This is a genomic window from Acinetobacter sp. IRS14, from assembly GCF_034650275.1.
In the GTDB taxonomy this organism is placed as follows: Bacteria; Pseudomonadota; Gammaproteobacteria; order Pseudomonadales; family Moraxellaceae; genus Acinetobacter; species Acinetobacter oleivorans.
Window position 1 is genome coordinate 1 of the sequence record NZ_JAOVFN010000019.1, and the last position, 57,671, is coordinate 57,671.

A 57,671-nucleotide genomic window follows, 5' to 3' on the forward strand; every position below is an offset into this window, starting at 1 on the left:
TGGTAGTGTGGGGTTTCCCATGTGAGAGTAAGTCATCGCCAGCTCATTATTCTAAACACCCCGGTCTCGAAGGAGCCCGGGGTGTTGCTTTATGGGAAATTAAATGAATTGAAGAGTTTAGCTTAATGAAAATACAGCTTTAAAATCAGATTTGCATATCAAGCATGTTCTATGAATATAATAATGATGAATTTTCTTATTTTTAGGTGTTTACGTGAAAATTAATTATTTCTCTTCAATACCTGAAGATGATGAAGAACTCTCTCTTCCTGAATTAATATATTGGGCTTCTTTGGGGAACCTAGATCAGGTAGAGCAACTGCTTTTAGAAGGGCAAGATCCCAATCAGGCAGATGATGAAGGCTATAGTGCTTTGCAAGCAGCTGCTGAAAATGATCATTTAGAGATAGTTAAACTCTTGGTAGGAAAAGGTGCTCAAGTCGCTTATAAAAGCGAATATACAGCGTTACAGCTTGCAGAAATGGCTGGTAATATACACGTAGTAAATTATTTAAAAAGCTTATAAAAATAAAAGGCCCCTATTTTGTTTATAGAGGCCTTTTTAAAATTTAAGATAAGTGATATTTCTGTAGTTTCTCAACAATAGATTGAAGCCCTTTTACTTCAAACTCATTAGCTTCGAATTTTTCATCTTTATTGCGTTTAAAGATATCTCGTATCTCTATTACAGCATTGGGATCAATGATACTTAAACTTGAGGTGACTTGACGTATTTGGCTAATAGATCGAGAACCATTCGTTGAACCATAACCAATAAATGCAGCTGGTTTACCACTCCATTCTTTGCCTACATAGTCCAGGGCATTTTTTAGAGCGGGACTGTAACCGTGGTTGTATTCTGGGCTAATAAATATAAAAGCATCTGCCTGAGCAATTTTGTCTGCCCATTCTTGTTGTTTAGGTTGATCATAAATTCCGGTAGCGGGTGGATGAGATCCTGAAAATAGAGGTAAATCCCATTCTTTTAAATCGACTACTTCGGTTTGGAAATCGTTTAGACCTAATGTTGGAATTGTTGATTCTACCCAATTAGCAATTTTAATTGCTGTACGTCCTTCACGAACACTTCCCACGACAATATAGACCAGCATGTATTTTTCCCGAGGATTTTTATACTTATAACTTAATTCATTACATGGGTAGCTGAGAATATAGAATTTGTAAGGATTCTTATGCTATGAAAAAAATTGGATAATAAAAAAGCCCTCATTGAGAGGGCTTTTTTATTTACATGAGTTTAATGCCTTGTTGGCCTTCAGGAGTAACCTTGAATATTTCTACTTCAAAGGTAATGTTTTTTCCAGCTAACGGGTGATTAAAATCAATTTCTGTAATGTCATCATTAACTGACTTCACTACACCGAATAACGTTGTTTTTGCTTTATCTTCAAACTCAATCATATGACCAGGAATAGGACGTTGTTCAAACTTAACTGTATCGAAAGTTTGAATATTTTCCGGATTCCATGGGCCAAATGCATCTTCTGGTGGAAGATGCACTGTACGGCGGTCTCCAGCACGTAAACCAAATAATGCTTTTTCAAAGCCAGGTAAAAGATTTCCGTCACCAATAGTCAAGGTAACAGGTTCTTCACGGTTACGTGTATTATCGATTTCTACACCATTTTCAATAGCGACAGAAAAGTGTAGATCGACTTTAGAGCCGTCTGTAATACGAATTTCTTCGTTAGGTTGGATAATTTCGGTCATATTATGCATCCGAATTTTGGTTGCGTTGCTTCTCAAGGAAGAATGTATCGATGAGTAGCAAGATGGTACCTAAGGTAATAGCACTGTCCGCAATGTTAAAAGCTGGAAAGTGATGATTTTGGTAATAAACATGAATGAAATCGACTACATAACCTAGGGTAATACGGTCAATTAAATTGCCTAAAGCTCCACCTAAAATTAAAGCGATGGCTACAGGTAGCACCACCATTTTTTTAGGCATACGAAGCAACCAAAATACAAAAAGGATTGAAACTAAGCCTGCTAAAGATGTGAAGAAATAGCGCTGCCATCCTCCTGCATCTGATAAAAAGCTAAAGGCTGCACCATAGTTATGTAATAGTGTCCAGTTTAAAAATGGAAGCACAGGCACTGGATCTGCGTAGTTCAGATGTGTACTTGCAATCCATTTTGTCCATTGATCCAAAACAATGGCAAGGACAGAGAGTCCAAGCCAAATGAGATTGTGTGGATAAAACTGGAATAAGCCTTTTTTAGCTTGTGAATTAGGCATATTTTCTCACTTCGCCACGACCAGTGACGTTCACAATACAACGACCACATAAACCAGGATGATCGGCATGTGTATTTACATCTGGAAGGACGTGCCAGCAACGTGCACATTTTTCACCTTCAGCTGCAGATATTTGTACACGTAAGCCTTCCATTTCAGTTGCTTCACCTTGCTCAGCAAATGGATGTACTACTACTTGAGAGGTAATAAGAACAAAACGGAGTTCATCAGCCAGTTGGTTTAAAACTGTTTGTAATGATTCATTTGCCCAAAGTTCAACTTTGGCTGAAAGATTACTGCCGACAAGTTTAGCGTTACGAGCTGCTTCAATCTGTTTATTTACTGCAGATTTTACGCTAATCAATGTTTGCCAATCTTCTTCAGAAAGCAGGTTTGCTTTTGATGAAACAGGCAAGTCATACCATTCTGAAGTAAATACATATTTTTCAGTTTGTTCTGGAATCAGTGGCCATGCTTCTTGAGCGGTAAAGCTTAAGATTGGGCTCATCCAACGGATAAATGCTTGAACAATATGATAAAGCGCTGTTTGTGCAGAGCGACGTGCTTGTGAGTCAGCCTTAGTCGTATATTGGCGATCTTTAATAATGTCTAGGTAGAAACCACCTAAGTCATTAATACAGAAGCTTGTTAACGCGCTACACACTACATGGAAGTTCATTTCTTCGTAAGCAGTGATAATGGTTTGTTGTACTTCATTCGCACGTTGCAAGATGTATTGATCTAGAGCAATAAGATCATCTACTGCTAAAGCATCTGTACTTGGTTTGAAACCATTTAGGTTCGCAAGCAAGAAACGTAGGGTATTACGAATACGACGGTAGCTATCACTTACACGGTTAAAGATTTCTTTAGACGCTGCAATTTCATAGCGATAGTCGCTAGAAGCTACATATAGACGTAAACCATCAGCACCAAGCTGTTTGATGATTTCTTCAAGCGGAATGTAGTTGCCTAAAGATTTCGACAACTTACGACCGTTTTCATCCACTGTAAAACCATGTGTTAACAAGGCTTTATATGGTGCACGATTGTGAATTGCCATAGAGGTTAATAAAGAAGATTGGAACCAACCACGGTGTTGGTCTGAACCTTCTAAATATAAATCAGCAGGGCTTTCTAATTCTTCACGTTGCTCAAGTACAGCGTAATGTGTTGTACCAGAGTCGAACCATACATCAAGCGTATCGCGAACGGCGTTGTATTGTTCCGCATCTTCACCGATGAAGTCTTTTGCTTCACGTTTGAACCATGCTTCGATGCCTTCCTGTTCGATCAGTTGAGCAACTTCTTCGATGAGTTCAGGTGTACGAGGGTGTAATTCATTCGTATCTTTATGAACGAAGAAAGGAATTGGAACACCCCAAGTACGTTGACGTGAGATACACCAGTCCGGACGACCTTCAATCATTGATTCAATACGGTTTTTACCCCAGTTCGGTACAAACTCGATATCGTTTTCAATCGCGTTAAGCGCGCCTTCACGTAAGCCTTTTTGATCCATGCTAATGAACCATTGTGGTGTAGCACGGAAAATAATAGGAGTCTTATGACGCCAGCAGTGAGGGTAACTGTGTTTAATTGGTTGATGAGCCCATAAACGGCCTACAGCACCTAAAGCTTCAATAATCTTTGGATTGGCTTTATAGATGTGCTCACCAGCATAGATTGGAGCAGTTGGTAAATAAACACCGTTACCACCGACTGGATTGTCTACTTTAAGGTTGTATTGAAGACCTACTTTATAGTCGTCTGCACCATGGCCAGGTGCTGTATGTACTGCACCTGTACCGCTTGTTGCAATAACGTGTTCGCCCAAAATCACTGGAACTTGACGATCAGTAAGTAAAGGGTGTTGTAAAGTAAGGTTTTCAAGAGCTGAACCTGTAAAGTCAGCTAAAACAACTGGGTTTTCAAGCTTGTAACGCTCAATTGCTGAAGCAACTAAGTCTTTAGCAAGAATGAAGTTCTGCTTACCGCGCTCAGTAGTTACTTGTACCAATTGATATTCAATTTCGGCATGCAATGCAACCGCTTGGTTAGCTGGTAATGTCCACGGCGTAGTTGTCCAGATCACAATATCTGTTGGATCTTGAACTTCTACGTTTAAACGGGCACTTAAATCTTTAAGATCTACAACACCAAAACCAACATCAATTGCGTCAGATTTTTTATCTTCATATTCAACTTCAGCTTCAGCAAGTGCTGAACCACAGTCCATACACCAGTTCACTGGCTTTAAGCCCGGCTGGATATGACCATTTTTCTGGATTAAGCCTAAAGTACGAACAATATCGGCTTCTTGTTTATAGTTCATGGTGAGATAAGGATTATCCCAATCACCTAAAATACCAAGACGTTTAAAGTCAGTACGCTGTAAATCAATTTGTTTTAGAGCATATTCACGGCAAAGTTTACGGAAAGTAGCTGCATCAACTTTTTCGCCAACTTTACCTACTTTTTCTTCAACTTTTAGCTCAATTGGCAAGCCATGACAGTCCCAACCCGGAACATAAGGTGCGTCGAAACCAGCCAAAGTACGGCTTTTTACAATCACGTCTTTGAGTACTTTATTGACTGCGTGACCTAAGTGAATTGTACCGTTCGCATATGGAGGGCCATCGTGCAAAATATATTTTTTCTTGCCAATACGCGATGCACGAATCTGCTGATAAATGTTGTCGGTATACCACTCTTCTAACCATTTCACTTCACGTACTGCCAAATTTGCTTTCATTGCAAATTGAGTATCCGGCAGGTTTAGCGTGGCTTTGTAGTCCACTGCATTCTCAGGAGTTTGCTTATCGCTCATGCAAGTTTTCATCCAGTTTAATCAGCTTGGGAGCCGACATGTTTTACAATCAAAATTCGAATTAAAAAGGAAATTGTGTCGTGTCGTTACGGTATTGTCGTAACTGCTGCACGTCATTATCAATTCCTGCCTTAAGTGCCTCAAGCGAAGGGTAGTTCAATTCACCATGAAGATAGTGAAGGAAAGTCACCCGCATAAATAAGCCATACAGATTAGCAGAAACATCAGGGAAATGTACTTCTAATCTCCACTCTGGGTGTTCTTGCTGAATGGCTGGACGTGTACCGACATGTCCTGCGCCATAGAGGCTGTTTTCATGATATCCGGCAATTCCCGGTTTTTCGGGTGTATCTTGACGCACTTTTTGAGTAAGTGAGGTTGTTTCACAAATGACTTCAACACCATAAATCCCATTTAAACATGGCTTGTGGCGGTTGAGGCGAACATTAATCGTTGGAAAATCCAGAGTTCGGCCAATCTGGTCGCCATATTGAACTCGTCCAGTAATACTGTAAGGACGACCTAATAATTTGGCAGCTAAGGCAAGATTTCCTACCTGAAGCACTTGGCGAATACGAGTTGAACTTACGCGTTCACCTTCAAGTTCAATTGTATGTAAATTTGTGACCCCAAATCCGTAATCTTTTAAAAATTCGCTGTTGCCTTGACGGTCCTTACCGAAATGAAAGTCATCTCCTAAAACCAAAGACTGCGCGTTTAATTTATCTTTTAATAAGTCTGCAAAAGCAGACGCGCTCATACTACGGAAATGCTGATCAAATTTAGCAACTGCAATGTAATCAACCCCAAGCTCAGCTAGGTATTCAACTTTTTCTCGTAGGGAATTAATACGAGGAGGGGCATCGTAGCCTTTAAAGAATTCAAGAGGTTGTGGCTCAAAAATCATAACCAATGTTTTTAAGCCTTGTGCTGCAGCAATTTTTTTGAGTTGAGCAATCATCGCTTGGTGACCTAAATGGACACCATCAAAATTACCAATAGTTACCGCTGTTTGAGGTAACTGAAAATTGGGCGATAACGCATTAAGACGAAGCAGTTTCATGAACTTAAAATATGGCTATTTTTGCAAGGGCTATATATTGCCATAATCTCACAGATTCGTCTTGTTGTTGTGTTTTTACTCAGTTATTTTTCAACATGAATATTTGTATATTTAAAATACTGATGAATTAAATAAAAATAAATCAATTTTTCTTATTAAAGGTTTGCTCTACTATATCTTTATCCACTCTTTGATTAGAGAACTAAAATGAAAAAACCCTTTTACCAATTAAATCATAGCAAAGATGTTATACGACATTTTACTCCAAATTGGTTTACAGCGACTATGGGTACTGGCGTGGTAAGTATGATTTTAATTCAGCTTCCATTTGCTCAATCATTTTTATTCACGCTAGCAACTTTGTTATGGCAATTCAATATTGTCCTATTTAGTGTTTTTTCAGGTCTTTATTTATTGCGGTGGTTTCTTTTCCCTCATGAAGCGAAGCAAATATTTAACCATCCCAATATGAGTTTGTTTTTAGGCACTATTCCGATGGGGCTCGCTACAATACTAAATGGCTTTTTAAGCTTCGGTGTTGGGCTTTACGGTGAAGTTGCGATACATATTGCTCAAGCTTTATGGTACATCGATGTCTTTTTAGCACTAGCAATTGCGTGGATCGTACCGTTTTGTATGTTTAGCCGTCAGAACCATCAGCTACATACCATGACTGCAATCTGGCTTTTACCTGTGGTTGCATGTGAAGTAGCAGCAAGTTCTGTGGGCATGTTAGTTGCGCATTTACCAGCAGATTTGCATAGCTTTCATTTATTAATGGTGGGCTACGTACTCTGGGGAATTTCTGTTTTACCCGCATTCGCTATTTTGACGATTTTAATGTTGCGTATGGCTTTACATCAGTTACCGGAAAAAGAAGTCGCAATTTCTAGCTGGTTGTCTTTAGGACCGATTGGTACAGGTGCTTTAGGTCTCTTATTGCTAGGAGAGCAGGCCCAAAGAGTAGCGCCAAACGTAGGATTTCACCAATTTGCGAATGTCTTTCAAGCTTTAGGAGTTGTGGGCAGTCTTGTGCTTTTAGGCTTCGGGTTATGGTGGCTTGGTCTTGCAATTTTAACAACGCTTCGTCACGCAAAGACAGGTATTCCATTCAATTTGGGTTGGTGGGGCCTAACCTTTCCATTAGGCGTATTTATTCTTGCATTGTTTAATTTAGGGCATCAGGTTGAAATTGTATTTTTACAATACGTTGCTGTGGCATTGAGTCTTTTATTATTGACAATGTGGGGTGTGGTAATGAAGAAAACGCTAGCAGGCGCATATAGCGGCCAACTGTTCTTTTCTCCGTGTTTAATCGCTTTACAACAAAAAATGCAGTAATGATGAAAAGGTGCAAAAAGCTTTTGCACCTGATTTATACTTATTTTCTAATTTATTTAATTTTGATTTGAGCTTTTTGAATGAACACTGATATTGCTTTAATTATGGCACTTCCTAATGAATCTAAAGGTTTGTTTGAACAGGCAGGTGTTGAAGTCCATTACAGTGGTATTGGTAAGATTAATGCTGCCTTTAAAGCATTTGAGGTTATTCAAAAAACTGGCTGTAAAACTTTAATTAATCTAGGTACAGCTGGAAGCTCTGCGTTTAATCGACATGATTTGGTCGAGGTGAAGACTTTTGTACAACGTGATATGGATGTTTCACCCCTAGGGTTTGAAGTAGGTGTAACGCCGTTAGATGATCACTTGCCAGCTGAAATTCATCTTCAATCACATTTTGCTGATTTGCCAAAAGCAATTTGTGGAACTGGAGATTCATTTGAAACGGGTCAGCCAAAAGTAGCTTGTGATGTAGTGGATATGGAAGGATATGCCTTAGCCAAAGTCTGCCATAAGTTAGGTGTACGCCTGATTTCGGTAAAATATATTACTGATGGTGCAGATGACACTGCACATATAGATTGGGAAGAAAATTTATTATTAGGTGCTCAAAAACTTTTAGCGCTTTATCAAAATTACTTCTAAAAAAGATCGGCAAATTTGCCGATCTTTTTTTGGTTTTAACGAGGTAATACGCCGTAGAGCATTAGGTGGACTGTATGCTCAATTGAGCGTTGGAACATGCTTCGGTTACGCAGTGTTTTTCCGGTCACCATTTCCATTTGGGTAGCAAAATCTGCATAGTTTTGCGTAAGGCCCCAAATGTTTAAGATTAATAATTCCGGGTCGATATCTGGTGAAATCTTTCCTTCTTCTTGCCAAGTCTGAATGACTTTAGCTTTGCGCTTAAATAGTTTTTTTAATGGTCCTTTGAGTATAGGTAAAATATGAGGAGCGCCTTGAATGATTTCTAATGCAAACAATCTAGATGCTTTCGGTTGGCTACGAGACAGTTCGATTTTTTGTATTAAATAGTGAGATAAGGCTTCGGCTGGTTCTAATTCAGCTTCTAGAGTTTGTAAGGGAGCTAACCATTTTTGTAAAACGGTTGTGAGCACTTCTACGTATAAAGACTCTTTATTTTCGTAGTAATAGAAAATATTCGACTTATGCATGTCGGCGAGTTGGGCAATTTCATCCAGACTTGCGCCAGTGAACCCATAGACTGAAAATACGTCAAGGGCGGCAGCAAGAAGCTGATTGCGCTTTTGGGTACTCTTTTTTTGTTCCATCTGCTGCATAATTAAAAAAATAATACTCCCATTGTAAGGGAAATTGTTTGATTTGTGCACAGGTGTCTTGCTTTTTTAATCAAAAAACGGCTAGTTATTTGCGTAATAGATATACTATTGTGCAAAAAATAGAGAGATTCACTAGTTTATTGTTATTCTTAAAAATATTTTTTAAATTTCGCCCTAAAAAAGAGCAATAAAACAGCAGTTTTATTGCTCGTAAATTGGGCATTTTTCGGTTGAGTATTTCTGATTACTCATCGCAATCTTAAGTTGCCAAAACTGCATCGAGTACTTGTTGTTCAAGTTGTGCAAAAGTAATGCTCTTTTTACGCGGGCGTGGAAGATTAACTTGGAAACTTTGAGCAATCTGGCCCTTATCTAATAAGATAATACGGTCAGCTAATTGCACTGCTTCACTTACATCGTGTGTGACTAAAATGGCAGTAAAACCTTGTTCTTTCCACAAGCGCTCAATCAAGCTTTGCATCTCAAGCCGGGTTAGAGCATCTAATGCACCTAAAGGCTCATCAAGCAATAAAATGCGTGGCGTATGCGATAGTGCACGTGCTAAGGCTGTACGCTGACGTTGGCCACCTGAGAGTTGAGAAGGCCATTGTCCTGATTTTTCTTTTAAACCCACCTTTTCCAGTAATTCTTCTGCTAAAGCATGTTGGGCTTTAGGTAAACCCAGTTGAACATTTTGAAGGATATTTCTCCAAGGAAGTAGGCGTGGGTCTTGGAACATTACTCGAATATCATCGTTAGTAATGCCTTCACGCAAATGTCGAGCAGATTTGAATTTGATTTCTCCAAAACTGGCTTTTTCAAGTTGAGCAATTAAACGTAGTAACGTACTTTTGCCACAACCACTTCGACCAACAATTGCTAAAAACTCACCAGGCTGGATGTGTAGGTCAAGATCTTCAAGAACCTTTACCTCGCCATAGAATTTATAAAGTTGCTCAATCAGAATCTCTGCACCTAATACAGGTTCTTGAGATTCTGTTGGTTCTTCCGGAATGAGCTGCACTTCATTCTGATTAATATTTAAATTCAGATTTGTCATGTTCTAAGCTCCCTTATTTCTGATATCCAGAGTGCCAACGTAGTAAATAGCGTTCTAAAAGCTGTGCTAAAACATCGGCCAGTTTGCCTAGTAAGGCGTACAGAAGAATACCGACCAGAACTACATCTGTTTGTAAGAACTCACGTGCATTCATGGTCATATAACCAATACCTGCTTGAGCTGAAATGGTTTCAGCGACAATGAGCAATACCCAAACCAAACCTAAAGCAAAGCGTAGACCTACTAAAATAGAAGGCATTGCACCTGGCAAAATAATTTCTTTATAAAGCTGCCACCGAGAAAGGCCGTAACTTTTACCCATTTCGATCAATTGCGGGTCAACTGATCGAATACCGTGATAGGTATTAATATAAATGGGAAAGAAAACACCTACTGCGACCAAGAATAATTTCGCTGTTTCATCAATACCGAACCACAAGATTACGAGTGGAATAAGTGCTAATGCTGGGATGTTACGAATCATTTGCAGAGTCGTATCGAGCAGGGTAGAGGCGAAGCGTGAAGAGCCATTAAGTAAACCTAAGAGCAAACCTAAGCCGCCACCAACCAAAAGACCAATCAAAGCGCGACCAGCACTTACTTTAACGTGATGCCATAATTCTCCACTAACGAGTAGATGCCAAAAAGCGGAAACCACAGCAGTTGGTGCAGGCAAAATACGGTTCTCTAAAAGACCCGAGCTTGAGGCAATTTGCCAAACAAGCAATAGAACAATAGGGAAAATCCAAGGCAGCAAACGCTGCCCGATTTGTTTTGTTCCACGTGAAACAATACTTTCGTCTTTGCTCATGCAGGCTCCTTGACGGAACTATTTTGCTTCTTCTCGTCTGGAACATAGTTATTGGCAATGATCTCACCGAATGGACCGGTTAAATTTGGCTGAGCAAGTTTAGCGCGAGTTTCGATTGGTAATAACGGGAAGACCAACTCTGCAAAACGGATCGATTCTTCAAGATGTGGATAGCCCGAGAAAATAAAAGTATCGATACCTAAATCAGCATATTCCTGAATGCGGGCAGCAACTGTTTCTGGGTCACCTACAAGTGCTGTACCAGCACCACCACGAACTAAGCCAATACCTGCCCAAAGGTTTGGAGATACTTCAAGTTTGTCACGGTTACCGCCGTGGAGGGCTGCCATACGTTGTTGGCCTACAGAGTCCATTTGTGCAAATTTTTTCTGTGCTGCAGCAATAGTTGCATCATCAAGATATTGGATAAGCTCGTTCGCTGCTGCCCAAGCTTGTTCGTTGGTTTCGCGAACAATCACGTGTAAGCGAATGCCATAAGTTAATTTACGACCTTTAGCCTCAGCTTTGGCACGAACATGTTCGACTTTTTGTTTAACTGCTTCTGGTGGTTCACCCCATGTAAGGTAAGTATCGACTTGCTCAGCTGCAAGATCGACAGCGACGTCTGAAGAGCCGCCAAACCAAAGTGGTGGATAAGGCTTTTGAACAGGTGGGTAAAGTAGTTTTGCATCGTCTACTTGTAAGCGTTCACCGTGGAATGTAAAAGCTTCACCCGTATGTGAACGCGTCAAAATTTCACGCCAAATTTTTACATATTCATTGGCAGTTTGATAACGCGTTGAGTGATCTTCATATAAACCATCGCCGCGTAGTTCGGCCTCATCACCACCAGTCACTAAGTTGAGTAACACTCGACCATTCGACAAGCGGTCAAATGTTGCAGCCATACGAGCTGCCAAAGCCGGTGTTGTTACTCCTGGACGTAACGCAACTAAAAATTTAAGGTGTTGAGTTGCATCAATCAGGCTAGCCGCCGTAATCCAAGGATCTTCACATGAACGACCAGTTGGAATAAGTACACCTTCATAACCTAAATTATCTACCGCTACAGCAATTTGCTTCATATAGGCATGGTCAACCTGACGAGCGCCTTTACTTGTACCTAAATAGCGACTATCACCGTGGGTAGGAATAAACCAGAAAATTTTCATGTGCATTACCTATATGTCTATTGAAATTACTTGGCAATCCAAACAGCTTGTTTGATGCTGATTGGCTTTGGAATGATGCCTTGTTGAGTAAAGATGTCTGCGAGTTGCTGCTGCTCAGCAATCACTTTGCTGTTTAGCGGAGCGGCTGAGGAAGGACGAGGACGGCGTTTAATAAATAAGTCACTGGTCGCAGGCTTTAGTCCTGTGCTTTGGCCAATGGCTGTTGCCGTTTCTGCTTGATGGCTTTGAACCCATTTATCAGCTTGATTAATTTGTTTGATGAGTCCAGAAACAGCTTTCGGATGTTGTTTAACAAAATCTGGAGCTGCTAAATAAAATGTATAGTTCGGGCTTAAGCCTTTACCTGATGCAAGAACACGAGCTTGATCTTCTAGTTGTGCTGAAGCGAAGTAAGGGTCCCAAATGGCCCATGCATCAACAGCACCTTTTTGAAATGCTGCGCGAGCATCGGCAGGTGTAAGCCAGATCGGAGTAATGTCACTCCAGTTTAGGCCTGCTTTACGTACAGCTTGTACAAGTAAGTAATGTGAGCTCGAACCTTTTTGCAGCGCAATACGTTTGCCTTTAAGGTCTTTAAGTTGTTTTAGCTGCGAGCTCTTAGGAACTAAAATTGCTGATGCTAGTGGTTTAGCTGCTTCATAGGCAATGTAATATAAAGGCTTTCCAGCTGCTTGTGCGTAGACTGGAGGAGTGTCCCCAGTAACACCGACATCAAGGGAACCGACAGCCAAAGCTTCTAAAATTTGTGGTCCAGCAGGAAACTCATTCCAAGTAACTTTTGCATTTGGAAATTCTTGTTCAAATAGTTTTTGCTGTTTGGCAATCGCAAAGTTAATCGAACTTTTTTGAAAACCAATACGAAGTTCTTTTACAGTTGGATCAATTGCCCAAGCTGGCGCTGCGATTGTTAAACCTAATACAGTGACTGCACTGATTTGTTTAGCTAATTGTACCCACTGACTCGTATTAAATAATGACTGATGTTGCATATTGATATCCTTGTTCCCCTTGAGGTCAGGCACAGCATTTATATGATTATTTAAGCCGTGCCCAAGCTGGGTTTATTTCAGTTTTAAAATGGCGTCTTGAATGGTGAGCTTGTTAGGAATGAGCTTTTGCGCATAAAAGGCATCAGCTACTTGTTGTTGTTCTTGTGCCACCTTGTCAGAGATTGGCTGAACTCCAAAACCCATACGTGAAATGGAAGTTTTGAGTACATCAAACTCAAGTGCTGTAGGTTTTTCGAGTAGTTTCGCAGCTTCATCCTGATGTGAACTCACCCATTCAGTTGTCTGGTTAAGGGTTTGCACAACTGTATTGAGAACTTTTGGATTATTTTCTGCAAATTTACGGTCAGCTAGATAGAACTGATGATTACTTACTAAATTTTCACCTGTTGCCAAAACTCGAGCTTGAATTTGATGTTCAGCTGCTGCAAAGAACGGATCCCAAATGACCCATGCATCTACTGCACCTTTTTCAAAGGCAGCACGAGCGTCTGATGGCGGTAAATAAACTGGTTGAATATCACTTAAACTTAAGTTGTTGGCTTCTAGAACTTTTAATAATAGGTAATGAACATTCGAACCTTTATTAAGAGCTACACGTTTGCCTTTTAAATCTTTAATAGAGTGGATAGGAGAGTCTTTTTGTACCAATAATGCTTCGGCTTTTGGCGCAGCAGGTTGGTTTGCGACATAGACTAAATTTGGATTGGCAGCTTGAGCAAAAATAGGTGGTGCTTCACCTGCTTCACCGAGTGAAACGCTCCCTACATTTAAGCCTTCAAGCAATTGAGGGCCAGCAGGAAACTCGACCCATTTTACTTGCACGCCTTGTTCTTTTAGTACTTTTTCTAGGTCACCACGAGCTTTTAAAATAGGAAGAATGCCATATTTTTGATAGCCAATATTTAAAGTTGTGGTGGCCTGTTCCTCTTTTTTGGCACAACCACTTAACATCATCACTCCTGCAAGGCTGGCTGCGATGACTGAATATTTTGCCCATGAAGTGGTGTTGAAAAGTGCCATGAGATTTCGTGCTCCCCGAAAGAGAAAAAGAAAAAATAATTGGATGAGCAGATACCCTAAAGGGATTTTTATTTCAGAAAAAATAAGTATTCGGTCTTTATTTATGCAAAAAAAAGCTAAAAACAATAGGCTATAAACTTATGCAAAAAAGTGATTTATCTAATAGAAATATATTTAATAAATTAGAAGTAAGTTGATGTAAATAAAATAAAAAAATATTAAAACATTAAAAATAGAAATTTAAAAAAATACAACCATAAATTAATAGCGTTCATGGTTGTACTTTTTTAACTAAGCTTATCTGAAATAAGAATATCTTAAAAAGAGCAAAGGCTAGGGAAGCAGTTTCTTAAAGACTAAAGAATTCCTTTGATAGTTATAGAGCGCCTGACGGGCATTAGGTAACTCATCAACGCTGACTTGATGAAAACCATGTTCCAAAAACCAGTGAGCGGTACGCGTTGTTAAAACGAATAGCTGACGAATACCTTGTTCTTTGGCTTTTTCTTCAAGAAATTGCAGAATTTGGCTACCACGGTTTGATTTACGATAACTTGGATGCACTGCAACACAGGCAATTTCTGCAGAACGAGTTTCGTTAAATTCGGTTGGAATTGGATAAAGCGCAGCACACGCTAGAATCATACCGTCGCGTTCAATAACAGCGAACTGGCTGATTTCTTGCTCCAGACGTTCACGTGAACGATAAACCAAAATGCCTTCTTCTTCCAAGGGACGCAATAAATTCATTAAACCACCCACATCTTTAATATGGGCGGTACGAACTTCTTCATAATGCGCATCGGTAATCATGGTGCCTATACCATCTCGAGTAAATAACTCTTCGAGAAGGGCGCCATCATAGGCATAGGAAATGAGATGAACGCGGTGTACACCTGATAAAGACGCTTTTTTTGCTTGTTGCAAATGCAGGGTTAGTGTTGGACTAATGGTTTGATATTGTTGAATATAGTAGTCCAGTTGATGTGGGCTTAATTCACGTAATATTTGTTCATCTTCATTCAGAAGCCCTTGTTGCTCCCCAAGAAAAATGAGTTTATCTGCTTTTAAATAAGTTGCAGTTTTGGTCGCAACTTCTTCTGCCCGCAAGTTAAAGACTTCGCCTGTAGTGGAATAACCTGTTGGCCCCAGTAGCACAATATTATGATTATCAAGGTGTCGTTCAATTGCATCGGTGTCTATTGAACGAACCTCACCTGTAAGCTGGAAATCCATGCCATCACGAATGCCATAAGGTTTAGCAGTCACAAAATTACCTGATACGACATCGATTCGAGCGCCGTACATGGGAGAGTTTGCTAAGCCCATAGAAAGCAATGCTTCAATTTCTAGGCGAATAGAGCCTACGGCACTCATGACACAGCTTAAAGATTCGCGCGTAGTAATACGGCTGTTGTCATAAAAAGGGGTTTCAATTCCTTTCTCTTTAAGATTTTGATTAATTTGCGGGCGGGCACCATGCACAAGAATTAAGCGAATACCAAGAGAATGAAGTAACGCGATATCATGAATGATATGTTCGAAATTAGGATGACGGACTGCTTCACCACCGAACATCAGTACGAATGTTTTATCGCGGTGAGCATTAATGTAGGGCGCTGAGTGTCGAAACCAGTGTACATAATGCTGGGGGTTATTATGCGACTTTTCTAAAGACTTGCTTGGCATACCGATCTCGAATCAACAGCAAAAAGATATAAAGATGATTCTAAACAAAAAAGATTAAAGCCGCATGTTTTAGATAAAAAAACACCCAAATCTAAGTTTGGGTGTTTAAATTTTTTTAAATTAGTGAACCACTCTAATGATTTTATGGCTTTGTTCATTTACCAGCACATAATTTCCGTTCACTTTGTACCATTTTTGGTAGCGACCTGGTTTCGTTAATTTTTGATGCTGACGATAGTCAATCACATAACGTGAGTGTTGATATTCACGTGGTACAACTTGACCTCCTCGCCAAACATTACGATGGTCGTCTTTTTTAATTACTTTAACGGTTTTTACTTCATGGTTTTGGTAGTTGCCATGATGGTTATGATCGTTTGGTGCTGCCATTGCTGTTGTTGCAACTAAACCACTAAGTGAAAGAACAATCGCTGTTGTTAGTTTTTTCATTGTAAACCTCGAGTGATGAATTAAATTTCAATAACTAAAGATTAGTGAACAATTACAGATAAATCGTGGAGGCTACGAAGAATAAATGTGAAAACTAACGATGAAATAAGAAGAAATTAAGAAAATATGAAATATTAGAATATAAAAATCTATTTGTTTTTTTAAATCTATAAGTAATAAAAAAAGGATAAAACCATAAGGCTTTATCCTTTTTGCTCAGCGATAGCGAGGTTCTATCGCTTTAAAAACCACGAATACTCACAATATTATTAGAATCAGTGTCGACTAAAATATAGTCATTGTTGATTTTGTACCATTGCTGATTACGGTCTGGTTTTGGCAAGTTACTATCTTTATAGTCAACTTTATAGCCATTGCCACGATAGTGCTGTGGCATAACATAACCAGGCTGCCAGCGATGCTGTTTAAGCCGTTCAAAACCACGTTCTTCGCGCATTCGGCGCTCGTCACGGACACGATCTTCATCATGATCACGTCCAAATCCTGGCCCACGATCGTTCCATTCACCGCGTGGTCCTCCACCTTTAGGACCTTTGGGGCCATGGCCTCGGTCAAAAGGAGGATCAGCAAAGCTCGCCATACTTGTGGTGAGTACAGCTATGGAAAGGGTTAAGATTGTGAACAACTTTTTCATGATGCATCCTCGTTTACATCTGATGTCTCTCATGTTGAATACTCTACGCGCAAAATGCAGAGAAACTGTGAAGATCATTTAATGGTTCAATTAAAATTACGGATAGATCAAGAGTTTTTATCAATAATAAAAAAGGCTTGAATACATCTTTTCAGGTATAGGCAAGCCAGATTTGATGATCGGCTGTAATTTTCTTTAGCTTTTCATCTTTAACTTTTAATCCTGTGCATCAATACTTTGACCATTGAGCGCCAAGCTATCTTCACCCATTAAATAGAGATAAGCAGGCAAGATCGACTCTGGTGTAGGTAATGTTTTCGGATCTTCTTGTGGATAGGCTTTAGCACGCATTGCAGTACGTGTTGCACCTGGATTAATGCAGTTAAAACGGATATTAGGATAAGTATGTTCCGCTGCAAAAATTTTGCTCACCGCTTCAATTGCAATTTTTGAGACAGAATATGCGCCCCATAAAGCACGTGCTTCACGGCCTACACCCGAACTGGTAAATACGACAGAGGCATTTTCTGATTTTTGCAAAAGTGGTAATAATGCTTGAGTCAAAGCAAAAGGCGCGCGTAAGTTAACTGCCATGACATCATCCCAAGTTTCGGTTGGATAATGTGCTAGCTCTACGCGTTCACCTAAAATACCTGCATTATGCAAAATACCGTCTAGACGTCCAAACTGCTTTTCGAGCGTATCGACTAAAAAGTCATAATCACGGTCAGAAGCACTCGAAAGTTGTAATGGTAAAATCGCTGGTTGCGGTGCACCCAGACTTTCAATTTCATCATAAATAACTTCAAGTTTATTTAAGGTTCTACCATGCAGTACAACGGTTGCACCATGTAGGGCATAAGTCAGAGCGGCAGCTCGCCCAATTCCATCGCCAGCACCGGTGATTAAAATAATTCGATCTTTGAGTAGATCCGGACGAGGTTGGTATTCTGAATATTTCATTGGTAAACCTCCTTCTTTTTATATTGATAAAACAAACAACTGTTAAAAAAGCCTATAAAACTCTTATGTTAACTTATCATACGCTGATTTTCCTGTAGAGCAGGAAGCTTTTGACGTAACATATGGTGTAATTCTGTCACCGTATTTACAATCGAATCGGCCTGCCATGCAGCGAGATCATCACGATGTTCGATTGGTAAATAGCCATATGCAGCCAAAATAGTATACATATCGGCATTGCGACCAGCATCAATATCACGTGGATGGTCACCCACATAGATAATTTCATTTGCTGGGATATTTAACTGTTTAGCCGCCAAATACATTGGTTCCGGATCTGGCTTAGTTTTACTGACATCTTCTGGACACACCAAAACCGCACAGCGTTCGGTCAGATTTAACTTTTCCAAAAGAGATTCACTTAATCCGCGTGGTTTATTGGTCACAATACCCCACGGAATTTGCTGAGCTTCCAACTCTTCTAAAAGTGGATACATACCTTCAAACAGGTCTGTATCAACCACAATATTATTGCCGTAAATATCTAAAAAGTTTTGACGATGTGCCAAGAAAATTGGATTGGCCACATCCAGTTCTGGATAGACCAATTTAACCATCGCACGTGCACCTTCAGAAACCTGAGTGCGAATGAGGTCGGCATCAACAATTGGGCGTCTTTCATCACGGCACATTTGCTGAATAATACGAATGAAGTCGGCAGCCGTATCGATAAGAGTACCGTCTAAATCAAATAAAACAGCTTTCATCATGCACCTGTATTTATCGTGTGAACCATATAATTAACGTCAACATTTGGCGCTAACCAGTAATGCTTGGTCAGTGGGTTGTAGTGCAGTCCTGTCATTTCTTTTAGAGTAAGACCTGCATTACGAATGTCATGTGCCATTTCAGATGGTCGAATAAATTTATGATAATCATGTGTACCTTTTGGCAACATGCGTAGTACGTATTCTGCGCCAATAATGGCAAATAAATAAGATTTTGGGTTACGGTTAATGGTTGAGAAGAACACATGGCCACCCGGTTTAACCAAAGCCTGACAAGCTCTTACAATAGATGCTGGATCTGGAACGTGTTCCATCATTTCCATGCAAGTGACCACATCGTATTGACCTGCTTGTTCTTGTGCTAATTCTTCTACAGGAATTTGGCGATATTCAATATTTTGAACATTGTCTTGCTGAGCATGCAAACGGCCAACAGCTAGCGGTGCCTCACCCATATCAATACCAAGTACATCTGCTCCACGACGTGCCATGCTCTCTGCCAAAATACCGCCACCACAACCGACATCAAGTACTTTTTTACCAGCAAGGCCGCCTACACGTTCATCAATCCAGTTTAAACGTAGTGGATTAATTTGATGAAGTGGGCGAAATTCAGAATGTTGATCCCACCATTTGGCAGCAAGTGCTTCAAACTTTGCGATTTCTTGTAAATCAACATTCAATTGCGACATGGTGCTACCTCTAAACTTGGGTTATCTTTTTGGATATAGTTCGCCGTTAGTGTAGCGATTATTGGGAAAAAAGCGATAAACCCAATAAAAAACTTCACAGAAGCAAAACGAATTTAGCATATTTGTTTTATATTTAGAGCATAAGCTAATGCATAACAACTTAGAGGAAAAGCTGTAGCAATGAAAAAATTGGTTTTGGGTGGTTTAAGCGCAGCAATTATGGCCGTATCGGGTAGTGTAATGGCAGCAGATTTTGTTGCCGGTAAAGACTACACCGTGATTGCCAATCCAGGCAAAGTGGAAGTTCCGGGGAAAATCGAAGTTCGAGAGTTCTTTTGGTATGGATGTCCACACTGTTTTAAACTTGAACCGCATATGCAAACGTGGTTAAAACAGATTCCTAACGATGTGCGTTTTGTACGTACACCTGCTGCAATGAATAAAATGTGGGAACAAGGGGCACGTACTTATTATACATCTGAGGCATTAGGTGTACGTAAACGCACGCATTTACCATTGTTCCATGCGATTCAGGTGAATGGCCAGCAAATTTTTGATCAGGCTTCTGCTGCGAAGTTCTTTACTCGTTATGGCGTGCCTGAACAGAAGTTTAATAGCACTTACAACTCATTTGCTGTGACTGCAAAAGTTGCTGAGTCAAATAAACTTGCTCAACAGTACCAATTAACAGGTGTTCCTGCGGTTGTCGTTAATGGTAAATATGTTGTACAGGGTGAAGATGGTAAAGTTACTCAAGTTCTTAATTATTTAATTGAGAAAGAACGTAAAGCAAAATAAGTTGTTTAGGCTTTACTTCAAAAATGGGCTTCATATGAAGCCCATTTTTATTCACTTAAAATTTATATCGATGTTCAAATTTTTGTTAATTATCACGAAATATTTCAATTAATTTTGCTTATTTTCATCTTCAATTTGAAAATTTAAAACATCAAAATTAACAGTTTGAGTTGGCAGCGATAATGCCTGATTAATATATAAATTAATTAATTTTTGGCGAGAACCAATAGAGCGTTGATAATACGTAGAATTTAAAAGCAGTGATGCGCCGTAAGTCAGTGACCAGATATAAGACAGATAATCACGAATTGACATGTCGTAATTTAATGATTTTAAATAATTTTCCGTAATATCTTTAATTGCTAAAATACGCTGTTGGCGGATTTCATAAAGCTCTTCGAAAAGATGCTTCAACTTAGACTCTGTCATTGTCAGATTTTCTTCAAGTTGATGCAATAAAATGGTTTTTCCAGGTGTAAGCAAATGGTGAAGCATGTAATGAGGGGCATACTCTTTGAAATCTGTATTATATTTTTTAGAAATTTCTAAAATTTGCTTTTCATTTTGAATAATGAGCTCAAGTAGAAGCTCATTTTTGCTTCTAAAATGCTTATAAAGAGTGCCTTTAGCAATATCTAGCTCGGCCACTAACTCATCTAGAGTAATTTCCTGATTGTTTTCTAGTAACAACTTTTCTGCCACGCTTAGAATTTTTTCTTTGCGCATCAAAAACTGTGTATGACGATCAAGATTCATAGGTATTCCCACACCAGTTTGGCCTAACTAATAATTTACTTCCTGTAAAAAGAAAAAGACTTTTCTCGAAATTTTTAGCCTTTTTCTTTCTCTCTTTACGTATTACCACATAACCTGTTTTTTGTCATTTGCCGCTTCTACCGTTCCCAGTTTGCAATCCCTCTAAACAGTAAGCGAACTTGTGTAGAGGCATTTTCAATAAAGGCAGTTTGTTGGAGCTTGAGCTGTTCACCTTGATATTGTTTTGATAGGTTGAGCCACGTCATTGCCCACGTAAATGACATGTTAGTCAAAATAGTGGATAGGACATTTAAGTCTTGAGGTTGTTGAATATGTTTAAAATTTTCGAGTTTAGTCAGATCAGTTGTTAGATCTTCAATTAGAAATTCGATTTCTCTAGCAATGGCTGCACGAACCGTTTCTGAACCACCCCAACGCTCGGAAATCATAAATTGCCACTGCTTAGGGCTATGATTTACCGCCTGAACAAATAGCTCAATGCTGGTCTGAGTTTTGGTCGATTTATGTTGTAAATAACTTTGACCTAGTTGATGCAAAACACTTTTTAAATGTAGGGCAACTTGGTCAACCAATTCCTTACCGAGTTCATCCATGTCTTGAAAATGACGATAGAACGCTGTCGGTACTAAACCAACTTCACGTGCAACTTCACGCAAACTGATACTACTGAACGAACGCCCAGACGTGCTCAGATGCAAGGCTGCATCTAGAAGTGCCTGACGACTTTGCTGTTTTCGTTCATCCCGTATCGACATTAAAAGAACCTATTTAAACCGTGAGCCAGAGTCTAACAAAAAAGAGCAAACTTTCATAAAAAAAATAGTGAACAAGTGTTGACTGAGTGAACACTTATAAATATAGTGTACATATGTTCACTATACGAACATGTGTTCACTCAAATAAATAGCCAGATACAAAAGAGGAACGTATGAACGCAACACTTAGTTATCAGCCACATTTGGTCCGAGAAGATTTCGTTGATTTTGTTTTACAAAAAATTAACGTGACTTGGGCTTGGAAACGCGTACTTGCAGAAGTTATCGCAGTTCAGTCTCTACATACTGATATGGTGCTTATTAAGCTTAAACCGAATCGTAATTTTAAGTTCGATCAGGTACGTGCTGGGCAAAGTATTCTATTAACGCTACTTATAGATGGAGTTTACCAACAGCGCAGTTATTCAATTATTGAAGTAACTCCTCAAGGTGAAATCTCTTTAGGTATTAAAGTACAAGGCTTGGTGTCTAGTGCAGCTCAACGATTACATGTCGGAGAGTGCATTGAGATTTCACAGGCCCAAGGTGATTTTACTTTGCACCAAGGCCAACAGCCTGCAATTTTAATTGCGTCAGGTAGTGGTATTACTGCAATTTATTCACTTTTGCAGCAAGCTTTGAAACAACAGCTTAAACAGATTCATGTCATTTATTTTAATCGTGCAGAAATTTTTCATGCTGAATTAAAAGCTTTGGCAGAAAAGCATCCAGAGCTTCACTATCATTTTTTTAATACAGCCGAGCAAAAGCAGCATTTAACTGAAGACCTATTGCAAAAGTTGGTTCCTGATTATGCACAGACCGCAACGTATGTGTGTGGACACCACGGCATGATGCAACAGGCAAATGAAATTTATACGCAGCAAAGTGCTCAGTCGCAGCTTCATCAAGAGTTTTTCATGCCTGTTCAAATCGAACAGTCTAATGAAGCACAACCCATCGTATTTCGCCGTTCACAACAAAACTTTATTGCGACGACAACATTATTAAGCAGTGCAGAGCAAGCTGGCTTACGTCCACAGCATGGTTGCCGTATGGGTGTATGCAACCAATGTACGTGTACCAAAGTCAGTGGTGTCACCCAGAATATATTAACAGGCGAAATTGACGATCAACCAAATCGTGCAATTAAGTTATGCGTGAACCAGGCATTAAGCCCAGTCACTATTGATCTATAAAAACAAACATAAAAGAGATTTGAGGATACCATTATGAATATGGCAGTAGAACTTAAAGCAACATCAAAATCGGCACATTTAACCCCAGAGCAAACAGAAGCTTTTGGTCGCCGTATTGAAGAAATTCGTCTTGAAGTGATGAAAGATCTCGGGGAGCAAGATTCAAAATATATTTACAAAGTACGTAATTTTGTACGCTACACCGAAATTGCATCACGTGGCATGTTGATGTTTGGTGGTTGGATTCCACCAGTATGGTTGTTAGGTACGGCTATGCTGGGCGTATCTAAAATCGTTGAAAACATGGAACTCGGTCATAATGTGATGCATGGTCAGTTTGATTGGTTAAATGACCCCACGCTTAACGGTGCAACCTATGACTGGGATACGGTGTGTACAGGTGAAGACTGGAAATATACCCATAACTATAAGCATCATACTTATACCAATGTGTTTGGCATGGATCATGATATTAGCGGTTATGGTGTGATGCGCATGAGCCGTGAGCAAAAGTGGGAAACCCGTTTTTTATTCAACGTGCCAATGGGTTTTGTATTGTCAACGGGTTTTGAATGGCTATTAGCTTTACAACGTCTAGAGATGGAAAAAGTGTTGTTTGATGGCACCAAAACTTGGAAAGAAGTGTATGTAGAATCTAAAAATCTACGTAAAAAAATGGTCCGTCAGTTTGGTAAAGATTATGTGCTGTTCCCACTAATTGCAGGACCAATGTTCCTGCCAGTATTGGCTGGTAACTTTTTTGCTAACTTGATCCGTAACTACTGGGCATCGACCGTGATTTATTGTGGCCATTTCACAGAAGATTCTGAAATTATCACTGACAATATTGATAATGAAACTAAAGCAGAGTGGTACTTACGTCAGATTCGTGGTTCAGCAAACTTTACTGGCGGTAAGATTATGCATTTCTTAAGTGGCAACTTGAGCCATCAAATCGAACATCACTTGTTTCCTGATGTACCTGCCAACCGCTATCAAGAGATGGCACCTAAAGTACGTGAAGTCTGTGCAGAGTTCGGTCAACAGTACAATACAGCACCTTTTGGATCTCAAATTGTGAGTGTGTATAAACGTCTGGCTGTTCACTCTTTGCCTGATAATGTGGTTGATCGTTTGGTAGCGACTAAGCGGACCTTTGTTGAGGCGGTGAAAGGAATGTTTGGCAAAGCTGCTTAATAAAGATAGAGCATTGTTTGAGTCATCAAGCGATGCTCTTTACCAATAAGTAAAAGGGAAAGTACGTGTAATTGAGATATACTACGGTGCAATTATATTTGTGCCATTGTTTTTAAGGAATCATTATGCGTATTGACCAAAGAGCATTAGACCAGTTACGTGAAGTGAAAATCACACGTAACTATACCCGTTACGCAGAAGGTTCAGTTCTGGTTGAATTTGGTCATACCAAAGTATTGTGTACTGCAAGTATCGATAATTCGGTTCCACGTTTTTTAAAAGGAAAAGGACAGGGCTGGGTCACTGCTGAATATGGCATGTTACCGCGTTCAACACATTCACGTTGTGACCGTGAAGCAGCGCGTGGTAAACAGTCAGGCCGGACACAGGAAATCCAGCGCCTAATTGGACGTAGCTTACGTGCTATGGTTGATTTGAAAAAGCTTGGCGAAAACACAATTACCATCGACTGTGATGTGATCCAAGCTGATGGTGGTACGCGTACCGCTTCAATCACTGGCGCGGCTGTAGCGTTAGTTGATGCGATGAATGTTTTATTGTCTCAAAAGAAAATTAAGCATGATCCGCTTAAAGGATTAGTTGCTGCAATTTCTGTAGGTATGTATCAAGACGAAGTATTACTTGATCTTTGCTATGAAGAAGATTCGAACTGTCAAACTGACTTAAACGTAGTAATGACACAAGCTGGCGAATTTATTGAAATTCAAGGTACAGCTGAAGATAAACCATTTACTCGTGCACAAAGCAATGACATGCTAGAAATGGCTGAAAAGGGAATTGCCGAGCTCATTAAAAAGCAACAAGAAGCTTTAGGCTGGTAATTTTACGCTTTCTAAAAAACGCATCTTCGGATGCGTTTTTTTATGCCTTCATCAAATCGACATAAAAACATCACTTGCCTGTCACTTTTTCACTTTATTAGTAGTTCGCATTTAAACCGTTTGGAAAAAACCAATGCGAAAACTTTCACTTCTATTAATTACGTCTTTAGCACTTTTACTGAGTGCTTGTAACGATGATAACGACTCAGATAATTCATCGCCAACAACACCGCCAACCAGTAATTGCAAAATGCACTGTGCACCATAATAAGAACTTAGGATAGAACTAATGAATCGTCGCGAATTTCTTTTAAATTCTACAAAAACCATGTTTGGGACCGCTGCTTTAGCGAGTTTCCCATTGAGTATTCAAAAAGCGCTGGCTATTGATGCCAAAGTTGAAAATGGAACTATTCAAGATGTTAAGCACATCGTGATTTTGACTCAGGAAAACCGCTCATTCGATAATTATTTTGGAACACTAAAAGGCGTGCGTGGTTTCGGTGACCGCTTTACTATTCCAATGACAGAAAGTCGAAAGGTTTGGGAGCAATACGATGCCAAGAAAAATAAAGTATTGCCGTACCATCTCGACAGCCGTATAGGAAATGCCCAGCGTGTTACTGGTACAAAGCATTCATGGTCAGATGGTCAAGCAGCTTGGGACAATGGTCGTATGAGTGATTGGGTGGCACACAAACAACCACAGTCGATGGGCTATTACAAAAAACAAGAAGTCGAATATCAATTTGCCTTAGCCAATGCTTTTACGATTTGTGATGCCTACCATTGTGCCATGCATGCGGGAACTAACCCGAACCGTAAATTTATCTGGACGGGAACCAATGGTCCTACAGGTGCAGGTGTGGCTAGTGTAGTAAATGAATTTGATGGGATTGGACCATCAACAGAAGGTTATGAATGGACGACTTATCCTGAGCGTTTACAGCAGGCTGGGGTGGTATGGAAAGTTTATCAAAATATGCCAGATAACTTTACAGATAACCCACTTGCAGGCTTTAAACAATATCGCCGTGCAAATGAACAATCGGGTCAGCCTGTCAGTAACGACACGCCAACATGCCCAGCATACGATGAAAAAATCGATGCGACTCAACCACTTTATAAAGGTATTGCCAATACCATGCCAGACGGTGGTTTTTTAGGAACTTTTAAAGCTGATATTGCACAAGGTAAATTGCCGCAAGTGAGTTGGTTAGTCGCTCCTGCAAATTATAGCGAACATCCCGGACCATCTAGTCCTGTGCAGGGCGCTTGGTATATGCAGGAAGTATTAAATGCATTAACTGAAAATCCTGAGTTGTGGAGCCAAACAGTTTTATTGGTGAACTTTGATGAGAATGATGGTTTCTTTGACCATATTCCTTCACCAAGTGCGCCGTCTAAAGATATCAAAGGTGTCGTATATGGAAAAACGACTCTAAGTGATCAGCAAGTATCTTATGAATATTTTAACCATCCAGCAGTAGCGACTTCAAAATCTCAACCCGCCACAGACGGGCGGGTGTATGGGCCGGGGGTACGCGTTCCTATGTATGTGATTTCACCGTGGAGCAGAGGGGGATGGGTGAATTCACAAGTCTTTGACCATACCTCTATTTTACAATTCTTAGAAAAACGTTTTGATGTGCAAGAGCCAAATATTAGTCCATATCGCCGTGCTGTGTGTGGTGATTTAACGACAGCTTTCGATTTTAAAACACCGAATACTTTGCCTGTCGCTGAACTAGAAGGAAAAAAAACAAAAGCTGAAGCTGATGCTATTCGTATTGCTCAAGAACTATTGCCGCAAGTTTCTGTTCCAAACCAACAGCAATTTCCTCAGCAGGAAATGGGAATTAGACCATCGCGTGCTTTACCTTATATTTTGCACACCAGTGCCAAAGTCGATGCAGCACAAAAGACTGTAAAGCTGATGTTCTCAAACACTGGTAAGCAGGCAGCTGTTTTTCATGTGTATAACCGATTAGATCTTACGGTAGCTCCTCGTCGCTATATGGTTGAGATGGGTAAACAGCTTGATGATGTGTGGAATGCTCCAACTGGTCAATATGACTTGTGGGTACTTGGACCAAATGGTTTCCACCGTGCGTTTAAGGGAGATTTGAGCCAAGCGAACCAGACTCAAGCATTGCCGGAAATTAGGGTGTGTGTTGAAGAGTGTGATGCAAATTTGTATTTGAAAGTTCGTCATGATGGTAATAAGTCAGTCAAGCTCACTGTCAAAGCAAATGCTTATCTTCCAAATAAGACGTGGACTATAGAAACGAATAGTTCTGAAAAAGAACTGGTTTGGGATATGTCTGAATTTGGTGGTTGGTATGATTTTACTGTGACTTTAGCTGATGATGCTACTTTCAGCCGCCGTTTTGCAGGACGTATTGAAACTCAAGAAGATTCAATTTCTGATCCGTATATGGGTTATGTAGAGTCTTAAGTTGCTGTAATAGATGAACGATTAAGCTGAAGTCTTAGATTGATAATTATTTTAAATTAGCTATCACGACGGAGTCTTATCGTTTATTCATCCAGTGGAAGTAGCTAATTTGTTACTTTGGTTTCGCCCAAAGTAAGGTACGTAATAAAGATTAATTAATCTTTATTACGTACCGAAGGGCAACGGCAGGCTTAATAACATTCTTGCGCTGCGACAAAGCTATAATCGCTTTGTCTTGCTCAGGTTGTAGATGACATCTCGCACAATCTAATGTTGGGAAATATAACTAAAGGATGGCACCTGTGACTGCCATAAATATTAGGTTTGACCATTCTATAAAATTTTTAAAGGTCACATTCTGCTTTATAGATGAATAATAAAAATAAAGACTTACCTTTTGTAACAGAATCTCCTAAGCCTCGTCATATTTATCTTTTACCTTGAAACCCTGATTTTTTAAAGTAATGGGGAAAATTTATGCTACAAGGTTTTATTGTATTATTAGCAGTAGTTACATTTGTTTTGATGGCTGCCGACCCACGAGATAACGGGGCACAAGCGACTCAGTCAGCATGGCAGAAAACACAAGCAGCAGACATGACCAAGTCGCAAAAAAATACGAATAACGATGTGGACTTTATTTAAGCATTAAAACGCATTGATAAATCAACAGCTCTAACGTCTTTGGTCAATACACCCATAGAAATGTAGTCAACACCAGTAGTGGCAACTTCGCGCAAGTTTTCAATCGTGATATTGCCTGATGCTTCGAGTTTACAACGGTCTGCAACATGTTTTACAGCATCAATCATTTGCTGTTGACTGAAGTTGTCGAGCATAACAATGTCTGCACCAGCTTCAAGCGCTTGATTTAGCTCATCCCAAGTTTCAACTTCAACTTCAACAGGTTTACCCGGTGCAATTTGATGTGCTTTTGCAATTGCTTGAGCAATTCCGCCCGCTGCCATAATATGGTTTTCTTTAATTAAGAAGGCATCAAATAAACCGAGACGATGGTTCTGTCCGCCACCAATAGCCACAGCATATTTCTGTGCAATACGTAAGCCTGGTAAGGTTTTACGCGTATCGAGAAGTTTTGTATTTAAACCTTCAAGATGTTGAACATATTCAGCAGTTTTTGTTGCAACAGCAGACAAAGTTTGAATAAAGTTTAAAGCAGGGCGCTCTACAGTAAGTAAGCTACGTGCAGAACCTGCAAGTTTTAAAAAGGCTTCATTTGCAGCAACACGGTCACCTTCTTGTTTTAACCAAGTTACCTGTACAGTGTTGTCGTAAGCTGAGATGAGTGCATTGACCCAAGGCTGGCCAGCTAAAACCATATCTTCACGGCTAATAATGGTCGCGGTTGCCTGCTCATCTTCAGGTGTGAGCATCGCGGTAATGTCACCGTCCCCAATATCTTCTTGTAATGCTTGTTGAATATTGATTTGAATTGATTGTTCAAGCAAAGACTGAGGTATGCTCATACGGTTTCCATTTTGTAGATGACCCTAAAACTTGCGATATATTAGCACCGTCGACTTTAAAAATAAGCTGTTTTATGAGATTAATCGCGATAAACAATCGCATTTACTGCTTTGAAAAGTAGATAACTGCTTTAAACTAAAACAATTGGCAAGCAATTTATTGGCATCTCAATGAAGCAAATTACACCGTATGAAGTTATAGATGGACAATTAAAAGGGGCGAGACAAATCCCTTCTCCAAATTTTAACCAGCGGCCGACTGGTACCGAAATTCAAATGATCGTCGTTCATAATATTAGCTTGCCACCGTCTCAATTCGGAGGTGGATATATTGAGCAGTTTTTTCAAAATAAATTAGATTGGTCAGTGCATCCTTATTTCCAGACCATTGAAGGCATGCAAGTTTCTACACATCTGTTAATTTTACGAACAGGTGAAGTCCTACAGTTTGTTAATTTTAATGATCGGGCATGGCATGCAGGACGTTCGAGCTATTTAGCCAAAGTAGAATGCAATGATTATTCAATTGGGATAGAACTTGAAGGAAGTGATGATTTACCTTTTGACGAAGTGCAATACGAAGTATTAACTGATGTGGTTAAGGCTATTCGTCAGGCTTATCCCGAAATTAAAAACCATATAGCAGGGCATTCGGACATTGCGCCAGGCCGAAAAACCGATCCGGGACCTTATTTTAAATGGCAGTACTTTAGACAACTGTTAGTTCAGAAAAAAAGTTGAGTTCATTCATCATTTCACAACGAAAAGATTTTCTAGTTTCATTACAATAGCGTCTTTCGAATATAGCTGTAGGTGAGTACGATGGCATTGTGGCGATCGACTTTTATTGTCAGTGCAATGACGATGTTGTCACGAGTGTTAGGGCTCGTACGTGACGTCGTATTGCTCAACGTGTTTGGTGCAGGTAAAGATTTTGATACCTTCGTCGTCGCTTTTCGTATTCCCAACTTCTTTCGACGATTGTTTGCCGAAGGGGCCTTTTCTCAGGCCTTTATTCCAGTATTAACTGAATATAAAACAGGTCGAGCCCACGCTGAAGTACAGATCTTGATTAGTCGAGTATTTGGTTGCTTGCTAACAGTGATGACCTTACTGACTTTTGTGGCTATGGTTTTAGCACCCGCGATCATTTATATGTACGCACCGGGTTTCCATAGTGATCCTGAAAAGTTCGATTTAGCAGTCAGCATGTTCCGCCTGACCATCCCTTATTTATTATTTATGTCACTAACTGCTTTTGCTAGCAGTATTTTAAATAGTTATGGTTCGTTTGCTTCACCAGCTTTTTCACCCGTTTTACTAAATGTCGCGATGATCGCAGGTGCATGGTGGCTTACGCCGTATATGGCTGAACCCATCAAAGCCTTAGGTTGGTCAGTGGTCGTGGCAGGGATATTACAGTTAGCTATACAAATTCCTGAATTGTGGCGTAAAAACCTACTGATTCCACCTAAAGTTGATTTTAAACATGAAGGTGTAGAACGTATTTTAAAATTAATGCTTCCAGCATTATTTGGGGTATCTGTTACCCAGATTAACCTGTTATTAAATACGATTTGGGCCTCTTTCATGCAAGATGGTTCAGTGTCTTGGCTCTATAGTGCAGAGCGTATGACTGAGTTGCCGTTAGGTTTAATTGGTGTTGCGATTGGTACAGTGATTTTACCTTCACTTTCTGCCCGTCATGCAGAACAAGATCAAGCAAAGTTCCGCGGTATGATCGACTGGGCTGCAAAAATTATTGTATTAGTTGGCTTACCAGCAAGTATTGCTTTATTTATGCTTTCTACACCGATTATTCAGGCATTATTCCAGCGTGGAGAATTTGATCTACGTGATACACAAATGACAGCGCTTGCACTGCAATGTATGAGTGCAGGCGTGATTGCGTTTATGCTGATTAAAGTCTTTGCACCTGGTTTTTATGCACAGCAAGATACTAAAACACCAGTACGTGTCGGTTTAATGTCGGTTGCAGCCAATGCTATTTTAAACGTTGTATTTATTGGTTTCTTTAAGCTAATTGATTGGCATGCAGAACATATGGCACTTGCATTGGCATCTTCAGGCTCGGCTTTGGTAAATGCGGGTCTACTCTACTTCTATTTACATAAACGTAATATTTTCCGATTTGATTCGCATTGGAAAAAATTAGGGCTTCAATATGGTTTGGCGAACCTTGCCATGATTGCAGCACTTTGGTTTGCATTAAATTGGTATAACGGCGAGCTTTCACAGTGGTTGCGTATTGCCGAAGTAGTGGGATTGTGTGTCGTCGGCGTAGTTGCTTATCTGGTCGTTTTAATCATTACTGGTTTTCGTCCTAGAGACTTAAAACACTAAAATAAAAAAGCGATCTTAAATGATCGCTTTTTTTATATCTAATGAATTTATTTTGGCAAAACTTGTAGTAATTCAATATCAAAAATTAAAGTGCTATTTGGACCGATCGTGTCACCAGCACCGACTTCACCATAAGCAAGATTGGCAGGAATAAAGAAACGGGTTTTTCCGCCTTCTTTCATGGTTTGTAGACCTTCTGTCCAACCTGCAATGACTTGGCTGAGCTGAAACTCAACTGGATGATTACGAGCAATAGAACTATCAAATACGGTTCCATCTAGTAAACGACCTTCATAATTCACTTTAACGCGAGAGGTAGCTTTCGGTTTTTGTCCATTACCTTCTTTTAACACTTGGTATTGGAGACCAGATTTAGTCGTTATCACACCAGATTTTTTTGCATTATCAGCAAGAAATGCTGCGCCTGCTTGAGCGTTTAGTTGACCTGTTTTTTGAAATTCGACGAGTTGTTTGGCTTCTAATGTTTTCTTATAGTCATTAATCGCTTTCGCCATTTCTTCATCAGTTAAGCGTGCTGTTTTACTTTGAGCGCCTTCTTGGAGACCTTGGTAAAAAATATCAAGATTCAGATCTGTTAGCGCATCCGTATTATTACGACCCATTAAATAGCCATAACTATAACTAAATTGTTCTTTTGCTGGACTTTTATTCGTTATAGGAGTTGCAGCAAAAACAGATAAACTCATTGTTGATGCTGCAATCATTAAACCGATTTTTTTCATGCTGTTTTCCAAAAAAAAGGAGAGTAGTGTTCTACTCTCCTGAATGTTTTTATTTCACTGAAATAAGTTCTACATCAAAAATCAGTGTACTGTTTGCTGGAATGCCAGGAACTTCCTGAGGACCATAGGCAAGATTTGATGGAATGAAGAAAGTCGCTTTACCGCCTTCTTTCATTAATTGGAGTCCCTCAGTCCAGCCTGGAATAACTTGATTAAGAGGGAACTCAACTGGCTCACCGCGTTTATAAGAACTATCAAAAACCTGACCGTTAATTAAACGACCTTCATAATGTACTTTAACAACTGACTGAGCTGTTGGCTGTTTGCCAGTACCTTCTTTAGTAATGATATATTGCAAGCCAGAAGCTGTTGTTTTTACGCCAGCTTTTGATTTATTTTCTGCAAGGAATTGCACATCTGCAGATTCAGGAGTAGCACCAGCAGCTTGCTCCGGTTTATTTTGTTGTTGCATTTTTTGCTGTAATTCTTTTTCATAAGCTGTTACAGCAGCTTTTAACTCTTCTTGAGTATAAGCGCTTGGTTGCTTGCTACGAGCATCATGAATCCCTTTCACAAATGCTTTTGTATCTAGCTCAGGTGGAGTTTGCTGAGCAACTTCATATCCAAGAACATAACTGATTTTTTCAATTGGAGAGGCATTTTTATTTGCCTTGCTTCCGACTTCTGTGGTCGGATGTTGGCTTGCATAATATACTGGTACAAGTGCAGCACCGCCTAAAACTACAGCGACAGCAATGGGTAAGGCTTTACTCATAAAAGGTTCCAAAAATAATCATTTGAGTCTAAAAGGCTGCTTTTGATCTTAGCATGCTTAAGCATAGAATGTTTAAGAAAAAAAACGAGTGGTTTTTTATATATTTTAGTTAGTTTTAGTAGGGATATACTTAAAAAAATCTTAAATAAAAAAACCGGATCATTTGATCCGGTTCTCTTATCACTTTACGATTAATCTTCTTTTTGTGCTTTATAAGCATAGGCATAGTTATAACCATAACCGTAGCCTGCGCTAGCACGTTGAATGTCATTGAGAATAAAGCCATTGACTTTAACACCCGCTTGTTCAAAGCGATTAAGTGTTAATTCGAGCTCTTTCATTTGTGATTTAGCATAACGGGCAACAATTAAGTTCACACCAGTATATTGCGAAATAATAATACCATCGGTTACTGCCAGCACTGGCGGAGTATCAATAATGATATGGTCATATTGGCTTTGTAGCTGTTCAAGTAATTCTTTAAATTGGTTTGAGCTTAAAATCTCTGAAGGATTTGTTGGACTCTTACCACGCGTAATTACATCAAGGTTGGTAACTTGAGTTTTGTGCAAAACTTGTTGTAGATCAGCTTGTCCACTTAATAATTCAGAAAGACCTGGCTTAACATCAATATCAAAGTATTTATGCATATAACCACGACGCATATCGGCATCAATCAGTAATACACGTTTATCACCTTGTGCAAAAATTGTTGCTAGATTTGTCGAAATAAATGATTTACCCACTTCAGGTGAAGGGCCTGCAATCATAATGATATTATTTTTCGCACTCGCTAATGCAAAGTGAATTGCAGTACGGATACTACGTAAGCTCTCAATTGCAATATCATCACTATTTTTAACAGCAAGAATAGGAATGTTTTTCTTTTTCTTTAAAATTTTAACGCGACTTTCTTGAATTGGAGAGCGTGGTACAGTCGCATAAACTGGTAAATCCAATTCATTTTCAATTTGGCTAGAATCTTTAATTCCCGTACGTAACATATTACGTAATAAGGCAAATAATATACCAATAAACGCGCCAATAAATATTGATAAGATAAGAACTAGAAATTTTTGTGGTTTAATTGGAGCAATAGGTTCAACAGCTGTATCAACAATACGCACATTACCAATTTCTCCTGCTTTAGCAATACGAAGTTGTTGATAAGAGTTTAATAAAGCTGTATAGAGCTGAGTTTTAACTTCTACTTCACGATAGAGTTGCAAATATTGGCGTTGTACATCCGGTAATTGTTTTAAAGTATTATTCAATTCACCAATTTGTTTGTTAATAGCAGTAATCTGGCCATTAATTTCACGCATTGCTGGATGCTCTGCAGTGTATTTAGATGCCATTTCAGCTTGTTTTTGTTCAAGCTCCGCTTTTCGAGTTTCTAAAGTAATACTTTGAGTTAGATACAACTCAGATTCTTTGGTTACATCAACTGTATTATATTGTTGACGGAACTTATTAAATTGACGTTCAGCATCGTCTAATTGCTTTTTTAAGTCAGGAAGTTGTTCATCCAGAAACTTTAAAGTTTGGGTTGTTTCTGTTGTTCTTCGCTCGATATTTTGTGCACTATAAGCTGTTAAAATTGCATTTAAGACTTGAGTGATATGTTCCTTGTCTTGGCCTTGATAATTTAGACCAAGAATGCCTGTTTGTTTTCCTTTTTCAGCAACTGAATAATTTGAACTTATTGCATTTACTGCTGCGGGTAAGGAAAGATTTCTAATATTATAAGTTGCATCAAATTGATCTTTGGTAAAGATAGCAACTTTCCAAGTTCCATGAGGGCCTGAAACTTGGTTTAACTGATTAAGTGGTACAGTTAAAATGGTTTGTTCTGTGTTCGGGTCACTTAAACGTAAAGACTGTTTATCAAAATTTAGAAGTAAATTTTTATCTAAATAGTATGGTGGAATTTCAAACTGGCGAATTTCAAATTTTTTTATTCCATCTTTAAAGGTAACAGATTTATTATATTCTGTTTTGTATTGAGGATTAGTCAATAAACGATGGGTTAAGGTGTTTTCTTTACTAGAGACCTGAATATTCAGATGCAAATCTTTAATGACAGAGCCTAAAACCAAACGAGACTTCAGAATTTCAATTTCTGCTTGCGCGGGTGACTTTTGTTCCATCATGTTAGATAGATCACCCAATAATGCGGCAGAAGCTCCTTTGCTGTCTTCTACTTGAACCAAAGCATCAACTGAGTAAATATCTGGTGTTGCACGTAAATAGAGCAAAGCACATACCAAACTCAAAATAGTACATAAAGCAACAAGTTTCCATTGTGCGATCAATGAGAAAAACAATTCTTTTAAATCAATTGTATCTTCAGTATTAGTTTTTTGGTTCATAAGCTTAAAATCTAAACGTTAAAATGAGATTTCCAGTCAGCCGCGCATTGCTGAATGAGTTGGCAAGTTTCATCAAAAAAAGCTTGATCATGCTGGTAGGGGTCAGGCACATTTTTGTTTTGCCAGTGACCCAATCGATAGATTTTACCTTTTGCAAAGGGCCATGTTTGTTCAATATGTTTTTGTTGGTTATGACTCATAACCAAAATCAGATCAGCTTTTTTAAGATGTTCAGCACTAAGTTTGCGTGCAATATGTGGTTGAATATCAATACCTAAGCGTTGCATACATAGCTGTGCTTTATTATCTGCCTGATGCCCTACGAGTCCTGATATACCAGCTGATTCAATATTTAACTGTGGATGTTGCTGTTTTAAGAGATACTCTGCCATAGGACTTCGACAGATATTTCCTATGCAAACTACGAGAATATTTTTAAAGTGCATATAAACTATTGTCCCAAACGATCAAAACTATAAATTGCATTTGAGAAAGGAACAATTTGATTAATAATACGTTGCCAACGAGTCAAGCCTGTAGCATCAACGTAGACAATATCATTGCTGCGCAATTTAAATTGATTGGCCAAACCAAAGTCGCCAATACTCATTAAATTTAAATGGTAGAGTTCAGTTGTACGATCATTTGGATTGGTACGTAAAACATAAATACGGCTAGCGCTAGCAGATAATGGATTTATACCTAAACTTTCACCTAATGCATCAGTTAAAGTCATGCCTTGATCACGCATAGGAATTGCCTGATTTTTGCCAGCTTCACCCATCACATAAATTTTTTGATTTTCTCGATTGCTTACATAAATCGTATCATTAGACTGTACCAATAGCTTATGTAATGAATAACCAGCTTTTTCTAAATCAATCGTATTTAAATTATAGGTTCGACCATTTCGAATAAGTTGAATGTACGTGTTGTCTCCAGATGTAGATACACCACCAGCCATACCAAGTGCTGTGTAAATACTTACAGGGTGATCACTTAAATAAAATTGTCCACCTTTAGTGACGTTACCTTGAACAGAGTAACGTTGACCTTCATAAGACAGTACACGTACGACCACATCTGGTGTTTTTAAAAATTGAGAATATTTATTACGTAATTCTCTATTAATTTGAGCTAATGTTTTTCCTGCAGCTTTGTACCTTTCAACTAAAGGTAGTTGAATATAACCATCCTGATCGATAGTGTAACCATTAACTTTCGGATCGGTAGAAGTATTGCCAGAAATTTCAGGATAAGCCCAAAGTTGAATGGATAATATATCACCTGCACTTAAACGATAAACAGGATTCTGATTTTTAAATAAGGTCGCATAGTCATGTTGATAGTCAACTTGAGCAGGTTGAATCGCTGGTAAAGTTTCTTGAGAAATTTTAACTACATTAACTGTAGTTCCGAGGTCTGTTTTATAAATACCTTCATTCGGAACATCGTAAGTTTGTAAACCAGAAGTTACTGCACAGCTGGCAGCACTCAAACTTAAGGCAAGAACAGAAAAAAACTGGCAATACTTCACACGCAACCCTTTGTGTATTTATCTTTAATTGATATTGTCCACTGCATAGTAACAAGTGTCTATTAAACGCAGAATGAATGGATTCTAGCCTAAAAAAAATGAAAAAACATAGAAAAAACGTATAGCTTTGTATGTTTAGTTTATCTACATACTTTATTTTTGCCAAAAAATAATTAATCCCCTATTTTTTGATCACTAATTTATTTAGTTTTTAAGGCGAAAAGGCATCGTATTGTAAACACTTTTATACAATTGCAATACGGAGAATAGAAAAAAACTGATATAGTTACGCTCGACGATATCCAGTTAACATGCAACATATATTTAATATATACAATCTTGTAAGGAAAAAGGCTAACTTTTATGCAACTTGCCGATTTAAGAATAGCGATTATAGGTTTAGGATATGTAGGCTTGCCATTGGCAGTTGAGTTTGGGAAAAAAGGATCAGTAATTGGGTTTGATATTAATCAGAGTCGTATTAATGAATTAAAGAGTGGTCAAGATCATACTCTAGAAGTTTCTCCAGAAGAACTTAAAAAATCAGAACAATTAAGTTTTAGTGCAAATTTAGATGATTTAAAAGAAAGTAATTTTTTTATCGTAACGGTTCCTACTCCTGTAGATCAGGTGAATCGTCCTGATTTAACCCCCTTAAAAAAAGCAAGTGAAACTGTTGGATATGCTTTAAAGAAAGGCGATATTGTAGTTTATGAATCTACAGTATATCCAGGGGCAACTGAGGAAGTATGTATTCCAATATTAGAAAAGATATCTGGTCTTAAATTTAATCAAGATTTCTTTGCTGGTTATAGCCCTGAACGTATTAATCCAGGCGACAAAGTTAATACGCTAACCAAAATTAAAAAAATTACCAGTGGCAGTACACCAGAGGTAGCAAATACTGTAGATGCAGTATATGCCAGCATTATTACTGCTGGTACACATAAAGCATCTAGTATTAAAGTGGCTGAGGCCGCAAAAGTCATTGAAAACACGCAACGTGATTTAAATATTGCTTTAGTGAATGAGCTTTCTGTAATTTTTGATCGTATCGGTATCGACACTTTAGATGTCTTGGAAGCAGCAGGTAGTAAATGGAACTTTTTACCATTCCGTCCTGGTTTGGTAGGTGGACACTGTATTGGTGTCGACCCTTATTACTTGACGCATAAAGCAGAAGAAGTTGGTTACCATCCTCAAGTAATTCTTGCCGGTCGTCGTATTAATGACAATATGGCACGTTATGTTGCTCGTAACACGATTAAGCTTATGCTTCAAAATGGAATTGATGTGCCTCGTGCAAAAGTTGGTGTACTTGGGGTGACGTTTAAAGAAAATTGTCCTGATATTCGTAATAGTAAAGTAGCTGATCTCATTAAAGAATTAGAGTTCTGGGGAGCTCAGGTTGTAGTTGTGGATCCGTGGGCGGATGCTGATGAAGTTAGACATGAATATGGTATTGAACTTGGAAAGGTTGATGCTCAAAACCCTGTTGACAGTGTAATTGTTGCAGTAGGACATAATGAATTCCGTTCACTTTCTGCAAATGAGTTACGCAGTTATATGAATTGTGAAAAGCCAGTTTTAGCTGATGTTAAGAGTCTTTTTGACCGTACTGAAATGTCAGATGCAGGCTTTACTGTATTCCGTCTCTAAGTTTATCTTATTATTAAATTGAAGTTTTGATCATGAAAAAATTTGCACTTATTGGTGCTGCTGGTTATATCGCACCACGTCATTTAAAAGCTATTAAAGAAACTGGTAATACCTTAGCTGTTGCTATGGACGTAAATGACTCAGTCGGGATTATGGATAGCCATTTTCCAGAAGCAGAGTTTTTTACCGAGTTTGAAGAATTTGAAGCTTATGTAGAAGACCAAAAACTAAAAGGTGAAAAGCTAGATTATGTGGCGATCTGCTCACCGAACTATCTTCATGCACCACATATGAAATATGCTTTGAAAAATGGTATTGAGGTCATTTGCGAAAAACCATTAGTGCTTAATTCAGAAGACTTAAATATGCTTTCTGAATATGAAAAGCAATATGGTGCTAAAGTAAACTCAATTTTACAATTACGTTTACACCCTTCAATTATTGCGCTGCGCGATAAAGTTCAAGCTGCGCCAGCAGATAAGATATTTGATGTTGACCTTACCTATTTAACTTCTCGTGGTAAATGGTATCTAAAATCATGGAAAGGGGTAGACAATAAATCAGGTGGCGTAGCAACTAATATTGGTGTGCACTTTTACGATATGCTGCATTTTATTTTTGGCAAAATTGTTAAAAATGAAGTGCATTTCCGCGATGAAAAAACCGCTTCAGGTTATTTGGAATATGAGCGTGCACGTGTACGTTGGTTCTTATCAATTGATGCGAATAACCTTCCAGAAAATGCGGTACAAGGTGAAAAGCTGACCTATCGTAGTATTACTATTGAGAATGAAGAGCTAGAATTCTCAGGTGGTTTTACTGATTTACATACACAAAGTTATCAGCGTGTATTGGAAGGCAAAGGTTACGGTGTTGAAGAAAATCGTGCAGCGATTGAGACAGTTGAAGTAATTCGTGTTTCTCCAATTGTTGAAAACCCAGAAAACCCACATCCACTATTGGCAAAGGTGAAAAAAGCATGAGCTTTTATCAACATGAAACTGCCATAGTAGATGATGGCGCACAAATTGGTGATGATTCGCGTGTTTGGCATTTTGTTCATGTCTGCGGCGGAGCCAAAATTGGTAAAGGTGTATCTTTAGGTCAAAATGTCTTTGTTGGTAACCGAGTTGTGATTGGCGACCATTGTAAAGTCCAAAATAATGTATCCGTTTACGATAATGTATTTTTGGAAGAGGGTGTATTTTGTGGCCCAAGTATGGTCTTTACGAATGTGTATAACCCGCGTTCTTTGATAGAGCGTAAAGATCAATATCGTGACACTTTAGTAAAAAAGGGTGCCACGCTAGGGGCAAACTGTACGATTGTTTGTGGTGTAACTATCGGAGCTTATGCTTTTGTTGGTGCTGGTGCTGTAGTTAATAAAGATGTACCTGCGTATGCACTTATGGTAGGTGTACCTGCTAAACAAATTGGCTGGATGAGTGAGTTTGGTGAGCAAATTGATTTGCCTTTACAGGGACAAGCCCAAGCTATCTGTTCTCATACTGGAGCAGTTTATCAACTCGATGGAACGACACTGACAAAGCAGGGTTAATATGATTGACTTTATTGATTTAAAAGCACAACAAAATCGAATTAAAGATAAAATTGATGTGGGTATTCAAAATGTTTTGACTCATGGTCAATATATTTTAGGTCCAGAAGTAACCGAATTGGAAGAAAAGCTAGCTGCCTATGTGGGGGCTAAGCACTGCATTACTTGCGCAAATGGTACAGATGCCTTGCAAATTGCACAAATGGCTTTTGGCATTGGGCCTGGTGATGAAGTGATTACTCCGGGTTTTACTTATATTGCTACTGCTGAAACAGTTGCACTCTTAGGTGCAAAGCCTGTCTATGTGGATGTAAATCCGAAGACATATAATTTAGACGTTGAAAAACTAGAGGTAGCAATTACTCCTAGGACTAAGGCTATTATTCCTGTAAGTTTATATGGTCAGTGTGCAGACTTTGATGCAATCAATGCGATTGCTACAAAATATGGCATTCCTGTAATTGAGGACGCTGCGCAAAGTTTTGGTGCAACCTATAAAGGCCGTAAAAGCTGTAACCTAAGTACAGTTGCTTGTACGAGCTTCTTCCCAAGTAAGCCATTAGGTTGCTATGGAGATGGTGGTGCTATTTTTACCAATGATGATGAACTAGCTAAAGTGATTCGTCAGATTGCAAGGCATGGTCAAGATAAGCGTTACCACCATATTCGTGTGGGTGTGAACAGTCGTTTAGATACCTTACAAGCAGCTATTTTGTTACCAAAATTAGAAATTTTGGATGACGAAATGCAAGCACGTCAAAGAGTAGCAGAGATCTATAATCAACTATTTGATGAAGCAGGTATTAATACCACCCCATTTATTGAGTCATATAATACTAGTGCATGGGCGCAATACACGATTCAGGTGGATGGCCGTGCAGAAGTTCAAGAAAAACTAAAAGCTCAAGGTATTCCTACAGCTGTGCATTATCCAATTCCTTTGAATAAACAGCCGGCGGTGGCTGATGTAGGTGTAATGCTTCCAGTCGGTGATGCGATTGCGGAAAGAGTGATGAGTTTGCCTATGCATCCTTATTTAAGTATAGATGCGCAGAAAAAAATTATTACAGCATTAGGGTAAGATAATGAGAAAAATGCTTGTTATTGGAGATGGAGATTCGGTTTTTGTTAAGGACTTCATTAACCAATATCATAAAGAAGGAGTGATCGTAGACCTGATTTCTTATGGAAAAAGTGGTAAAAATGAGACTGTTAGGTTACAAAAAAATTTTCAGATTAAATTAGGTTTTAACTTTTCTGCAGTTAAAAACTTTTTTGAATTTAGAAATAATATTATTGATAAAATGGATGATGACTATGATGTAGTGGTCATTCATTTTGTTTATTTCTTTTTAGCTCCTCATATATTTAAAATAAAAAATAAAACTAAAAAAATTGTAGCAGTAATATGGGGAAGTGATTTTTATAGAGTCACTTCAAAAGTGAAAATATTTTTACAAGACATTATTTATAAAAATGCAGATAATATTGTTTTTACAAATCCAAAAACTAAAGAACTTTTTTCTGAAAAGAAAAAATATATTAAAACAAAGCTAAATGTCGCTAGATTTGGTTTGCCAGTACTAGATGAAATTGATAATTTAAGACGAAATGATTATGGTCAGTTTTGTAATAGCTTTGGTTTGCCGATAGATAAAATAAAAATTATGGTAGGCTATAATGCTAATCTTGCACACCAGCAATTGTTAATTCTTAATCAAATTATTCTATTTAATGAAAGTATATTAGAAAAAATTCATTTAATTTTTCCAATGGGCTATGGAAATAATGAAAGTAGAGTTTTGATAGAAGAAATTTTGAAAAAGAATAAAAATATTCAATATTCAATATTGGAAAAATTCTACAATTTTAATGAAGCTGCAAAGTTGAGATTGGTCACTGATATTTTAATTAATATTCAACCTACAGATCAATTTAGTGGTTCAATGCAAGAAACCTTATATGCAGGAGGATGGGTGCTAACAGGAAATTGGCTTCCTTATGATGCTTTATTACAATTTGAACCTAAAATGGTTCTAATTAATGAAAAGGAGGAGGTTGGTAAGGCTTTAGCTCATTTAATAGAAAGTAATTGTAAAAGTTCTTTAGAAAATACTGAATCTATAAAAGCATATATTAGAAATGAATCAAGTTGGGAAAAAAATTTCTCTACTTGGTATGACATTACTTTTAAAGATTAATTGTAGAAGAATATGGATACCAAAAAGTTAATAGGCTATGCAGTTGGTCCAATAGGTTCCAGTATTTTAGGCTTTATAACTTTGCCAATTATCACATGGTTTTATTCAGTTGAAGACGTTGGCCGAGTTTCAATGCTTCAAGTTTTTACTAGTTTTTTTATTTTATTGTTTTGCTTAGGCTTAGATCAGGCTTATGTAAGAGAGTTTCATAGCACAAAAGAAAAAGCACAGTTGTTTAAAACTACATTATTACCAGGATTGTTATTAAGTGTTTTATCCTTAATAGTAGTTTTATCTTACGATTCTACTATTATTGCTTTATGGTTATATGATATTCCTGATACGTATTTAAGTATAATAACTATTATTTGTTTTGTTATTGCTCTTGTTTCAAGGTTTCTATCTTTAATTATTCGTATGCAAGAAAGAGCATTAGCTTTTTCGATGAGTCAATTGCTCCCTAAGATATTATTTTTATTTTTTATTCTTTTTACGGTCTGGCTACAGTTTTCTCGCGATACATACAACTTGCTTACTGCAAATGCATTATCAATAGTTTTTGCTTTCTTAATTTTTTCATGGAATACAAGAGCTGATTTAATTGCCACTTTTAAATATAAAATTGAAAAAGGGCAGTTAAGACAAGTGCTTGCTTTTGGATTGCCTTTAGTTGTAGGTGGTTTAGCTGCATGGGGGCTAAATGTAATGGATAAGCTCTTTTTAAGAGCTATGTCTAATTATACAGAACTAGGCATCTACTCCGTTGCAATGAGTATTGCTGCAGTTGCAGCTATACTCTCTGGTATTTTTAATACAATTTGGTCACCTATGGTGTTTAAATGGGAAAGTGAAAATTCAGTAGACCTAAAAAAAATAGATAATATTTCTGAAATTATATTGGTAATTATTTATTTTCTAATTGTATTGTCTGGATTATTTTCTTGGATTATTCCTTATCTACTCCCTAAACAATATTCAATTATTCAGTTTTTAGTTACTACGTGTTTACTTGGCCCTTTGTTTTACACTCTTTCAGAGACTACAGCTGTAGGTATTGCCCTAACTCGAAAAACTAAATTATCAATGTTGGCATCGGTTGGAGCAATGTTAATTAATCTTTTAGGAAATTATTTATTGGTGCCGAAGTATGGCGCTATAGGTGCTACAGCTTCAACTGCTTTTGCATTTTGGTGTTTTTTTATTTTAAGGACAGAATTCTCAAAATTAGTATGGCGTAAGATTCCAGTCTTAAAAAGTTATACAGTTGTCACTATTTTAATGGTTTCTTCAATATATAGCATGTTTTGTTTAAAAGAAAATTATCTAGTATTTCTTTTAATATGGGTTTTGTTATTAATAGCAGGTTTCTTTATTTTTTTTAATACACTTAAGAAATTTTTAGTGCAAATTAAACAAGGTTTTTAATATGAAAATTTTAACAGTATTAGGTGCAAGACCTCAATTTATTAAAGCAGCAGCTTTTTCTAGAGTTATAGCTGATTATGATGGACTGCAGGAAGTGATTGTGCATACTGGTCAACATTATGATCAAAATATGTCCGATATTTTTTTTGAAGAAATGGGTATTCCTTTACCTAAGTATAAATTACAAACCGGTGGAAAGACCCATGGAGCGATGACTGGTCAGCAATTAGAGAAAATTGAAGAAATCTTATTGGAAGAAAAACCTGATTTAGTGTTAGTTTATGGTGATACAAATTCTACTTTAGCCGGTGCTTTATCAGCTGTAAAACTTCATATTCCTATTGCGCATATTGAAGCTGGTTTACGTTCTTTTAACAGAAAAATGCCAGAAGAAATTAATAGAATTTTAACTGATCAAGTGAGTGATTGTTTGTTTGTCCCAAGTTTAGGAGCAAAAAATAATTTATTACATGAAGGTGTGGATGAGAATAAAATTTTTATAGTAGGGGATATTATGTATGATGTATCACTTTATTATAAAGAAAGAATGGTAAAACCAAATTGGTTTGATGCACTTAATTTAAATAATTTTATATTATGTACAATTCATCGTGCAGAAAACACTGATGATGAGCTTAAACTTTTAAATATATTTAAAGGATTAGGTTCTTCCAATAAAAATATAATATTACCTTTGCATCCTAGAACTGTTAATAAAATTAGAGAACATAATATTACTGTGCCAAATAATATTAGGATTGTAGACCCTGTGGGCTATCTTGAAATGGTATGGTTAGAAGTAAATAGCGATCTTATTGTTACAGATTCTGGGGGCGTGCAAAAAGAAGCATATTTTCATAGTAAATATTGTATCACTTTACGTGAAGAAACCGAATGGGTAGAATTAGTTGAACATGGATTTAATAAATTAGTTGGTTATGATGCCAAACTTATTGTTGATGGAATTAATGTCTCCGATTCCCAAAAAATAGAAAGCTCGGGCATTTATGGAGATGGGAAAACTGCTAAAAAAATACTAGATATTATTGTATCTACTTTTAACCATCAATAAAATTAGCAATAGGCAATTCAGGCATGAAAATTTTAATCGCTGCGCATGATATCGCTCCTTTAGATTTGATTTCTTCACAAAGAATAAATCATTTTATCGATTTTTTTTCAGAAAAGGGTTATCAAGTTGATGTGCTTACATCAAAAAAACGTGAAATAGATGGACCTCTTAAAGATTTTGATAAATATCGAGAATTAAAAGAAAAAGCTAATTTTATTGAGATACCAAGTACTTTGATTAATAAGGAATTACCTGTTATTCAAGAAAAAAAGGGAATTATTGGCAATAAAAATAATAAAAAGAGGGAGTTTTTAAAAAAAATTAAAGCTACTCTAGTGAAGTTTACTGGGCAATTGTTAGATTATCGAACTTTATGGGCCTATAATTCAATCCAATATTTAAAAACCTCTAATGTTCAATATGATGTATTGATTACATCTAGTTTACCTCCATGTGTAAATTGGCTAGGTTGGTATATTAAGTCTCAAAATAAAGATTGTCTATGGATAGCAGATTTTAGAGATTTATGGACACTTAATCATTTAGTAGAATATAATTTTTTTTCAAAAAGAATTGATAGTTTCTTTGAGAAAAAATTTCTTTCAAAAGCAGATGTAATTACTACAGTTTCAAATGATTTATCTGAGCAAATGAAAAACTTTCATAAAAAGAATGTACTCATTGTTCGAAATGGTTTTATTCCCACAGAATTTTCTTCTATTGTAAAAAATGAAGTTTTTTTTCAAGATAAAACTAAAATACATATTGTATATGCGGGAAATATTTATAAGGGTAGAAGAGACCCAACTGAGCTTTTATTATTAATTAATCAATCAAATTTAAGTGATAAAGTTAATCTTCATTTTTTTGGACATTATTTGGCTAATTTGGAGGAGATTGTTAAAGCAAATAATGCGGAAAAATATTGCTCATTTCACGCTCCATTGCCACGTAATGAAATGTTAGGTGTTTTAAAGGCAAGTAATTTTAATTTATTTTTAGAATCTGCTGAACCAGATGCAAAAGGTGTAATGCCGGGGAAAATATTTGAATTAATTGGATTAGGTAACCCAATAATAACCATTGGGCCCAGAGAGGATTTTGAATCTGTACAATTGATAAAGAGTTCAGGATTATTTGTTAATTTACTAGATTTTATTGAAACATTGAAAATGAACGAAATGTATTTTTCTAATTCCAAAGATCAAGCTTTTCTAGAAAAAATTGCTGGTAGAGATGAGCAGGTCAATAAAATTCATCAATTTGTCGAGCAAAAGCGTTTGAGTAAAATAGGTACTTAAATGGAAAAATTTTCTAAAATTTTCCTAATACTAGGAATTTTTACTACACCTTTTTACATATTTTCAAGTGGAAGCCTGCAGCCTTCGCACTTTTTCTTACTTTTATTTGTCTTTTTTTTCTTAATATATAAGAAAGGCTTTTATGTTGATCGTAAATTATTTTTATTAACGATGCCTTTTTTTGTATATGTGCTTATAGTGAATTTAGTGTATTCATTATATTATCAAGATACAAGTTTTTTTAGTTATCCTTTAAATTTAACTTTTGATTTATTAATAATGTTCTCATTAGTTTCTTTTTTAAATAATGAAAATATTAATTTAGTAAAAAAAATTCCATATTTTGTTTTTTTCATTTTAATTATGTTGTTTTTGTTGTGGCTTTTGGGTTTCGGTGAGTATAAGTTTTACCCTCGCTATAATGGATATTTTAATGATCCAAATCAAATGGCTTTCTTTGTTTTATGTGTTACTACGATAGCATGCCTATATATAAAAAATATCTATTTATTTTCTTTGACTTTGTTTTTTGCACTTGCATTAATACTTTTTACTCAATCTCGCTCTGCTATTTTGGGTGTTTTTATGCTGGTTTCTAGTTTATTGTTTTTGTATTGGCGCGGAAATAAAAACTCAGTTTTAGTTTTTATGAGCTTGGTGCTTGTTGTTTCTTTAGTTTTAATGATTTCTTCCGAGTATTTATTACATATTAGTTATATTCAATCTGTTGTTGAGAGATTTTCTGAAGCTGATATCGGCGAGCAGTCGGACGTACGCGGCTACACACGTATTCTTAACTTTAAAGAATATCTACTATTTGGTGCTGGGCAAGGGTTGGATATGAGATTCAACTCTCCGGTTGAAATTCATTCAACTTGGGCAGGTATCTTTTTTTATTACGGTATAATTGGTATATCTTTATTCTTGTTTTTTTTAATAAATATTTTTAAAAATTTAAATATTTATCAAAAAATACTATTTTTAGTGCCCTTAATGTATAGTTTCTCAACTTTTGGTGCACGGACAGTAATTTTCTGGATTTTATTAGCTTGTTTTTATCAGATGTCTCTACTGAATAAATATAAAAAGGGGTCAATATAATGCAGATTGTTTTAATAGGTACCGTAGCTAGTAGTTTTTATGGCTTTCGGGCAGACTTAATTCGCGAATTATATAAAAAAGGTCATATTGTATATGCCTTTACCTCAGAATATACAGATACTGATTTACGGAAGATAAAAAGCTTAGGGGCTATTCCTGTAACCTATGATTTAAATAGAGGTGGGCTAAATCCATTAGCAGATATTAAAGCCACCTATCTGCTGGCAAAGAAAATTAAAGAAATTTCGCCAGATCTAGTATTTTCTTATTTTACTAAACCTGTAATTTTTGGAACTTTAGCCGCTAAGTGGGCGAAAGTAACTAAAATTGTTGGTATGTTAGAAGGTCTGGGTTATACGTTTACTGATCAACCTGAAGGTTTGTTACCTAAAACTAAACTTATACGTAATCTTCAGATATTTTTATATAGAATTGCTTTTCCTTATCTAGATCAGCTTATTTTTCTTAATCCCGATGATCCTGTGGATCTTTTAGAAAAATACAACCTTCATGTAAAAGCAGTTAATATTTTAGGTGGAATTGGTTTAAATTTAGAAAATTATCCTTATAGACCTATTTCTAAACTACCAGTCAACCTTAATTTTTTATTTATAGGTCGTTTATTAAAAGAGAAGGGTATTCATGATTTTATTGCAGCTATTAAACTGGTAAAACATAAATATCCTAATACTACATTTACTGTATTAGGTGCTGTTGATAAAAGTAATTTAGGGGCTTTATCTGAAGATGAAGTTAGTAATTTAAAACAAGTTGGAATAATTGAATATCCTGGACATGTTAACAATATTCAGGAGTGGATTGTAAAAAGCGATGTTTTTGTTTTGCCATCTTATCGTGAAGGTGTGCCAAGAAGCACACAAGAGGCGATGGCAATCGGACGAGCAGTAATTACTACTGATGTACCAGGCTGTCGCGAAACGGTTATAGATGGAGTTAATGGTTTTATTGTACCTCGATGGAACCCTGAAAAGTTAGCTGAGAAAATGATTTACTTCATTGAACATCCTGAAAAAATCCAAGTAATGGGTGAAGCTAGTCATAAAATAGCAATCGAAAAATTTGATGCTAATAAAGTGAATCAAAAACTGATGGATATCTTAGGACTATAAATGTTAAAACGTTTTGTGGATATTATTATTGCAACTATTGCCTTAATTCTACTCTCACCATTATATTTCTATGTTGCTTATAAGGTAAAAAAGAATTTAGGTTCTCCAGTCTTGTTTCGCCAAGTTCGTCCAGGTTTAAATGGTGAGCCATTTGAAATGATTAAGTTTCGAACTATGAAAGATTCAACAGATGCTCAGGGGAATCCTTTACCAGACAGTGAGCGTTTAACCCCCTTTGGTAAAATGTTACGTTCCACAAGCCTTGATGAAATGCCTGAGCTTTGGAATGTAATCAAAGGTGATATGAGTATTGTTGGTCCCAGACCCTTACTGATGGAATACTTGCCGCTTTATAATGAAGAACAGGCAAAGCGTCATGATGTGCGTCCAGGAATGACTGGTCATGCTCAGGTTAATGGGCGTAATGCAATTAGTTGGGATGAAAAGTTTAAGCTTGATACGTGGTACGTTGAAAATAGATCACTTTGGCTAGATTTTAAAATTATGCTACAGACCGTTAAGAAAGTACTTGCTAAAGATGATATCAATGAAGCTGGTGAGGCTACTATGACGAAGTTTACAGGTGCAAAGTCGGAAGCAGATAAATGAATAACCAGGTCTATGCTATTTATGGTGCTTCGGGTTGTGGCCGTAGTTTGATGCCTGTTGCAAGACAACAGCTTCAACGTCATGGTATTGCGGCTGAGATTTATTTTATTGATGATAGTTTACAAGAAGAAAAGGTAGTAAATGGCCATAGAGCTTTAAACTATCAATCTTTTAAATCAATAGATTGCTCTTATAAATACGTCTTAATTGCGATTGCAAATAGTCAGATTCGTGAAAAAATCGCAAATCGGTTGGTTGCTGATGGTATTAAACTTTGGTCTGTACAAGCTGATAACACAGTAATCATGGATAATGTTGAAATGAGTGAAGGTGCAGCCTTAAGTCCTTTCGTTTCAATTACATCAAACATAAAAATTGGTAAATGTTTTCATGCTAATTTATACAGCTATGTTGAGCATGACTGTGTGATTGGCGACTATGTAACTTTTGCACCAGGTGTTAAATGTAATGGCAACATTCATATTGAAGATCATGCCTACATTGGTGCTGGAGCATCCATAAAGCAAGGGACACCCGATAAACCTTTAGTGATTGGTAAGGGTGCTATTGTTGGTATGGGTGCAGTAGTAACTAAAAGTGTACCAGCAGGTGTAACTGTTGTCGGTAACCCTGCAAGAATTTTAGAAAGAAAGTAAGACATATTTAAATAGGAAATCAAAATGTTAAATACTGCATTTGAACCATGGCCAAGTTTTACAACAGAAGAAGCTGACGCAGTCAAAAATGTATTACTATCAAATAAAGTAAATTATTGGACTGGACAAGAATGTAGAATTTTTGAAAAGGAATTTGCTGAGTTTTCTGGTACAAAATATGCAGTAGCTTTGGCAAATGGAACTGTTGCGTTGGATGTTGCATTAAAAGCTTTAGACATTGGTGCCGGCGATGATGTTATTGTGACGTCCCGTACTTTTCTTGCTTCAGCAAGTTCCATTGTAACTGCAGGTGCTAATCCTGTTTTTGCCGATGTAGAATTAGATTCTCAGAATATTTCACGACGTACGATTGAAGCTGTCATTACACCAAATACCAAAGCGATAATTTGTGTACATTTAGCAGGTTGGATGTGCGATATGGATCCGATTATGCAACTTGCTGCCGAACGTGGCATCTATGTTATTGAAGATTGCGCACAGGCTCATGGTGCAAAATATAAAGGTAAAGCTGCAGGATCAATCGGTCATATTTCTGCTTGGTCTTTTTGCCAAGATAAAATTATGACAACTGGTGGTGAGGGCGGTATGGTTACCACAAATGATGAAGCACTTTGGAAAAAAATGTGGTCATATAAAGACCATGGGAAAAGCTACGATAGTATTTATAATAAACAACATCCTCCAGGTTTCCGCTGGTTGCATGACTCATTTGGTACTAACTGGCGCATGATGGAAATGCAAGCTGTTATTGGTCGAATTCAGTTAACACGTATGACTGAATGGACAAAAAAGCGTACTGAAAATGCAGAAAAGATTTTAAAAGCGTTTGAAAATTCTCCTTACTTTAACGTTCATGTCTCTTCTGATGACTATGTACATGCATATTATAAATGTTATGTACAAGTGAATTTAGAGACGTTACCAGAAGATTGGTCACGTGATCGTATAATGCAAGAAATTAATGCTCAAGATGTGCCTTGCTTTAGTGGCTCTTGTTCGGAAGTTTATTTAGAGCACGCTTTCGATGGTACCTCATGGCGTCCAGAAAAACGTTTGGAAAATGCACAGCAATTAGGTGACACAAGCTTGATGTTTTTGGTGCATCCGACTTTAAGTCAAGAAAGTATAGAAAAAACAGTTAGTGCAATTAATACGGTTAGTAAAGCTATACAATCATAAAAAATGTGAAGCTATTCACATAGCTTTATTTTGAATTATGATCTGATTTAAAGTTATGTAACCGCTGCGTAAAATTTATTTCTAGTTATACAAGAAGTAAGTATAAATATCGCACGGTTACTAGAACGATTAGAAGAGTATTGTGAAAAAGATTATTTATCAGTTTGCGTCTGCCCCAAGACTCACCAAACAATGTTTTTTGGTTCTTATAGACCTTTTTGCGTTTCCTGTTATTTTGTGGTTATGTTATGCCATTCGACTGTTTGATTTAGGTGCTGAAGTTATCCCAGGCATTAACTATGGAGTAGCCATTGTTACGATCATTGCTATTTTAAGTTTAATGGTAACAGGGGTATATCGCTTCATTGTTCGTACTTTTAACGAAGCCTTTATTGCAAAATTAGCGTTTGCTGTTGCTCTGATGGTAATTGTTTTATATAGCCTAAATGCATTCTCAGCAGCGTTTGTTCCGACGTCAATTCCTTTGATGTTTGGCTTTTTAATGTTTGGTTGGGTTTGGTGCAGCCGTGCATTCATTCGTTTTATTGTAAAAGCTTCCTTACAAACTGGTGAAGAACCTAAGCGCATAGCAATTTATGGTGCTGGTGATGCTGGTCAGCAAATTGCAGCTGTGCTTTACCGTTCTGGCAACCATTTACCTGTATTTTTCATTGATGATAATAGTTCTTTGCAAGACCATATGGTTGGTGGTTTAAAAGTACTATCTTTAGAGAAAGCCTTACAACGTTTTGGAAAATATAGAACAGATGAGATTTTACTAGCATTACCTTCCGTTGGGCGTGTACGTAAAAGTGAAATTATCCAACAGTTAGAACCTGCACATCTTAAAATTACTGAACTTCCTGGCCTTACTCAGCTAGTTGATGGTGAACTAAAAGTTGCTGATATTCGTGAAGTAGATATTGTTGATTTATTGGGACGTGACCCAGTACCCCCTGTAGATCATTTACTTGCAAAAAATATTCATAATAAAATTGTGATGGTAACAGGTGCCGGTGGTTCAATTGGCTCGGAGTTGTGTCGACAAATTATTAAAAATCAGCCTAAGATGTTGATTATTTATGAAATTACTGAATTTGCGCTTTACAGTATTGATAGAGAATTACGTCTAACCGCTCAATGTGAAATTGTTCCAATTTTAGGTACTGTTCAGGATCAACAAAAATTAGAGCGTATTATTGAGCAATACAGCGTACAAACTGTTTATCATGCCGCTGCTTATAAACATGTACCTTTAGTAGAATGCAATCCAATTGCAGGATTAAAGAACAATGCGATTGGAACAGCGAATAGTTTAAATGCAGCTGTGAAAAAGGGTGTGGAGACGTTCGTTCTCATCTCGACTGATAAAGCAGTACGTCCAACCAATGTTATGGGCGCCTCAAAACGCATGGCCGAACTTTATTGCCAGGCAATGGCAGAAGCTCAAAAGCAAACTCAAATTAGTATTGTACGTTTTGGTAATGTATTAGGTTCCTCGGGTTCTGTAGTGCCGTTATTTAAACATCAGATTGCAAAAGGTGGTCCAATTACTGTGACTCACCCTGATGTAACGCGCTACTTCATGACCATTCCTGAAGCTTCGCAGTTAGTTATTCAAGCTGGTGCTTTAGGTAAAGGGGGCGATGTCTTTTTACTTGATATGGGTGAGCCTGTTCGTATTCAGGATTTAGCTCGACAAATGATTTCTTTAAGTGGTTTAACTGTTCGTGAAAAAGACTCAGTTCAAGGGGATATCGAAATTCGCTATAGTGGATTACGCCCAGGAGAAAAACTTTACGAAGAATTGTTAATTGATCAAGAAAATACTGAATATACCGAGCACAGTAGAATTCTTCGATCATTTGAAAAGTTCTACCCACTCACTGAAATTCAAGAAGTTTTTGATCGAGTTAATAATATGACTGCTGTTCAAAAAGATATTGATTGGGCTCTTTGTCAACTCGAACACTATGTTGATGGTTATAAACGTAGTAAAGATATTATGGTTAATTAGAGAGTGAATGTGTGATTAAAAAGGCAGTTTTACCTGTAGCTGGATTAGGTACACGTTTTTTACCAGCAAGTAAGTCAATTCCCAAAGAAATGGTTACAGTGGTTGATCGTCCTGCAATTGAATATGTAGTGCGTGAAGCTGTAGAGGCTGGAATTGAGCAAATTATTTTGGTAACTCATTCATCTAAGGCATCAATTGAAAATTATTTTGATCGAAACTTTGAACTAGAAACGACTCTAGAGCAAAAGAAAAAGTTCGATTTACTTGAAGAAATTACGCAGATTATTCCATCTCATGTAAGTGTGGTAAGTGTAAGACAACCTCAGCCTTTAGGTTTAGGACATGCGGTTTTATGTGCAAAAAGTATTGTTGGGCAAGATGACTTTGCTGTGTTATTGCCAGATGTATTGGTGCAAGATAACTCAGGAAAAAATGATTTATCGCGTATGATTTCACGCTATGAATCGAGTCAAGCTGCTCAAATCATGGTTGAGGCAGTACCAGACCATCTTGTAGATCAATATGGAATTGTTGATGTAAAGCAGAGCCCGAATGAGGGTGAAAGTATTGCTATGCAGGGAATTGTCGAAAAACCTGCTATAGGTTCTGCACCTTCTAATTTATCTGTGGTGGGGCGTTATATTTTACCTGCTAAGATTATGCAGCTTTTAGAAAACACTCCGAAAGGCGCGGGTAATGAAATTCAGTTAACTGATGCAATTGCGATGCTTCAAGAAACAAATACTGTTGAAGCCTATCGGATGCAAGGCCAAACTTTTGACTGTGGCAGTAAGCTCGGTTATTTGAAAGCTGTACTACACTATGGGGTTGCACACCCTAAGTTAGGATTGGAATTTAAACAGCTGATTCAAGAACTTAAATTATAAAGTTTTGTAGTTCTGCTTAAGTATTTGTAAAAACTACTGAACATAGTAGCTGAGCAGTATATTCTCTTCCTGTAATGGGAAGAGAAATCTATAAAATACGAAAAAATCAGGTGTGCAATGAAAATCGCAGTATTTGGAACAACGTTACATGCCGGTGTGATGGCAGCGTTATTAGCTGAATATGGTAATCAAATTTACTGGTGTACAAGTGTCACCTGTGAAGAAAATATTTCTGTACTTTCGTATCAAGATCAAGACGTAAATAATTATTTAAATAAGCAGCGAAAAGCGGGTTTTTTAAAAGAGAGCCCTTTTTCTGAGATTCCTTTAGATATTGAAGTTTATTTATTCTGTTTTAGTCCAACACAAATTGAACTTGCATTAAAAACAGTTGAGAAGTTGAGCGAACGACCTATTGTTCATCCGAGATTAATGATTAATGGCTCTACTTTTGGTTTGCATGGTACAGAGAAATTAAAACAGCATTTACCAAAAGATGAGTGGGTTTATTTTCCTGATGTGATTCAGGAAGGTAATGCTATCAACAGTGTATTGAATGTAAAACATGTCATTGTTGGTGTTGAATCTAGGGATGCAAGTGAAACCATGCAAGAGTTATTGCGCCCTTTTTTCCAATTTAGTTATCAATATTTATTTATGCCGATTTTAGATGCTGAGTTCACCAAACTGAGTATTTCAGGCATGTTGGCTACCCGCATTAGTTATATGAATGACTTGGCTATGGTGGCTGAAAAATTGGGTATTGATATTGCGAATGTAAAGCATGGTATCGCTGCTGACACACGTATTGGTGCTGCATATTTATCGCCGGGTGTAGGATTTGGTGGTGAGAACTTTTCGCATGACATTTTAACACTTTCGAGTACTGTGTCTGAAACTGGAACAAAAAGCCGCCTTTTAGAACAGGTTTGGGCGATTAATGAGCAGCAGAAAGAAATTTTATTTCGTAAGTTATGGAATTATTATCACTGTAGCCTAAATGGTAAAACAGTTGCGATTTGGGGAGCTTCTTTTAAAGAAAATACTTCGAATATACATAACTCACCGATTCATATTTTATTAGCCGCATTATGGGCACAGGGGGTAATAGTACGTCTGCATGACCCTCAAGCTTTAGATGAAATAGCTGCAACTTATGGGCATCGTGAAGATTTAATTTTATGTACGGACCAATATGAGGCGGTACGAGATGCTCATGCGCTATGTCTAGTCACTGCATGGAAGCAATATTGGAGCCCTGACTTTAAGCAACTACAACAGTTAATGAAGCATCCTTTAATTTTAGATGGACGTAATATTTATGATCCTGCATATGTAAAGGCGAAAGGTTTTGCTTATGAAGGAGTAGGGCGCTTATGAGTAAATCAATTGAGCAATTTCCAAAGGAATTAGCTTCACCTTTAGCTCATCTTCAAACTCTAGGTGAAAAAAACTCTAAATTACATATAAAAGAGTTATTTGCTTTAGAGCCAGATCGTTTTCAAAATTATTCTGTAAAATTTGATCAATTATTTTTTGATTATAGTAAGCACCGCTTAACCAAAGATATTTTGGGACAATTAGTAGCTCTTGCAAATACTAAAAATTTAACCGAATGGATTAATCGCCTTTTTTCACAAAATAAAATTAACTGCACTGAGCAACGTGAGGCAATGCATTGGGCACTACGTTTGCCCGTTGACTATTCGAAGTTTGCAGATTTAACAGAGCAAGTTCATAGCCAGTTACAACGCATGTATACCTTAGTGGAAAAAATCCATGCAGGGCAATATCGGGGTTCAACTGGTGAGGTGATTCAAGACGTTGTTAATATTGGGGTGGGTGGTTCTGATTTAGGACCACAAATGGTCACGCATGCTTTATCTGATTTTAAGGTAAAAACGGCTAAACCTTTAAATATTCACTTTGTTTCGACTATGGATGGTAGTCAGTTATCTGAGTTACTCCATCAACTTCGTCCAGAAACAACATTATTTATTATTTCATCTAAATCTTTTGGTACGATTGATACCTTATCAAATGCACAAACAGTTCGTCAGTGGCTTGAAAAGGCATTAGGAACACATGCTCGTGTATTAAAAAGTCACTTTATTGGTGTATCTACAAAATCTGACAAAATGTCTGAATGGGGAATCGCGCCTGAAAACCAGTTACTACTGTGGGACTGGGTAGGTGGGCGTTATTCTCTATGGTCTTGTATCGGTTTACCTATTGCTTTGACGATTGGTGTGGAAGGCTTCCAGCAACTTTTAGCAGGAGCTCATGCCGTCGATGAGCATTTTCAAAATACGAGTTTTGATCAAAACATTCCGGTTTTGATGGCATTATTAGGAATCTGGAATAATAACTTTTTAAATATTCAGACCCATGCAGTATTACCCTATGATGGGCGATTAAAATATTTTGCAGCTTATTTGCAACAACTAGAAATGGAGTCTAACGGTAAGTCGGTGCAACGTAATGGTTTAAAAGTTGAGCTTGATACCTGCCCTATTATATGGGGCGAAGTTGGACCTAATGCACAGCATGCTTTCTATCAGTTGTTACATCAAGGTTCTCAAGCAGTAAGCTGTGATTTTATTGCGCCAATTCAACGTTATAACGCAGATCATTTTACCTATGTTGAAAATGCAGAAGCTCTCGTTGAACAACATCATCTTGCACTGTCAAATTGTTTAGCACAATCAAGATTATTAGCCTTTGGTAATGAAGCTCTAGACCCCACTGAATTAGAGAATTTACCAATTTATAAGCAATATGAAGGCAATCAACCCAGTTCTACATTATTATTGAAAGAATTAAATCCCTATAGTTTAGGAATGTTGATTGCTTTATATGAGCATAAAGTCTTTGTGCAGTCTGTGATCTGGAATATTAATCCATTTGATCAGTGGGGAGTTGAGAAAGGTAAACAGATTGCTGATCAGTTACTTCCGATTTTAAACGGTGTTCAAAATGACCTTTCAACGCTTGATGCTTCAACGCGTGGATTAATTAAAATATTGTTAGGAAAAGTAGATGGCTAAAATTCTAGTCACTGGTGGCGCAGGTTATATTGGTTCACACACATGTGTTGAGCTTTTGCAGGCTGGTCATGAAGTTATCGTTTTTGATAATCTTTCGAATAGTTCAGAAGAGTCTTTAAATAGAGTTCAAGATATCGCTCAAAAAAGTTTAACTTTTATACAGGGTGATATTCGTAATGCAGATGAACTTGATCGTGTTTTCGAAAATCATTCAATTGACGCTGTTATTCATTTCGCAGGTTTAAAAGCAGTAGGTGAAAGCCAAGAAAAACCGCTGATTTATTTTGATAATAATATTGCGGGTAGTATTCAACTGGTTAACTCGATGAAAAAGGCTGGTGTGGATACACTTGTATTTAGCTCTTCTGCAACAGTATATGACGAGGCTAATATATCGCCATTAAATGAAGACATGCCAACAGGTATACCGAGTAATAACTATGGTTACACTAAGTTGATTGTTGAGCAATTATTGCAAAAGTTGTCGGCTTCTAATCCAGAGTGGTCAATCGCATTACTTCGTTATTTTAATCCAGTAGGTGCACATAAGAGTGGACGTATTGGTGAAGATCCACAAGGTATTCCAAATAATTTAATGCCTTATGTGACTCAAGTTGCTGTTGGCCGCCGTGAGAAATTATCTATTTATGGTAATGACTATGATACGGTAGATGGTACGGGTGTACGTGACTATATTCATGTGGTTGACTTAGCGAATGCACATTTGTGTGCTTTAAATAACCGTTTACAGTCGAAAGGTTGCCGAGCATGGAATATCGGTACAGGTAATGGTTCATCTGTTTTGCAAGTTAAAGATACCTTTGAACAAGTTAATGGCATACCCGTAGCCTTTGAGTTTGTAGCACGTCGAGCTGGCGATGTTGCAACATCTTTTGCAGACAATAGCCGTGCAGTTGCTGAGTTAGGTTGGCAACCGCAATATGGCTTAGAAGATATGCTCAAAGATAGTTGGAATTGGCAGAAGCAGAATCCTAATGGATATAATTAAATACTAATAAAAAAAGGAGCTTATTGCTCCTTTTTTTATTATGAATTAGTTCTGAATCAACCCAGTCAATTCATCTACATAATGTTGCATTGGTTGGGCTTGGCGATCTGCACGGCTTTCAATATTGAGGCGTAGTAAAGGCTCTGTGTTTGAAGCACGGACATTAAAGCGCCATGCACCAAAGTCTAGACTTACACCATCGGTACGGTCAATTTCTGGGTTTTGCTCGGCATAAAAATCGAAAATCTTTTGAATGGTGATTTGTGTGTCAGCCACTTTAAAGTTGATTTCACCACTACAAGGAAACTTGGTAATCATATTTTCAACGAGTGTTGAAAGTGATTGTCCTGTTTCAGAAAGTAGG

General features: G+C 37.6%; 56 protein-coding genes (1 of these 56 running past the window's edge). 30 read left to right on the top strand and 26 right to left on the bottom strand.

The genetic code is table 11. The annotated features are described in order from the left end of the window. Positions 1-214 precede the first annotated feature (214 nt). Entirely contained in the window at positions 215-526 is a 312-nt protein-coding gene (locus ODQ17_RS14860) for an ankyrin repeat domain-containing protein (RefSeq protein WP_322904672.1), read from the top strand. Between the two features lie 43 nt (positions 527-569). Here ODQ17_RS14860 and ODQ17_RS14865 read toward each other — a convergent pair whose 3' ends face one another. From ODQ17_RS14865 to ribF, 5 genes are all read right to left on the bottom strand, one after another. After that, on the bottom strand, positions 570-1,112 hold the full coding sequence (locus ODQ17_RS14865; RefSeq protein ID WP_151823193.1) for an NADPH-dependent FMN reductase: 543 nt from the start codon (positions 1,110-1,112) through the stop codon (positions 570-572). A 136-nt stretch (positions 1,113-1,248) separates the two neighbouring features. Further along, on the bottom strand, positions 1,249-1,731 hold the full coding sequence (locus tag ODQ17_RS14870) for an FKBP-type peptidyl-prolyl cis-trans isomerase (protein ID WP_004640310.1): 483 nt from the start codon (positions 1,729-1,731) through the stop codon (positions 1,249-1,251). A gap of 1 nt (position 1,732) precedes the next feature. After that, positions 1,733-2,263 carry a signal peptidase II gene (lspA, locus tag ODQ17_RS14875; protein WP_003655819.1) on the bottom strand — a complete coding sequence of 177 codons (531 nt, stop codon included), beginning with the start codon at positions 2,261-2,263 and terminating at the stop codon, positions 1,733-1,735. Continuing rightward, positions 2,256-5,093 (bottom strand): isoleucine--tRNA ligase, encoded by a 2,838-nt coding sequence (gene ileS / locus ODQ17_RS14880; protein WP_111856273.1) that lies wholly within the window; start codon positions 5,091-5,093, stop codon positions 2,256-2,258. Before ileS ends, lspA begins: the two co-directional genes overlap by 8 nt. A 61-nt stretch (positions 5,094-5,154) precedes the next feature. Beyond that, positions 5,155-6,156: a bifunctional riboflavin kinase/FAD synthetase gene (gene ribF / locus ODQ17_RS14885; RefSeq protein WP_078225528.1), complete on the bottom strand. Its 1,002-nt coding sequence runs from the start codon at positions 6,154-6,156 to the stop codon at positions 5,155-5,157. A 207-nt stretch (positions 6,157-6,363) separates the two neighbouring features. On the opposite strand from ribF, the gene ODQ17_RS14890 reads away from it, so the two are divergent. Further along, on the top strand, positions 6,364-7,497 hold the full coding sequence (locus tag ODQ17_RS14890; RefSeq protein ID WP_322904682.1) for a TDT family transporter: 1,134 nt from the start codon (positions 6,364-6,366) through the stop codon (positions 7,495-7,497). 80 nt (positions 7,498-7,577) lie between these two features. Further along, positions 7,578-8,144 (top strand): 5'-methylthioadenosine/S-adenosylhomocysteine nucleosidase family protein, encoded by a 567-nt coding sequence (locus ODQ17_RS14895; protein ID WP_199943959.1) that lies wholly within the window; start codon positions 7,578-7,580, stop codon positions 8,142-8,144. A gap of 35 nt (positions 8,145-8,179) precedes the next feature. Here ODQ17_RS14895 and ODQ17_RS14900 read toward each other — a convergent pair whose 3' ends face one another. The 12 genes from ODQ17_RS14900 to ubiG form a co-directional block, all read right to left on the bottom strand. After that, positions 8,180-8,800 carry a TetR family transcriptional regulator C-terminal domain-containing protein gene (locus ODQ17_RS14900; protein WP_013199284.1) on the bottom strand — a complete coding sequence of 207 codons (621 nt, stop codon included), beginning with the start codon at positions 8,798-8,800 and terminating at the stop codon, positions 8,180-8,182. A 259-nt stretch (positions 8,801-9,059) separates the two neighbouring features. Further along, entirely contained in the window at positions 9,060-9,860 is an 801-nt protein-coding gene (locus ODQ17_RS14905; protein ID WP_005308903.1) for an ABC transporter ATP-binding protein, read from the bottom strand. A gap of 13 nt (positions 9,861-9,873) precedes the next feature. Then, the gene (ssuC, locus tag ODQ17_RS14910; protein WP_322904687.1) at positions 9,874-10,671 is read right to left on the bottom strand and encodes an aliphatic sulfonate ABC transporter permease SsuC; all 798 of its coding nucleotides are present in this window, start codon (positions 10,669-10,671) and stop codon (positions 9,874-9,876) included. Beyond that, on the bottom strand, positions 10,668-11,843 hold the full coding sequence (gene ssuD, locus ODQ17_RS14915) for an FMNH2-dependent alkanesulfonate monooxygenase (RefSeq protein WP_005308909.1): 1,176 nt from the start codon (positions 11,841-11,843) through the stop codon (positions 10,668-10,670). Before ssuD ends, ssuC begins: the two co-directional genes overlap by 4 nt. Before the next feature lie 26 nt (positions 11,844-11,869). Next, complete coding sequence (locus tag ODQ17_RS14920) at positions 11,870-12,853, bottom strand: sulfonate ABC transporter substrate-binding protein (protein ID WP_322904692.1); 984 nt, start codon at positions 12,851-12,853, stop codon at positions 11,870-11,872. 72 nt (positions 12,854-12,925) lie between these two features. Next, entirely contained in the window at positions 12,926-13,894 is a 969-nt protein-coding gene (locus ODQ17_RS14925) for a sulfonate ABC transporter substrate-binding protein (RefSeq protein ID WP_005308915.1), read from the bottom strand. Positions 13,895-14,227: 333 nt separating this feature from the next. Next, entirely contained in the window at positions 14,228-15,583 is a 1,356-nt protein-coding gene (gene argA, locus ODQ17_RS14930; RefSeq protein ID WP_107882288.1) for an amino-acid N-acetyltransferase, read from the bottom strand. Between the two features lie 120 nt (positions 15,584-15,703). After that, positions 15,704-16,033, bottom strand: coding sequence for an RcnB family protein (locus ODQ17_RS14935; RefSeq protein ID WP_322904697.1), 330 nt, complete (start codon positions 16,031-16,033; stop codon positions 15,704-15,706). A 241-nt stretch (positions 16,034-16,274) separates the two neighbouring features. Next, entirely contained in the window at positions 16,275-16,688 is a 414-nt protein-coding gene (locus tag ODQ17_RS14940) for an RcnB family protein (RefSeq protein WP_322904699.1), read from the bottom strand. 216 nt (positions 16,689-16,904) lie between these two features. After that, positions 16,905-17,651: a YciK family oxidoreductase gene (locus ODQ17_RS14945; protein WP_004795498.1), complete on the bottom strand. Its 747-nt coding sequence runs from the start codon at positions 17,649-17,651 to the stop codon at positions 16,905-16,907. Positions 17,652-17,719: 68 nt separating this feature from the next. Further along, positions 17,720-18,421 carry an HAD family hydrolase gene (locus ODQ17_RS14950; protein ID WP_151743739.1) on the bottom strand — a complete coding sequence of 234 codons (702 nt, stop codon included), beginning with the start codon at positions 18,419-18,421 and terminating at the stop codon, positions 17,720-17,722. Then, entirely contained in the window at positions 18,418-19,131 is a 714-nt protein-coding gene (ubiG, locus tag ODQ17_RS14955) for a bifunctional 2-polyprenyl-6-hydroxyphenol methylase/3-demethylubiquinol 3-O-methyltransferase UbiG (RefSeq protein ID WP_003655787.1), read from the bottom strand. Before ubiG ends, ODQ17_RS14950 begins: the two co-directional genes overlap by 4 nt. A 180-nt stretch (positions 19,132-19,311) precedes the next feature. Here ubiG and ODQ17_RS14960 point away from each other — a divergent pair, with 180 nt between their 5' ends. Continuing rightward, on the top strand, positions 19,312-19,929 hold the full coding sequence (locus ODQ17_RS14960; RefSeq protein ID WP_252060712.1) for a thiol:disulfide interchange protein DsbA/DsbL: 618 nt from the start codon (positions 19,312-19,314) through the stop codon (positions 19,927-19,929). A gap of 108 nt (positions 19,930-20,037) precedes the next feature. On the opposite strand, the gene ODQ17_RS14965 is transcribed toward ODQ17_RS14960, so the two are convergent. Together ODQ17_RS14965 and ODQ17_RS14970 are read right to left on the bottom strand one after the other, a co-directional pair. Further along, the gene (locus ODQ17_RS14965) at positions 20,038-20,685 is read right to left on the bottom strand and encodes a TetR/AcrR family transcriptional regulator (RefSeq protein WP_005308928.1); all 648 of its coding nucleotides are present in this window, start codon (positions 20,683-20,685) and stop codon (positions 20,038-20,040) included. 137 nt (positions 20,686-20,822) lie between these two features. Continuing rightward, entirely contained in the window at positions 20,823-21,461 is a 639-nt protein-coding gene (locus tag ODQ17_RS14970) for a TetR family transcriptional regulator (protein WP_005308931.1), read from the bottom strand. Between the two features lie 173 nt (positions 21,462-21,634). On the opposite strand from ODQ17_RS14970, the gene ODQ17_RS14975 reads away from it, so the two are divergent. The 6 genes from ODQ17_RS14975 (at position 21,635) to ODQ17_RS15000 (ending at position 27,802) form a co-directional block, all read left to right on the top strand. After that, positions 21,635-22,660, top strand: coding sequence for a ferredoxin reductase (locus tag ODQ17_RS14975; RefSeq protein WP_322904708.1), 1,026 nt, complete (start codon positions 21,635-21,637; stop codon positions 22,658-22,660). 33 nt (positions 22,661-22,693) lie between these two features. Continuing rightward, positions 22,694-23,857, top strand: coding sequence for a fatty acid desaturase family protein (locus tag ODQ17_RS14980; RefSeq protein ID WP_151989222.1), 1,164 nt, complete (start codon positions 22,694-22,696; stop codon positions 23,855-23,857). Between the two features lie 125 nt (positions 23,858-23,982). Further along, positions 23,983-24,699 carry a ribonuclease PH gene (rph, locus tag ODQ17_RS14985; protein WP_004795487.1) on the top strand — a complete coding sequence of 239 codons (717 nt, stop codon included), beginning with the start codon at positions 23,983-23,985 and terminating at the stop codon, positions 24,697-24,699. A gap of 133 nt (positions 24,700-24,832) precedes the next feature. Further along, the gene (locus ODQ17_RS14990) at positions 24,833-24,967 is read left to right on the top strand and encodes a hypothetical protein (protein ID WP_262409250.1); all 135 of its coding nucleotides are present in this window, start codon (positions 24,833-24,835) and stop codon (positions 24,965-24,967) included. Between the two features lie 21 nt (positions 24,968-24,988). Further along, entirely contained in the window at positions 24,989-27,157 is a 2,169-nt protein-coding gene (locus tag ODQ17_RS14995; RefSeq protein ID WP_322904714.1) for a phosphocholine-specific phospholipase C, read from the top strand. A 477-nt stretch (positions 27,158-27,634) separates the two neighbouring features. Then, on the top strand, positions 27,635-27,802 hold the full coding sequence (locus ODQ17_RS15000; RefSeq protein WP_004640355.1) for an ABZJ_00068 family colistin stress protein: 168 nt from the start codon (positions 27,635-27,637) through the stop codon (positions 27,800-27,802). Here ODQ17_RS15000 and nadC read toward each other — a convergent pair. Then, entirely contained in the window at positions 27,799-28,644 is an 846-nt protein-coding gene (gene nadC / locus ODQ17_RS15005; protein ID WP_322904716.1) for a carboxylating nicotinate-nucleotide diphosphorylase, read from the bottom strand. The genes ODQ17_RS15000 and nadC overlap by 4 nt on opposite strands. A 171-nt stretch (positions 28,645-28,815) precedes the next feature. On the opposite strand from nadC, the gene ampD reads away from it, so the two are divergent. Continuing rightward, complete coding sequence (gene ampD / locus ODQ17_RS15010) at positions 28,816-29,385, top strand: 1,6-anhydro-N-acetylmuramyl-L-alanine amidase AmpD (protein ID WP_322904718.1); 570 nt, start codon at positions 28,816-28,818, stop codon at positions 29,383-29,385. Between the two features lie 72 nt (positions 29,386-29,457). Next, positions 29,458-31,008: a murein biosynthesis integral membrane protein MurJ gene (murJ, locus tag ODQ17_RS15015; protein ID WP_171056862.1), complete on the top strand. Its 1,551-nt coding sequence runs from the start codon at positions 29,458-29,460 to the stop codon at positions 31,006-31,008. A gap of 47 nt (positions 31,009-31,055) precedes the next feature. On the opposite strand, the gene ODQ17_RS15020 is transcribed toward murJ, so the two are convergent. The 5 genes from ODQ17_RS15020 to ODQ17_RS15040 form a co-directional block, all read right to left on the bottom strand. Continuing rightward, on the bottom strand, positions 31,056-31,751 hold the full coding sequence (locus ODQ17_RS15020) for an FKBP-type peptidyl-prolyl cis-trans isomerase (RefSeq protein WP_005308951.1): 696 nt from the start codon (positions 31,749-31,751) through the stop codon (positions 31,056-31,058). A gap of 49 nt (positions 31,752-31,800) precedes the next feature. After that, positions 31,801-32,526 (bottom strand): FKBP-type peptidyl-prolyl cis-trans isomerase, encoded by a 726-nt coding sequence (locus ODQ17_RS15025; RefSeq protein ID WP_005308954.1) that lies wholly within the window; start codon positions 32,524-32,526, stop codon positions 31,801-31,803. Between the two features lie 191 nt (positions 32,527-32,717). Further along, positions 32,718-34,898, bottom strand: coding sequence for a polysaccharide biosynthesis tyrosine autokinase (locus ODQ17_RS15030; protein WP_322904722.1), 2,181 nt, complete (start codon positions 34,896-34,898; stop codon positions 32,718-32,720). A gap of 11 nt (positions 34,899-34,909) precedes the next feature. Beyond that, positions 34,910-35,344 (bottom strand): low molecular weight protein-tyrosine-phosphatase, encoded by a 435-nt coding sequence (locus tag ODQ17_RS15035; RefSeq protein WP_322904724.1) that lies wholly within the window; start codon positions 35,342-35,344, stop codon positions 34,910-34,912. Between the two features lie 5 nt (positions 35,345-35,349). Further along, positions 35,350-36,435: a polysaccharide biosynthesis/export family protein gene (locus ODQ17_RS15040; protein ID WP_322904726.1), complete on the bottom strand. Its 1,086-nt coding sequence runs from the start codon at positions 36,433-36,435 to the stop codon at positions 35,350-35,352. Positions 36,436-36,798: 363 nt separating this feature from the next. Between ODQ17_RS15040 and tviB the strand changes: the two genes are divergently transcribed. From tviB to galE, 18 genes are all read left to right on the top strand, one after another. Beyond that, positions 36,799-38,094, top strand: coding sequence for a Vi polysaccharide biosynthesis UDP-N-acetylglucosamine C-6 dehydrogenase TviB (gene tviB / locus ODQ17_RS15045; protein ID WP_322904728.1), 1,296 nt, complete (start codon positions 36,799-36,801; stop codon positions 38,092-38,094). Between the two features lie 32 nt (positions 38,095-38,126). Further along, positions 38,127-39,077 (top strand): Gfo/Idh/MocA family protein, encoded by a 951-nt coding sequence (locus tag ODQ17_RS15050; protein WP_263032640.1) that lies wholly within the window; start codon positions 38,127-38,129, stop codon positions 39,075-39,077. Further along, positions 39,074-39,652: a UDP-2-acetamido-3-amino-2,3-dideoxy-D-glucuronate N-acetyltransferase gene (gene wbpD / locus ODQ17_RS15055; RefSeq protein WP_151828241.1), complete on the top strand. Its 579-nt coding sequence runs from the start codon at positions 39,074-39,076 to the stop codon at positions 39,650-39,652. The genes ODQ17_RS15050 and wbpD overlap by 4 nt, the downstream gene beginning before the upstream one ends. A gap of 1 nt (position 39,653) precedes the next feature. After that, on the top strand, positions 39,654-40,733 hold the full coding sequence (locus tag ODQ17_RS15060) for a DegT/DnrJ/EryC1/StrS family aminotransferase (protein ID WP_322904733.1): 1,080 nt from the start codon (positions 39,654-39,656) through the stop codon (positions 40,731-40,733). Between the two features lie 4 nt (positions 40,734-40,737). Beyond that, positions 40,738-41,853: a glycosyltransferase gene (locus ODQ17_RS15065; protein ID WP_322904736.1), complete on the top strand. Its 1,116-nt coding sequence runs from the start codon at positions 40,738-40,740 to the stop codon at positions 41,851-41,853. Positions 41,854-41,865: 12 nt separating this feature from the next. Beyond that, on the top strand, positions 41,866-43,278 hold the full coding sequence (locus tag ODQ17_RS15070) for an oligosaccharide flippase family protein (protein ID WP_322904738.1): 1,413 nt from the start codon (positions 41,866-41,868) through the stop codon (positions 43,276-43,278). 1 nt (position 43,279) lies between these two features. Then, positions 43,280-44,350 (top strand): non-hydrolyzing UDP-N-acetylglucosamine 2-epimerase, encoded by a 1,071-nt coding sequence (gene wecB, locus ODQ17_RS15075; protein WP_322904740.1) that lies wholly within the window; start codon positions 43,280-43,282, stop codon positions 44,348-44,350. A gap of 23 nt (positions 44,351-44,373) precedes the next feature. Continuing rightward, positions 44,374-45,651, top strand: coding sequence for a hypothetical protein (locus tag ODQ17_RS15080; protein ID WP_322904742.1), 1,278 nt, complete (start codon positions 44,374-44,376; stop codon positions 45,649-45,651). Continuing rightward, positions 45,652-46,752, top strand: coding sequence for an O-antigen ligase family protein (locus tag ODQ17_RS15085; protein WP_322904744.1), 1,101 nt, complete (start codon positions 45,652-45,654; stop codon positions 46,750-46,752). After that, positions 46,752-47,882 (top strand): glycosyltransferase family 4 protein, encoded by a 1,131-nt coding sequence (locus ODQ17_RS15090; protein ID WP_322904745.1) that lies wholly within the window; start codon positions 46,752-46,754, stop codon positions 47,880-47,882. Before ODQ17_RS15085 ends, ODQ17_RS15090 begins: the two co-directional genes overlap by 1 nt. Then, the gene (locus ODQ17_RS15095) at positions 47,883-48,491 is read left to right on the top strand and encodes a sugar transferase (protein WP_322904747.1); all 609 of its coding nucleotides are present in this window, start codon (positions 47,883-47,885) and stop codon (positions 48,489-48,491) included. Further along, on the top strand, positions 48,488-49,147 hold the full coding sequence (locus tag ODQ17_RS15100; RefSeq protein WP_322904750.1) for an acetyltransferase: 660 nt from the start codon (positions 48,488-48,490) through the stop codon (positions 49,145-49,147). The genes ODQ17_RS15095 and ODQ17_RS15100 overlap by 4 nt, the downstream gene beginning before the upstream one ends. 24 nt (positions 49,148-49,171) lie before the next feature. Further along, positions 49,172-50,347 (top strand): DegT/DnrJ/EryC1/StrS family aminotransferase, encoded by a 1,176-nt coding sequence (locus ODQ17_RS15105; protein WP_322904752.1) that lies wholly within the window; start codon positions 49,172-49,174, stop codon positions 50,345-50,347. Between the two features lie 142 nt (positions 50,348-50,489). Beyond that, positions 50,490-52,364, top strand: a complete 1,875-nt coding sequence (locus tag ODQ17_RS15110) for a polysaccharide biosynthesis protein (protein ID WP_322904754.1) — start codon at positions 50,490-50,492, stop codon at positions 52,362-52,364. An 11-nt stretch (positions 52,365-52,375) separates the two neighbouring features. After that, positions 52,376-53,251, top strand: coding sequence for a UTP--glucose-1-phosphate uridylyltransferase GalU (galU, locus tag ODQ17_RS15115; protein WP_322904756.1), 876 nt, complete (start codon positions 52,376-52,378; stop codon positions 53,249-53,251). Positions 53,252-53,368: 117 nt separating this feature from the next. Further along, positions 53,369-54,631 (top strand): nucleotide sugar dehydrogenase, encoded by a 1,263-nt coding sequence (locus tag ODQ17_RS15120; RefSeq protein WP_004795442.1) that lies wholly within the window; start codon positions 53,369-53,371, stop codon positions 54,629-54,631. Next, positions 54,628-56,298: a glucose-6-phosphate isomerase gene (pgi, locus tag ODQ17_RS15125; RefSeq protein WP_322904759.1), complete on the top strand. Its 1,671-nt coding sequence runs from the start codon at positions 54,628-54,630 to the stop codon at positions 56,296-56,298. Before ODQ17_RS15120 ends, pgi begins: the two co-directional genes overlap by 4 nt. Continuing rightward, positions 56,291-57,307, top strand: coding sequence for a UDP-glucose 4-epimerase GalE (galE, locus tag ODQ17_RS15130; RefSeq protein ID WP_322904761.1), 1,017 nt, complete (start codon positions 56,291-56,293; stop codon positions 57,305-57,307). Before pgi ends, galE begins: the two co-directional genes overlap by 8 nt. Before the next feature lie 45 nt (positions 57,308-57,352). On the opposite strand, the gene ODQ17_RS15135 is transcribed toward galE, so the two are convergent. After that, positions 57,353-57,671 carry the 3' end of a phosphomannomutase CpsG gene (locus ODQ17_RS15135; RefSeq protein WP_322904763.1) on the bottom strand. Its footprint extends 1,052 nt past the window's final position, so only the last 319 of its 1,371 coding nucleotides appear in the window; its start codon lies off the right edge, out of view — the gene reads right to left on this strand; the stop codon is at positions 57,353-57,355.

Bases quoted from the DNA above. Each gene is read 5' to 3' on its own strand.
- ODQ17_RS14890 (WP_322904682.1), top strand. From the start codon at position 6,364: ATGAAAAAACCCTTTTACCAATTAAATCATAGCAAAGATGTTATACGA.
- nadC (WP_322904716.1), bottom strand. From the start codon at position 28,644: ATGAGCATACCTCAGTCTTTGCTTGAACAATCAATTCAAATCAATATT.
- ampD (WP_322904718.1), top strand. From the start codon at position 28,816: ATGAAGCAAATTACACCGTATGAAGTTATAGATGGACAATTAAAAGGG.
- ODQ17_RS14870 (WP_004640310.1), bottom strand. From the start codon at position 1,731: ATGACCGAAATTATCCAACCTAACGAAGAAATTCGTATTACAGACGGC.
- ribF (WP_078225528.1), bottom strand. From the start codon at position 6,156: ATGAAACTGCTTCGTCTTAATGCGTTATCGCCCAATTTTCAGTTACCT.
- ODQ17_RS14905 (WP_005308903.1), bottom strand. From the start codon at position 9,860: ATGACAAATCTGAATTTAAATATTAATCAGAATGAAGTGCAGCTCATT.
- rph (WP_004795487.1), top strand. From the start codon at position 23,983: ATGCGTATTGACCAAAGAGCATTAGACCAGTTACGTGAAGTGAAAATC.
- ODQ17_RS14980 (WP_151989222.1), top strand. From the start codon at position 22,694: ATGAATATGGCAGTAGAACTTAAAGCAACATCAAAATCGGCACATTTA.
- tviB (WP_322904728.1), top strand. From the start codon at position 36,799: ATGCAACTTGCCGATTTAAGAATAGCGATTATAGGTTTAGGATATGTA.
- argA (WP_107882288.1), bottom strand. From the start codon at position 15,583: ATGCCAAGCAAGTCTTTAGAAAAGTCGCATAATAACCCCCAGCATTAT.
- ODQ17_RS15035 (WP_322904724.1), bottom strand. From the start codon at position 35,344: ATGCACTTTAAAAATATTCTCGTAGTTTGCATAGGAAATATCTGTCGA.
- ODQ17_RS15030 (WP_322904722.1), bottom strand. From the start codon at position 34,898: ATGAACCAAAAAACTAATACTGAAGATACAATTGATTTAAAAGAATTG.
- ODQ17_RS15080 (WP_322904742.1), top strand. From the start codon at position 44,374: ATGAAAATTTTAATCGCTGCGCATGATATCGCTCCTTTAGATTTGATT.
- ODQ17_RS15095 (WP_322904747.1), top strand. From the start codon at position 47,883: ATGTTAAAACGTTTTGTGGATATTATTATTGCAACTATTGCCTTAATT.
- ODQ17_RS15120 (WP_004795442.1), top strand. From the start codon at position 53,369: ATGAAAATCGCAGTATTTGGAACAACGTTACATGCCGGTGTGATGGCA.
- ODQ17_RS15100 (WP_322904750.1), top strand. From the start codon at position 48,488: ATGAATAACCAGGTCTATGCTATTTATGGTGCTTCGGGTTGTGGCCGT.
- wbpD (WP_151828241.1), top strand. From the start codon at position 39,074: ATGAGCTTTTATCAACATGAAACTGCCATAGTAGATGATGGCGCACAA.
- ODQ17_RS14940 (WP_322904699.1), bottom strand. From the start codon at position 16,688: ATGAAAAAGTTGTTCACAATCTTAACCCTTTCCATAGCTGTACTCACC.
- ODQ17_RS15090 (WP_322904745.1), top strand. From the start codon at position 46,752: ATGCAGATTGTTTTAATAGGTACCGTAGCTAGTAGTTTTTATGGCTTT.
- ssuC (WP_322904687.1), bottom strand. From the start codon at position 10,671: ATGAGCAAAGACGAAAGTATTGTTTCACGTGGAACAAAACAAATCGGG.
- ODQ17_RS15050 (WP_263032640.1), top strand. From the start codon at position 38,127: ATGAAAAAATTTGCACTTATTGGTGCTGCTGGTTATATCGCACCACGT.
- ODQ17_RS14995 (WP_322904714.1), top strand. From the start codon at position 24,989: ATGAATCGTCGCGAATTTCTTTTAAATTCTACAAAAACCATGTTTGGG.
- pgi (WP_322904759.1), top strand. From the start codon at position 54,628: ATGAGTAAATCAATTGAGCAATTTCCAAAGGAATTAGCTTCACCTTTA.
- ODQ17_RS14970 (WP_005308931.1), bottom strand. From the start codon at position 21,461: ATGTCGATACGGGATGAACGAAAACAGCAAAGTCGTCAGGCACTTCTA.
- ODQ17_RS14925 (WP_005308915.1), bottom strand. From the start codon at position 13,894: ATGGCACTTTTCAACACCACTTCATGGGCAAAATATTCAGTCATCGCA.
- wecB (WP_322904740.1), top strand. From the start codon at position 43,280: ATGAAAATTTTAACAGTATTAGGTGCAAGACCTCAATTTATTAAAGCA.
- ODQ17_RS14920 (WP_322904692.1), bottom strand. From the start codon at position 12,853: ATGCAACATCAGTCATTATTTAATACGAGTCAGTGGGTACAATTAGCT.
- ODQ17_RS14990 (WP_262409250.1), top strand. From the start codon at position 24,833: ATGCGAAAACTTTCACTTCTATTAATTACGTCTTTAGCACTTTTACTG.
- ODQ17_RS14900 (WP_013199284.1), bottom strand. From the start codon at position 8,800: ATGCAGCAGATGGAACAAAAAAAGAGTACCCAAAAGCGCAATCAGCTT.
- ssuD (WP_005308909.1), bottom strand. From the start codon at position 11,843: ATGAAAATTTTCTGGTTTATTCCTACCCACGGTGATAGTCGCTATTTA.
- ileS (WP_111856273.1), bottom strand. From the start codon at position 5,093: ATGAGCGATAAGCAAACTCCTGAGAATGCAGTGGACTACAAAGCCACG.
- ODQ17_RS15000 (WP_004640355.1), top strand. From the start codon at position 27,635: ATGCTACAAGGTTTTATTGTATTATTAGCAGTAGTTACATTTGTTTTG.
- ODQ17_RS15065 (WP_322904736.1), top strand. From the start codon at position 40,738: ATGAGAAAAATGCTTGTTATTGGAGATGGAGATTCGGTTTTTGTTAAG.
- ODQ17_RS14895 (WP_199943959.1), top strand. From the start codon at position 7,578: ATGAACACTGATATTGCTTTAATTATGGCACTTCCTAATGAATCTAAA.
- ODQ17_RS14960 (WP_252060712.1), top strand. From the start codon at position 19,312: ATGAAAAAATTGGTTTTGGGTGGTTTAAGCGCAGCAATTATGGCCGTA.
- ODQ17_RS14935 (WP_322904697.1), bottom strand. From the start codon at position 16,033: ATGAAAAAACTAACAACAGCGATTGTTCTTTCACTTAGTGGTTTAGTT.
- ODQ17_RS15085 (WP_322904744.1), top strand. From the start codon at position 45,652: ATGGAAAAATTTTCTAAAATTTTCCTAATACTAGGAATTTTTACTACA.
- ODQ17_RS15105 (WP_322904752.1), top strand. From the start codon at position 49,172: ATGTTAAATACTGCATTTGAACCATGGCCAAGTTTTACAACAGAAGAA.
- lspA (WP_003655819.1), bottom strand. From the start codon at position 2,263: ATGCCTAATTCACAAGCTAAAAAAGGCTTATTCCAGTTTTATCCACAC.
- ODQ17_RS15020 (WP_005308951.1), bottom strand. From the start codon at position 31,751: ATGAAAAAAATCGGTTTAATGATTGCAGCATCAACAATGAGTTTATCT.
- ODQ17_RS14945 (WP_004795498.1), bottom strand. From the start codon at position 17,651: ATGAAATATTCAGAATACCAACCTCGTCCGGATCTACTCAAAGATCGA.
- ubiG (WP_003655787.1), bottom strand. From the start codon at position 19,131: ATGTCGCAATTGAATGTTGATTTACAAGAAATCGCAAAGTTTGAAGCA.
- ODQ17_RS14865 (WP_151823193.1), bottom strand. From the start codon at position 1,112: ATGCTGGTCTATATTGTCGTGGGAAGTGTTCGTGAAGGACGTACAGCA.
- ODQ17_RS14975 (WP_322904708.1), top strand. From the start codon at position 21,635: ATGAACGCAACACTTAGTTATCAGCCACATTTGGTCCGAGAAGATTTC.
- ODQ17_RS15025 (WP_005308954.1), bottom strand. From the start codon at position 32,526: ATGAGTAAAGCCTTACCCATTGCTGTCGCTGTAGTTTTAGGCGGTGCT.
- ODQ17_RS15060 (WP_322904733.1), top strand. From the start codon at position 39,654: ATGATTGACTTTATTGATTTAAAAGCACAACAAAATCGAATTAAAGAT.
- galE (WP_322904761.1), top strand. From the start codon at position 56,291: ATGGCTAAAATTCTAGTCACTGGTGGCGCAGGTTATATTGGTTCACAC.
- ODQ17_RS14950 (WP_151743739.1), bottom strand. From the start codon at position 18,421: ATGATGAAAGCTGTTTTATTTGATTTAGACGGTACTCTTATCGATACG.
- ODQ17_RS14965 (WP_005308928.1), bottom strand. From the start codon at position 20,685: ATGAATCTTGATCGTCATACACAGTTTTTGATGCGCAAAGAAAAAATT.
- ODQ17_RS15070 (WP_322904738.1), top strand. From the start codon at position 41,866: ATGGATACCAAAAAGTTAATAGGCTATGCAGTTGGTCCAATAGGTTCC.